63 protein-coding genes, 1 tRNA gene, 1 other RNA gene and 2 pseudogenes (1 of these 67 cut by a window edge) are annotated in these 55,027 nt (G+C 70.9%); 30 read left to right on the top strand and 37 right to left on the bottom strand.

The window, feature by feature from the left end; genetic code table 11:
• The 5 genes and pseudogenes from HZF19_RS16820 to HZF19_RS07285 form a co-directional block, all read left to right on the top strand.
• Nucleotides 1–706, top strand: the 3' portion of a protein-coding gene (locus HZF19_RS16820) for a GNAT family N-acetyltransferase (protein ID WP_307781162.1). Its footprint begins 329 nt before the window's first position; 706 of the gene's 1,035 nt are visible here — the last part of the coding sequence; its start codon lies beyond the left edge, outside the window; the stop codon is at nt 704–706.
• Nucleotides 707–753: 47 nt separating this feature from the next.
• Nucleotides 754–1,416: pseudogene (locus HZF19_RS07300) on the top strand (J domain-containing protein); the annotation flags it as partial.
• 57 nt (nt 1,417–1,473) lie between these two features.
• Nucleotides 1,474–1,848, top strand: coding sequence for a VOC family protein (locus HZF19_RS07295; protein ID WP_208028107.1), 375 nt, complete (start codon nt 1,474–1,476; stop codon nt 1,846–1,848).
• Nucleotides 1,849–1,940: 92 nt separating this feature from the next.
• Nucleotides 1,941–2,648 (top strand): acyltransferase, encoded by a 708-nt coding sequence (locus HZF19_RS07290; protein ID WP_208028106.1) that lies wholly within the window; start codon nt 1,941–1,943, stop codon nt 2,646–2,648.
• A 61-nt stretch (nt 2,649–2,709) separates the two neighbouring features.
• A tRNA-Val gene (locus tag HZF19_RS07285) sits at nt 2,710–2,783 on the top strand.
• Nucleotides 2,784–2,800: 17 nt separating this feature from the next.
• Here the strand turns inward: HZF19_RS07285 and HZF19_RS07280 are convergent.
• Both HZF19_RS07280 and HZF19_RS07275 read right to left on the bottom strand, forming a co-directional pair.
• On the bottom strand, nt 2,801–4,063 hold the full coding sequence (locus tag HZF19_RS07280; protein ID WP_208028105.1) for an MFS transporter: 1,263 nt from the start codon (nt 4,061–4,063) through the stop codon (nt 2,801–2,803).
• Between the two features lie 57 nt (nt 4,064–4,120).
• The gene (locus HZF19_RS07275) at nt 4,121–4,681 is read right to left on the bottom strand and encodes a TetR/AcrR family transcriptional regulator (RefSeq protein WP_208028104.1); all 561 of its coding nucleotides are present in this window, start codon (nt 4,679–4,681) and stop codon (nt 4,121–4,123) included.
• A gap of 132 nt (nt 4,682–4,813) precedes the next feature.
• On the opposite strand from HZF19_RS07275, the gene HZF19_RS07270 reads away from it, so the two are divergent.
• The 7 genes from HZF19_RS07270 to HZF19_RS07240 all read left to right on the top strand — a co-directional run bounded on the left by HZF19_RS07270 (nt 4,814) and on the right by HZF19_RS07240 (nt 11,680).
• A complete protein-coding gene (locus HZF19_RS07270; protein ID WP_208028103.1) occupies nt 4,814–6,580 on the top strand; it encodes a CocE/NonD family hydrolase in 1,767 nt (588 codons plus the stop codon).
• Nucleotides 6,581–6,806: 226 nt separating this feature from the next.
• Nucleotides 6,807–7,148, top strand: a complete 342-nt coding sequence (locus tag HZF19_RS07265; protein ID WP_208028102.1) for a BlaI/MecI/CopY family transcriptional regulator — start codon at nt 6,807–6,809, stop codon at nt 7,146–7,148.
• A complete protein-coding gene (locus HZF19_RS07260; RefSeq protein ID WP_208028101.1) occupies nt 7,145–8,026 on the top strand; it encodes a M56 family metallopeptidase in 882 nt (293 codons plus the stop codon). The genes HZF19_RS07265 and HZF19_RS07260 overlap by 4 nt, the downstream gene beginning before the upstream one ends.
• 59 nt (nt 8,027–8,085) lie before the next feature.
• Nucleotides 8,086–9,633, top strand: a complete 1,548-nt coding sequence (locus HZF19_RS07255) for a multicopper oxidase family protein (protein ID WP_208028100.1) — start codon at nt 8,086–8,088, stop codon at nt 9,631–9,633.
• A 91-nt stretch (nt 9,634–9,724) separates the two neighbouring features.
• Entirely contained in the window at nt 9,725–9,886 is a 162-nt protein-coding gene (locus HZF19_RS07250) for a hypothetical protein (RefSeq protein ID WP_208028099.1), read from the top strand.
• A 57-nt stretch (nt 9,887–9,943) separates the two neighbouring features.
• Nucleotides 9,944–10,621, top strand: a complete 678-nt coding sequence (locus HZF19_RS16280) for a DUF305 domain-containing protein (RefSeq protein WP_208028098.1) — start codon at nt 9,944–9,946, stop codon at nt 10,619–10,621.
• A 21-nt stretch (nt 10,622–10,642) separates the two neighbouring features.
• A complete protein-coding gene (locus HZF19_RS07240) occupies nt 10,643–11,680 on the top strand; it encodes a DMT family transporter (RefSeq protein ID WP_208028097.1) in 1,038 nt (345 codons plus the stop codon).
• 118 nt (nt 11,681–11,798) lie between these two features.
• On the opposite strand, the pseudogene HZF19_RS17405 reads toward HZF19_RS07240, so the two are convergent.
• The 4 genes and pseudogenes from HZF19_RS17405 to HZF19_RS07225 all read right to left on the bottom strand — a co-directional run.
• Nucleotides 11,799–12,026: pseudogene (locus HZF19_RS17405) on the bottom strand (TMEM165/GDT1 family protein); the annotation flags it as partial.
• The gene (locus HZF19_RS07235) at nt 12,023–12,955 is read right to left on the bottom strand and encodes an SLC13 family permease (protein ID WP_208028096.1); all 933 of its coding nucleotides are present in this window, start codon (nt 12,953–12,955) and stop codon (nt 12,023–12,025) included. The pseudogene HZF19_RS17405 and the gene HZF19_RS07235, both read right to left, overlap by 4 nt.
• Before the next feature lie 26 nt (nt 12,956–12,981).
• A complete protein-coding gene (locus HZF19_RS07230; protein ID WP_208028095.1) occupies nt 12,982–14,313 on the bottom strand; it encodes an ABC transporter ATP-binding protein in 1,332 nt (443 codons plus the stop codon).
• Between the two features lie 10 nt (nt 14,314–14,323).
• A complete protein-coding gene (locus tag HZF19_RS07225; RefSeq protein ID WP_208028094.1) occupies nt 14,324–16,057 on the bottom strand; it encodes an ABC transporter permease in 1,734 nt (577 codons plus the stop codon).
• Between the two features lie 229 nt (nt 16,058–16,286).
• Between HZF19_RS07225 and HZF19_RS07220 the strand changes: the two genes are divergently transcribed.
• On the top strand, nt 16,287–16,838 hold the full coding sequence (locus HZF19_RS07220) for a carboxymuconolactone decarboxylase family protein (RefSeq protein ID WP_208028093.1): 552 nt from the start codon (nt 16,287–16,289) through the stop codon (nt 16,836–16,838).
• A 1-nt stretch (nt 16,839) separates the two neighbouring features.
• Here HZF19_RS07220 and HZF19_RS07215 read toward each other — a convergent pair whose 3' ends face one another.
• The 3 genes from HZF19_RS07215 to HZF19_RS07205 are packed head-to-tail and all read right to left on the bottom strand — an operon-like array spanning nt 16,840 to nt 19,562.
• Complete coding sequence (locus HZF19_RS07215; RefSeq protein ID WP_208028092.1) at nt 16,840–18,456, bottom strand: RnfABCDGE type electron transport complex subunit D; 1,617 nt, start codon at nt 18,454–18,456, stop codon at nt 16,840–16,842.
• A 39-nt stretch (nt 18,457–18,495) separates the two neighbouring features.
• The gene (locus HZF19_RS07210; RefSeq protein ID WP_208028091.1) at nt 18,496–19,065 is read right to left on the bottom strand and encodes a GNAT family N-acetyltransferase; all 570 of its coding nucleotides are present in this window, start codon (nt 19,063–19,065) and stop codon (nt 18,496–18,498) included.
• Between the two features lie 14 nt (nt 19,066–19,079).
• Nucleotides 19,080–19,562, bottom strand: coding sequence for a pyridoxamine 5'-phosphate oxidase family protein (locus tag HZF19_RS07205; RefSeq protein ID WP_208028090.1), 483 nt, complete (start codon nt 19,560–19,562; stop codon nt 19,080–19,082).
• Nucleotides 19,563–19,631: 69 nt separating this feature from the next.
• Between HZF19_RS07205 and HZF19_RS07200 the strand changes: the two genes are divergently transcribed.
• Together HZF19_RS07200 and HZF19_RS07195 are read left to right on the top strand one after the other, a co-directional pair.
• Nucleotides 19,632–20,123: a beta-class carbonic anhydrase gene (locus HZF19_RS07200; RefSeq protein ID WP_208028089.1), complete on the top strand. Its 492-nt coding sequence runs from the start codon at nt 19,632–19,634 to the stop codon at nt 20,121–20,123.
• A 39-nt stretch (nt 20,124–20,162) separates the two neighbouring features.
• Nucleotides 20,163–21,461: a hypothetical protein gene (locus HZF19_RS07195; protein WP_208028088.1), complete on the top strand. Its 1,299-nt coding sequence runs from the start codon at nt 20,163–20,165 to the stop codon at nt 21,459–21,461.
• A gap of 44 nt (nt 21,462–21,505) precedes the next feature.
• On the opposite strand, the gene HZF19_RS07190 is transcribed toward HZF19_RS07195, so the two are convergent.
• From HZF19_RS07190 to HZF19_RS07175, 4 genes are all read right to left on the bottom strand, one after another.
• Nucleotides 21,506–21,724 (bottom strand): pyridoxamine 5'-phosphate oxidase family protein, encoded by a 219-nt coding sequence (locus tag HZF19_RS07190; protein ID WP_208028215.1) that lies wholly within the window; start codon nt 21,722–21,724, stop codon nt 21,506–21,508.
• On the bottom strand, nt 21,661–21,879 hold the full coding sequence (locus HZF19_RS17400; RefSeq protein WP_208028087.1) for a pyridoxamine 5'-phosphate oxidase family protein: 219 nt from the start codon (nt 21,877–21,879) through the stop codon (nt 21,661–21,663). The genes HZF19_RS07190 and HZF19_RS17400 overlap by 64 nt, the downstream gene beginning before the upstream one ends.
• A gap of 136 nt (nt 21,880–22,015) precedes the next feature.
• The gene (locus HZF19_RS07180) at nt 22,016–22,774 is read right to left on the bottom strand and encodes a sulfite exporter TauE/SafE family protein (protein WP_208028086.1); all 759 of its coding nucleotides are present in this window, start codon (nt 22,772–22,774) and stop codon (nt 22,016–22,018) included.
• Between the two features lie 36 nt (nt 22,775–22,810).
• Nucleotides 22,811–24,688, bottom strand: a complete 1,878-nt coding sequence (locus HZF19_RS07175) for a PAS domain S-box protein (RefSeq protein ID WP_208028085.1) — start codon at nt 24,686–24,688, stop codon at nt 22,811–22,813.
• A 130-nt stretch (nt 24,689–24,818) separates the two neighbouring features.
• Between HZF19_RS07175 and HZF19_RS07170 the strand changes: the two genes are divergently transcribed.
• The 3 genes from HZF19_RS07170 (at nt 24,819) to HZF19_RS07160 (ending at nt 26,664) form a co-directional block, all read left to right on the top strand.
• Nucleotides 24,819–25,136, top strand: a complete 318-nt coding sequence (locus HZF19_RS07170) for a hypothetical protein (protein ID WP_208028084.1) — start codon at nt 24,819–24,821, stop codon at nt 25,134–25,136.
• A gap of 16 nt (nt 25,137–25,152) precedes the next feature.
• Nucleotides 25,153–25,413, top strand: a complete 261-nt coding sequence (locus tag HZF19_RS07165; protein WP_208028083.1) for a hypothetical protein — start codon at nt 25,153–25,155, stop codon at nt 25,411–25,413.
• A 117-nt stretch (nt 25,414–25,530) separates the two neighbouring features.
• Nucleotides 25,531–26,664 carry a hypothetical protein gene (locus HZF19_RS07160; protein ID WP_208028082.1) on the top strand — a complete coding sequence of 378 codons (1,134 nt, stop codon included), beginning with the start codon at nt 25,531–25,533 and terminating at the stop codon, nt 26,662–26,664.
• 51 nt (nt 26,665–26,715) lie between these two features.
• On the opposite strand, the gene HZF19_RS07155 is transcribed toward HZF19_RS07160, so the two are convergent.
• From HZF19_RS07155 to HZF19_RS07125, 7 genes are all read right to left on the bottom strand, one after another.
• Entirely contained in the window at nt 26,716–26,904 is a 189-nt protein-coding gene (locus tag HZF19_RS07155) for a hypothetical protein (RefSeq protein ID WP_208028081.1), read from the bottom strand.
• 29 nt (nt 26,905–26,933) lie between these two features.
• Complete coding sequence (locus tag HZF19_RS07150) at nt 26,934–27,143, bottom strand: hypothetical protein (protein WP_208028080.1); 210 nt, start codon at nt 27,141–27,143, stop codon at nt 26,934–26,936.
• An 89-nt stretch (nt 27,144–27,232) separates the two neighbouring features.
• Nucleotides 27,233–27,463, bottom strand: coding sequence for a hypothetical protein (locus tag HZF19_RS07145; RefSeq protein WP_208028079.1), 231 nt, complete (start codon nt 27,461–27,463; stop codon nt 27,233–27,235).
• Between the two features lie 106 nt (nt 27,464–27,569).
• Nucleotides 27,570–28,580, bottom strand: a complete 1,011-nt coding sequence (locus HZF19_RS07140; RefSeq protein WP_208028078.1) for a ferritin-like domain-containing protein — start codon at nt 28,578–28,580, stop codon at nt 27,570–27,572.
• 4 nt (nt 28,581–28,584) lie between these two features.
• Nucleotides 28,585–29,265, bottom strand: a complete 681-nt coding sequence (locus HZF19_RS07135) for a TetR/AcrR family transcriptional regulator (protein ID WP_208028077.1) — start codon at nt 29,263–29,265, stop codon at nt 28,585–28,587.
• A gap of 77 nt (nt 29,266–29,342) precedes the next feature.
• Nucleotides 29,343–30,365, bottom strand: a complete 1,023-nt coding sequence (locus HZF19_RS07130) for a Gfo/Idh/MocA family protein (RefSeq protein ID WP_208028076.1) — start codon at nt 30,363–30,365, stop codon at nt 29,343–29,345.
• 4 nt (nt 30,366–30,369) lie between these two features.
• On the bottom strand, nt 30,370–31,308 hold the full coding sequence (locus HZF19_RS07125) for a TIGR03621 family F420-dependent LLM class oxidoreductase (RefSeq protein WP_208028075.1): 939 nt from the start codon (nt 31,306–31,308) through the stop codon (nt 30,370–30,372).
• 45 nt (nt 31,309–31,353) lie between these two features.
• On the opposite strand from HZF19_RS07125, the gene HZF19_RS07120 reads away from it, so the two are divergent.
• The 4 genes from HZF19_RS07120 to HZF19_RS07105 are packed head-to-tail and all read left to right on the top strand — an operon-like array spanning nt 31,354 to nt 35,284.
• Nucleotides 31,354–33,507, top strand: coding sequence for a transglycosylase domain-containing protein (locus HZF19_RS07120; protein WP_208028074.1), 2,154 nt, complete (start codon nt 31,354–31,356; stop codon nt 33,505–33,507).
• Nucleotides 33,507–34,220 (top strand): zinc ribbon domain-containing protein, encoded by a 714-nt coding sequence (locus HZF19_RS07115; protein WP_208028073.1) that lies wholly within the window; start codon nt 33,507–33,509, stop codon nt 34,218–34,220. The genes HZF19_RS07120 and HZF19_RS07115 overlap by 1 nt, the downstream gene beginning before the upstream one ends.
• A gap of 11 nt (nt 34,221–34,231) precedes the next feature.
• A complete protein-coding gene (locus HZF19_RS07110; protein WP_208028072.1) occupies nt 34,232–34,717 on the top strand; it encodes a hypothetical protein in 486 nt (161 codons plus the stop codon).
• The gene (locus HZF19_RS07105; protein ID WP_208028071.1) at nt 34,718–35,284 is read left to right on the top strand and encodes a histidine phosphatase family protein; all 567 of its coding nucleotides are present in this window, start codon (nt 34,718–34,720) and stop codon (nt 35,282–35,284) included. It abuts the gene before it with no gap.
• Here the strand turns inward: HZF19_RS07105 and HZF19_RS07100 are convergent.
• The 15 genes from HZF19_RS07100 to HZF19_RS07030 form a co-directional block, all read right to left on the bottom strand.
• The gene (locus HZF19_RS07100) at nt 35,262–36,479 is read right to left on the bottom strand and encodes a DUF3089 domain-containing protein (protein WP_208028070.1); all 1,218 of its coding nucleotides are present in this window, start codon (nt 36,477–36,479) and stop codon (nt 35,262–35,264) included. The genes HZF19_RS07105 and HZF19_RS07100 overlap by 23 nt on opposite strands.
• 38 nt (nt 36,480–36,517) lie before the next feature.
• Nucleotides 36,518–36,715, bottom strand: a complete 198-nt coding sequence (locus HZF19_RS07095) for a hypothetical protein (RefSeq protein WP_208028069.1) — start codon at nt 36,713–36,715, stop codon at nt 36,518–36,520.
• Between the two features lie 99 nt (nt 36,716–36,814).
• The gene (locus HZF19_RS07090; RefSeq protein WP_208028068.1) at nt 36,815–37,195 is read right to left on the bottom strand and encodes a HEPN domain-containing protein; all 381 of its coding nucleotides are present in this window, start codon (nt 37,193–37,195) and stop codon (nt 36,815–36,817) included.
• Nucleotides 37,196–37,214: 19 nt separating this feature from the next.
• Nucleotides 37,215–37,838: a nucleotidyltransferase domain-containing protein gene (locus HZF19_RS17090; protein ID WP_208028067.1), complete on the bottom strand. Its 624-nt coding sequence runs from the start codon at nt 37,836–37,838 to the stop codon at nt 37,215–37,217.
• A gap of 230 nt (nt 37,839–38,068) precedes the next feature.
• Nucleotides 38,069–38,578, bottom strand: a complete 510-nt coding sequence (locus HZF19_RS07080; protein ID WP_208028066.1) for a hypothetical protein — start codon at nt 38,576–38,578, stop codon at nt 38,069–38,071.
• A gap of 321 nt (nt 38,579–38,899) precedes the next feature.
• A complete protein-coding gene (locus HZF19_RS07075) occupies nt 38,900–39,367 on the bottom strand; it encodes a hypothetical protein (RefSeq protein WP_208028065.1) in 468 nt (155 codons plus the stop codon).
• A complete protein-coding gene (locus tag HZF19_RS07070) occupies nt 39,364–39,528 on the bottom strand; it encodes a hypothetical protein (protein ID WP_208028064.1) in 165 nt (54 codons plus the stop codon). The genes HZF19_RS07075 and HZF19_RS07070 overlap by 4 nt, the downstream gene beginning before the upstream one ends.
• Nucleotides 39,529–39,781: 253 nt before the next feature.
• Nucleotides 39,782–40,163: RNase P RNA component class A (gene rnpB, locus HZF19_RS07065), an RNA gene on the bottom strand.
• 129 nt (nt 40,164–40,292) lie between these two features.
• Nucleotides 40,293–41,162, bottom strand: coding sequence for a ferritin-like domain-containing protein (locus tag HZF19_RS07060; RefSeq protein ID WP_208028063.1), 870 nt, complete (start codon nt 41,160–41,162; stop codon nt 40,293–40,295).
• A gap of 23 nt (nt 41,163–41,185) precedes the next feature.
• Entirely contained in the window at nt 41,186–41,929 is a 744-nt protein-coding gene (locus HZF19_RS07055) for a ferritin-like domain-containing protein (RefSeq protein ID WP_208028062.1), read from the bottom strand.
• 40 nt (nt 41,930–41,969) lie between these two features.
• Nucleotides 41,970–42,317 carry a cupredoxin domain-containing protein gene (locus HZF19_RS07050; RefSeq protein ID WP_208028061.1) on the bottom strand — a complete coding sequence of 116 codons (348 nt, stop codon included), beginning with the start codon at nt 42,315–42,317 and terminating at the stop codon, nt 41,970–41,972.
• 94 nt (nt 42,318–42,411) lie between these two features.
• Nucleotides 42,412–43,851 carry an FGGY family carbohydrate kinase gene (locus tag HZF19_RS07045; RefSeq protein WP_208028060.1) on the bottom strand — a complete coding sequence of 480 codons (1,440 nt, stop codon included), beginning with the start codon at nt 43,849–43,851 and terminating at the stop codon, nt 42,412–42,414.
• Nucleotides 43,848–44,240 carry a hypothetical protein gene (locus HZF19_RS07040; protein WP_208028059.1) on the bottom strand — a complete coding sequence of 131 codons (393 nt, stop codon included), beginning with the start codon at nt 44,238–44,240 and terminating at the stop codon, nt 43,848–43,850. The genes HZF19_RS07045 and HZF19_RS07040 overlap by 4 nt, the downstream gene beginning before the upstream one ends.
• Nucleotides 44,241–44,242: 2 nt before the next feature.
• Nucleotides 44,243–45,778 (bottom strand): FAD-binding oxidoreductase, encoded by a 1,536-nt coding sequence (locus HZF19_RS07035; protein WP_208028058.1) that lies wholly within the window; start codon nt 45,776–45,778, stop codon nt 44,243–44,245.
• Between the two features lies 1 nt (nt 45,779).
• Nucleotides 45,780–47,471 carry a glycerol-3-phosphate dehydrogenase/oxidase gene (locus tag HZF19_RS07030; RefSeq protein ID WP_208028057.1) on the bottom strand — a complete coding sequence of 564 codons (1,692 nt, stop codon included), beginning with the start codon at nt 47,469–47,471 and terminating at the stop codon, nt 45,780–45,782.
• Between the two features lie 209 nt (nt 47,472–47,680).
• Between HZF19_RS07030 and HZF19_RS07025 the strand changes: the two genes are divergently transcribed.
• The 6 genes from HZF19_RS07025 to trpD all read left to right on the top strand — a co-directional run bounded on the left by HZF19_RS07025 (nt 47,681) and on the right by trpD (nt 52,099).
• A complete protein-coding gene (locus HZF19_RS07025; RefSeq protein ID WP_208028056.1) occupies nt 47,681–48,172 on the top strand; it encodes a Fur family transcriptional regulator in 492 nt (163 codons plus the stop codon).
• Nucleotides 48,165–48,584, top strand: a complete 420-nt coding sequence (locus HZF19_RS07020) for a rubrerythrin family protein (protein ID WP_208028055.1) — start codon at nt 48,165–48,167, stop codon at nt 48,582–48,584. Before HZF19_RS07025 ends, HZF19_RS07020 begins: the two co-directional genes overlap by 8 nt.
• A 155-nt stretch (nt 48,585–48,739) precedes the next feature.
• Nucleotides 48,740–50,062 (top strand): heterodisulfide reductase-related iron-sulfur binding cluster, encoded by a 1,323-nt coding sequence (locus tag HZF19_RS07015; protein WP_208028054.1) that lies wholly within the window; start codon nt 48,740–48,742, stop codon nt 50,060–50,062.
• Nucleotides 50,059–50,664, top strand: coding sequence for a DUF3501 family protein (locus HZF19_RS07010; protein WP_208028053.1), 606 nt, complete (start codon nt 50,059–50,061; stop codon nt 50,662–50,664). The genes HZF19_RS07015 and HZF19_RS07010 overlap by 4 nt, the downstream gene beginning before the upstream one ends.
• 122 nt (nt 50,665–50,786) lie before the next feature.
• A complete protein-coding gene (locus HZF19_RS07005; protein ID WP_208028052.1) occupies nt 50,787–51,023 on the top strand; it encodes a WhiB family transcriptional regulator in 237 nt (78 codons plus the stop codon).
• A gap of 14 nt (nt 51,024–51,037) precedes the next feature.
• On the top strand, nt 51,038–52,099 hold the full coding sequence (gene trpD / locus HZF19_RS07000; protein WP_208028051.1) for an anthranilate phosphoribosyltransferase: 1,062 nt from the start codon (nt 51,038–51,040) through the stop codon (nt 52,097–52,099).
• Here the strand turns inward: trpD and HZF19_RS06995 are convergent.
• Together HZF19_RS06995 and HZF19_RS06990 are read right to left on the bottom strand one after the other, a co-directional pair.
• Nucleotides 52,062–52,724: a hypothetical protein gene (locus HZF19_RS06995; protein WP_208028050.1), complete on the bottom strand. Its 663-nt coding sequence runs from the start codon at nt 52,722–52,724 to the stop codon at nt 52,062–52,064. The two genes, trpD and HZF19_RS06995, sit on opposite strands and share 38 nt — an antisense overlap.
• Nucleotides 52,725–52,733: 9 nt before the next feature.
• Entirely contained in the window at nt 52,734–54,395 is a 1,662-nt protein-coding gene (locus tag HZF19_RS06990; protein WP_208028049.1) for a DEDD exonuclease domain-containing protein, read from the bottom strand.
• Nucleotides 54,396–54,452: 57 nt separating this feature from the next.
• Between HZF19_RS06990 and HZF19_RS06985 the strand changes: the two genes are divergently transcribed.
• Nucleotides 54,453–54,704: a hypothetical protein gene (locus HZF19_RS06985; RefSeq protein ID WP_208028048.1), complete on the top strand. Its 252-nt coding sequence runs from the start codon at nt 54,453–54,455 to the stop codon at nt 54,702–54,704.
• Between the two features lie 29 nt (nt 54,705–54,733).
• On the top strand, nt 54,734–55,027 hold a 294-nt coding region (locus tag HZF19_RS06980; protein ID WP_208028047.1), incomplete at its 3' end, for a hypothetical protein.

The following is a 55,027-nucleotide window of genomic DNA, read 5'->3' as shown; positions in this document are numbered from 1 at the left end:
CGAGTTCCAGGGGCGGGGGATCTTCACCACCCTCACGCTCGGCGCGCTGGCCGAGCTGCGGGAGGAGGGGGTCGACTTCGTCTACAACACCCCCAACTCCCAGAGCCGCCCCGGCTACCTGAAGATGGGTTGGCAGGTGGTGGGCCGGCCACCGGTCAAGGTGCGCCCGTCGAGTCCGGCAGCGCTGGTGCGAATGGCGCGGGCCCGGGTGCCGGCGGGGAAGTGGTCGCTGCCCGCGCCGGCGGGGGAGCAGCCCGCCGCGGTGTTCGCCGACCGGTCGGTCGCCGGGCTGGTCGACGCCCAGCCCCCGGCGCCCGGGATGACCACGAACCGCAGCCCGGGGTTCCTCGCCTGGCGGTACGGGCTGGACTCGCTGCAGTACCGGGTGCTCCTGCGTGGCTCCTCGCCGGGCGAGGGGTTGGCGGTGTACCGGCTGCGACCGCGGGGCGCGGCGGTCGAGGCGGTGGTGGCCGAATTGCTGGTGCCTCCGGGCGATCGGCGGGCGGAGCGGGAGTTGCTCGCTGAGCTGGAGCGGGTGAGCGGCGCCGACTACCTCATCCGCATCGAGCGGGGCTGGCTGCCGCGGCACCGCTTCGTGCCGCTACCCCGGCAGGGCCCGATCCTGACCTGGCGCTCGGTGTGCCAGACGGAGATGCCGCCGCTCGAGCAGTGGTATGTGGTTCTCGGCGACATCGAGCTGTTCTGAGGGCGTGACCGGCCGGAGAGGAGGCGACCACGGCCACCCACTACGAGGTCCTGGGAGTCCGGGCGGACGCCAGCCACGACGAGATCAAGCGGGCCTACGTGGAGCGGGCGCTGCGCTACCACCCCGACCGTCACGCTTCCTCGCCGCCGGCGGAGCGGGAGGCGGCAGCGTTCCGCATGCAGGAGGTCAACGCCGCGTGGGAGGTGTTGCGCAACCCGGCCCGGCGGGCGGCGTACGACGCGGAGCTGCGTGGGGATCGGCCGGTGTGGGAGCGGCGCGCCAGTGGCCCGCCGCGACCGGCGCGCACCACGACCATCCGGGCGGGTGAGGATTTGCCGTTCGCCGCGCCGGGCTTCGAGGTCCCGGCGCGCCACGCCCCGCTCGTGCGCTTCGGTCCCGTCGTGGTGCTCGGGATCGTGCTGCTGGCGGTGCTGGTCATCACCGCCTACGCGAACCGGGGTCGGGACCCACAGGTGGCGGATCCCGGGGTAGCGGTGGAGACCGGAGCCAGCGCGGTGCGCTTCGAGGCCGGCCAGTGCGTGCTGATCGTCTCCGCTGGGGGCCGGCTGCTGCCGGTGCCGGCCGGCTCGTGCGACCAGCAGGGGGCGAGCCGGATCACCGCGGTCACCGATCTCGGCCGGCCCTGCCCGGCGGGCAGCACGCCGTTCGACCTGCAGAGCGACAAGCTGCGCCTGTGCCTGCAGGCGTGACCGGCGCGAACGGCGTGTCTGTGGGCTGCGCCCGGCGCGCCGCCTACCCTGGCTCGGGTGAAGGTCGTGGGGTTGGACCACATCGCGCTGAACGTCGCCGACCCCAGGCGGGCCCTCGAGTTCTACGCCGGTGAGCTCGGCCTGGAGCCGGTGCGGGTCGAGGAGTGGGAGCGCGGGGAGGTCCTCTTCCCGTCGGTGCGGGTGGACGAGAGCACGGTCATCGATCTCCTGAAGGTCGAGCGCTCGGGCGAGAACGTGAACCATCTGTGCCTGGTGCTCGAGGCGGGCACCGACCTCGACGCGCTGGCCGCGTCGGGGCGGTTCGAGGTGGTCGACGGGCCGGACGACCGCTGGGGGGCTCGAGGTGTGGCCCGGGCGCTGCTGTACGTGCGGGACCCCGACGGCAACGTGGTCGAACTGCGCAGCTACTGACCGGCGGGTTCGCTCGGTGGTCTCGGCGGGCTTCGTGCCGCTGGCCTGGGCGTCGGGGGCGCCCCACCGGTGGCGGGAAGTAGCGTGCGGCGATGCTCGATCGGGACCCCCTGCCGCCGACGTGGCGCAACCGGCTCTACAGCGACCTGCTGACCGTGACCGGCGAGCTCGTGCGCTGGTCGTGGCGGGTGGTGTGCGCGGCGGGCGCGATCGGGCCACGGACCCCGACCGCTCGGCGGTTCGGGTCCTTCGGTGACGGGACGATCGTGTGCTTCCCGTTCGGCTCGCACGTCAATTTGCACGCCATCCACCTGGGCGCGGGCACGGTGGTGAACCCGGGGGTGACGCTGTCCGCAGGGTGGATGCCGGACCAGCCAGGGCTGGCATCGCGGGTGCTGTCGATCGGGGACCGCTGTCTCATCGGGCGGGGAAGCAGCATCGTGGCGCACCGGTCCATCGAGATCGGCGACGACGTGTGGACCGGCTACCACGTGCACATCACGGACATGAACCACGGCTACGAGGACCTCTCGGTGCCGATCTCCCGCCAGCACCAGCCGGAGGCCCCCGTGACGATCGGTGACGGGTCGTGGTTGGGGCACGGGGTGGTGGTGTTGCCCGGGGCACGCATCGGCCGCCACGTGGTGGTGGGGGCGAACAGCGTGGTGACCGGGGACCTGCCGGACCACTCCGTGGCGGTCGGCGCCCCGGCCCGGGTCATCAAGCGGCTGGTCGCCGGCGGGCCGACGGGCGCGCACGGGGCGAAGCCGGTGTGGCGTCCCGAGCCGGTCGCGGATTGAGCGTGGCCGGGCGGCCGGTGGGCGGGGTGGGAGGCCCTTCGCTAGAGTGACCCGTTCCAGCGGGCGATTAGCTCAGACGGCTAGAGCGCTGCCTTCACACGGCAGAGGTCGAGGGTTCGAGTCCCCCATCGCCCACCCGGAGAAGCCCCTGTTCAGCAGGGGTTTTCTGGCGTCTGGGGCAGAACTCTGGTCGGGCTCGGGGCGACGCCGGTTGCCCGCGGGCGCAGGTCCGCCGAGGCGAACAGCCGCCGGGCGGTGAGCAGGATCACCGCCAGGATGGCGGTGACGGTGCCGGAGATGAGGAACGGGATGCGCCCGTTGTCGCCCCAGGCGAGGCCCGCCCACACCCCGGCGATGAGCAGCCCCACACCGGAGATGGCGGCGTGGATGCCGAGCGCCGTGCCCCGGTTGTCGGCCGGGGCGAGGTCCGCGACCCAGGCGCGGCTGATGCCGTCGGTGAGCGCGGTGTACCCGCCGTAGATCGGGAACAGCACCCACAACCACCCCGGGGTCCCGGCCAGGCCGAACCCGAGGTAGGCGACGGCGAACAGGCCGAGGCCGGCGGCGAACACGATCCGGCGGCTGCGGCGGTCGGAGCCGAGACCGGCGGGGTAGGACAGCACCGCGTAGGCGAGGTTGTAGAGAACGTAGAGCGCCACCACCCCAGCGAAGCCGTAGCCGAGCTCGTCGGCGCGCAGCAGCAGCAGGGTGTCGGGGAAGTTCACCAGCGCGAACAGACCGATCAGGGTGATGACCCGCCAGTACCGGCGGGGGAGGCCCCGCAGCGACCAGGCTCGGCGGCTACCCAGGCCCGGGTGGGGGCGCTCCCGGACCAGGAACACGAGGGTCACGCTGAGCACCGCGGGGATCACGGCGACCCACAGCAGCGGCCGGAAGTCCCCGTCGACGAGCTCGAAGAGGCCCAAGCCGATGAGGGGACCGACGACGGCGCCGGCGGTGTCGGCGGCGCGGTGGAAGCCGAACGCCCGGCCCCGGTTCGCGGGGGTGGTGTCGTCGGCGATGATGGCGTCGCGCGGTGGCCCCCGCAGGCCCTTGCCGACCCGGTCGGTGAACCGGGCAGCGAGCACCATCGGCCATGCCCCGGCGAGGGCGAGCAGCGCCTTGCCGAGCGCGGAGATGCCGTAGCCGGCGGCCACGAGCGGCCGGCGGTGGCGGAGATCCGCCAGCCGGCCCGACGCGGCCTTCATGGCTGACGCCGTGCCATCCGCCAAGCCTTCGATCAACCCGAGGACGGCCGGGGGTGCGCCGAGCACCCCGGTCACGAAGAACGGCAGGATCGGGTAGAGCAGCTCCGACGCCGTGTCCTGGAAGAACGACACCGCGGAGACGACGTACACGTTGCGGCTCAGGCGCGGGACTCGTCGGGCCGGTGTGGTCGCTGGCTCGTCGCTCACGCCCACGAACCTAAACGGAACCGGGACGGTGCAAGGGTCGCCTGCGGCTCGGGTCGGCTACCGGGGCTCGAGCGGCCCGTTGAGGTAGCGCTGGATGGTCGGTCCGATCGCGGCCGTGACCTTCTCTCTCGCCGTCGAGGCCAGCGGCTCGACGCACCAGACGTACCGGAGGAAGGCGAGCCCGACGAGCTGGCTGCTCGCGAGGCAGGCCCGATAGTGCCGGTCGTCACTGTCGAGGCGCTCGGCCACCGCCCCCACCATGGCCTGCGCGATCAGCGACTCCAGCCGGCTCCGGGCGACGGGCTCGTGGGCCGCAGTGAGCAGGATCGAGCGCAGCACCTGCGCGGCAGCCGGATCCTCCCAGGTGTCCAGCAGCAGGTTCACAAGGGCCGCACCCCGAGCACGCATCGGCGTGGTCTGGGCGGCGGTGATGGACTCGAGAAACCCCTCGGGAGGTTGGAGGCACGCGTCGAGCAGCGCGTCCTTGCCGGAGAAGTAGTAGTGGACGAGGGCGGGGTCCACGCCGGCGTCGTGGGCGACCGCTCGCATCGAGGTGCCGGCCCAGCCGTTCTCGGAGAACGATCGCCGCGCGGCCGCCACGATCCGGTCGAGGACCACCCCTCGGCTCTCCCTGGGTCCGTGGCCGGACCCCGGCCGGTTTCGTTTGCTCATCGCGCTTCATCATGCATTGAATTCAATTTCAATATATGATGAAATTACGCCGTCCAGAAGGAATTCGTGGAGGGCGGCATGGCGGTGAGCGCAGCGGGGACCGAGCCGGGACAACGGCGGCTCAACGGCCCCCAGACGACCGGGCGGAGCTACCGCAACCTCTCGCCGCCCGCGTACGGCATCATCGAGGAGTTCGACACGGAGATCGTCGTGCGCGACGGGACGGTGTTGCTGGCGGACGTGCTTCGGCCCGATGCCCCCGAACCCGTGCCGGCGCTGGTGGCGGCGTCGTGCTACCCGCGGGAGATCCAGAACAGCGGTGCACCACTCGGGTTCGTCGAAGCCGGCGCCTCGGACTTCTGGGTTCCCCGCGGCTACGGGCACGTGATCGTCGACGTGCGCGGCACGGGCGGATCAGGCGGGACCTACACCATGCTCGGCCCGGAGGAGCAGCGGGACCTCGCGGACGTGGTGGAGTGGGTGGCCGGCCAGCCGTGGTGCGACGGGAACGTCGGCATGATCGGCATCAGCTACTTCGGCATGACCCAGCTCGCGGCGGCCGGGCACTGCCCGCCCCATCTCAAGGCGATCTTCCCCGGCGCGGCCACCGCCGAGCTGTACGAGGCGATCTGGCACCACGGTGTGCTGAGCTCGACCTTCGCATCGGCGTGGCTGGCCGGGGTGGGGATCCTCGCCGGCAAGAAGGAGCACCTGTTCCGCAACCGGGTCGTCGATGTCGTCGAGGAGGTGTTGAAGAGCCCGGCGGTCCACCAACGGTTCGAGCATCTCAACGGTGAGGCGGCGGTCTCCGCGCTGGGGGCGGTGATGAGGGCTTCGTATCCCAGCGATCCCTTCGACCGGCTCTGGACCGAGGCGGTGAGCCGCCCCGTGCGCGATGGCTGGTGGCAGGATCGCAACCTTGCGGAGGCGGCGAGGCGGATCTCGGTGCCCGTTTACCTGTTCTGCGACTGGGAGAACGTCCCGCTCCATCTTCCCAGCACCTTCACCCTCTGGGAGTCGCTCGAGGGTCGGGTGCCGCTGCGCATGGGCCTGCTCGGGAAGAACGGGCTCACCTGGCCGTGGGAGAGCATGCACGTGGAGGCGCTGGCGTGGTTCGATCATTGGTTGAAGGGCGTGGACACCGGCGTGCTCGACGGTCCACCGGTGCGTTACTGGATGCCCGGCGCGGAGGAGTTCCGCACCGCCGAGACGTGGCCGCCACCCGACGCCACGATCATCGACTACGCGCTCCGTTCCGACGGCACCCTCGCGCCGACGGACCCTTCGCCGGGCGAGCGCCGCTACCTGTTCGTTCCCGACGGCGCCGAACGGCCGAGGGGGGCTCCCGAGCCGGTGCTGCCGTCGATGCTGGCATGGGAGAGTCCTCCGCTCGCGAACGCTCTCGACGTGGTGGGCGAGATGGAGCTCGTCCTCGACGCCCGGATCAGCGCGCTGGACACCCACTGGCTGGTCACCCTCCAGGACGTCGACGAGGACGACCAGGCCGAGGACGTGACCGCGGGTTGGCTGCGAGCCAGCCTGCGGGCCGTGGACGAGGAGGCGAGCAGACCTGGACGACCGGTGCTCGCGCTCACGAGCGCGGAGCCCGTCCCGTCGAACTCGCTCGTCACCTACCGCATCCCCCTGGTCCCGAATGCCCGGCGCTTCGCGCGACACCATCGGATCCGCCTGACCCTGACCAGTGACGATCGAGGAGGCACGGCGCCGGCGATGATGGGCTTCAGGCACGCGCCTCCCGCCGATGCGTCGGTGAACACCGTCGCTTCCAGCTCTCGTCTCCGCCTGCCGGCGACGTCCTCATCTGGTCACCCCGCCAGCGGCTGAGCCGTCCCTGCCAGCTTCGGGTTCGGGGCTGCGAGGGAGAGGTGGCTGTGCTCCTCCTATGCGACTGGGAAGCGCAGGATCGTCTTCCGCTTCCGCGTAGGGGGAGCGCCCGGACCTGGCTGCTTCCCGCCGGGCATCCCGTCATCGGATACGACAGACTGTCGTCATTCGGTTCACCCGAGAGGTTCGATCGACCGGGAGTGTGACCATGGCTCAGCGTCGCCCGATGGGCAGCCTCGAGGCCGACATCCTCGAGATCCTGTGGCGATCGGACGGGCCGGTGACCCCGGCCGAGGTGCGCGAGCGTGTAGGTGGGGAGCTCGCCTACACCACGATCGCCACCATCCTGACCCGCCTGGTCGACAAGGGCCTGGTGCGCCGGGCCCGCCGGGGTCGTGGCTACACGTACGCCGCGACGGTCACCGAGGCCGAGCTCACCGCGGCTCGGATGCGGTCCGCGCTGGCGGCCAGCACCGATCGGATCGAGACCATGAGCCGTTTCGTCGACGGGCTGTCGGCCAAGGAGGCCGCTGCGCTGCGCGCCGCACTCGAGGGGCTGGACGGGTGAACGTGCTGCTCGTCGCCCCGCTGTTGCTCGTCGTCGCCGGTGTGGCCGCGGGATGGTTCTTGCCGCGGGTGACGTCGCCGGCTTCGAGCGTTCGGGTGCTCACCGTGGCGACCGTCGTGGCTGCCGCCGGGGTGGCTGCCGCGCTGGCCCTGGTGGTGCTGGCCGGTGCGTCGGAGCTGCACGACGTGTCGTCGTGGCTCGGCTGGTGCGACGCGCTCTACCCCGGCGACCACGGCGCCGCGCCATGGGCCGGTGCACTCGCCGCGGCGCTGCTGGTGGTCGCCGCCCGCCGGGCACGGCGCTACCTCAGCCGGAGCCGAGCGGAGATGGCGGCGTTCGCGGCCGTCGAGGGTGTGGAGGTGATCGCCGCCGCGGGGGCAGTGGCGTTCGCGGTGCCTGGCTCACCCGGCGGGGTCATCCTCGGTGATGAGCTGGTCCGCACCCTCAGCCGGGACGAGCGCCAGGCGGTGATCGCGCACGAGCACGCCCACCTCGATCACGGCCACCACCGTTACGTCCACGCTGTGGAGACCTGCGCTGCCGCGTTCCCCTTCCTCGTGCCCCTCGCCCGCCAGGTCCGTTTCAACACCGAACGGTGGGCTGATGAGACCGCGGCGAGCGCGGTCGGTTCCCGCACCCTGGTGGCCCGGGCGATCGCCCGGGTCGCCCTCCTCGGCGCACCCAGCCCGGCCCCCGGCGTGCTGGGGTTCCGGTCGCTGAGTGCCGCCGCCCGGGTCGAGGCCCTCCTGCGTCCGTCCACCCCGGTCCGGCTCACCCTGCCCGCGGCGGCCTCGACGATGACGATCGTGACGACCCTCGCCGGATCCTCCGTCCAGCTTCACCACCTCGTCTTCTTCCTCGACCACGCCTGCCGCTGACCTGTTCCGGGAGGGGTCAGCTAGCATCTACGACACATTGTCGTAGAAAGGAGTGGTGCATGACGGGCCACCCGCTCGATCGCCGTCGGTTCCTGGTCGCCGCCGGCGCGACCGCGCTCGCCGCCGCCGCTGGCTGCTCCACATCGGGGAGTCGTTCGCGATCGGCACCCTCCGCGCCCCCTGCCACCATCGGACCGACCGACCCGGCCGTCGCGGCCGTGGAGGCGGCCCGGCCGAAGACGGGGACCGTCGTGCGTCGCGAGCTGCGCGCGGCTCCCGCCACGCTGGAGGTGGGCAACCGGCGAGTCGAGACCTGGGCCTACGACGGAGCCGCCCCCGGAGCGACGCTGCGTGCGGTGGTGGGCGACACCGTGGAGGTCGTGCTGCGCAACGACCTGCCCGAAGACACCACCGTCCACTGGCACGGCCTGGCCTTGCGCAACGACATGGACGGGGTGCACGACCTGACCCAGCCCCCGATCCACCCCGGCGACACCTTCACCTACCGCTTCACCGCTCCTCACGCGGGCACGTACTGGTTCCATCCGCACATGGGCCTCCAGCTCGACCGAGCGCTGTACGCACCACTGGTGATCGACGAACCGGACGAGCCTGGCGCCTACGACGTCGATGAGGTCATCGTGCTCGACGACTGGCTCGACGGACTCGGCACCACCCCGGATCGCGCGTACGAGCAGCTCACGTCGATGGGGATGGGTGGCGGCCACGGTATGGGGGGCATGGGCGGCTCCGGGGAGATGGGAGGGATGGGGGGTGGGATGGGCATGTTCCGCTCGACGCTCCTGGGTGGCGACGCCGGAGACGTCGGCTATCCCCTGCACCTCATCAACGGACGTGCTTCCGTGGACCGCTCGACGATCGAGGTTCCCTCCCGTGGTCGAGCTCGGCTGCGCGTGATCAACGCCGGCTCCGACACCGCGTACCGGGTGGCGATCGGTGGTCATCGCCTGACGGTCACCCACGCCGACGGGTTCCCGGTCGAGCCGGTCGAGGTGGACGCGCTGCTCATCGGCATGGGTGAGCGCTACGACGTGCTGGTCACCCTCTCCGATGGCGCATGGCCCTTCGTGGCCTTGGCCGAAGGTAAGGACCAGACCGCCAGCCTGGTCTTGCGCACCAGAGGCTCTACGGCCGCAGAGCCGCCGGTTGACCTGCGCCCACCGGAGCTCGACGGCCGGCTGCTCGGCTACGCGGACCTCCGAGCAGCCGAGGGGGTCCGGCTCGGGCCCCGTGACGTCGATGTCTCCGAGACGGTGACCCTGACGGGCTCGATGATGCCGTACGTGTGGGCGTTCGATGGTCTCCCACACCCGGAGCGACCGCCGATGGGCATTCGCCAGGGTCAACGGGTCCGGCTGCGATTCGAGAACACCACGTCGATGTGGCACCCGATCCACCTGCACGGCCACACCTTTCGTGTCGGCACCGACCCTGCGGGGCCACGCAAGGACACGGTCAACGTCCTCCCGGGTGAGACCGTGGTCGTCGAGTTCGATGCGGACAACCCCGGTCAGTGGATGACCCACTGCCACAACACGTACCACCTGGAACGCGGCATGGCGATGGTCCTGTCGTATGTCCTGTGAGGAGGAGCGGCCCGATGGCGCGAGTCATTCGAATCACGCCAGGGTCGAACGTGGCATGCTCATCGCCCTCGCCGTGTGCTGCGTGGTACCGATGACCGTGATCGTGCTCACCAGCGCGATGCTCGGTCTGACGCTGGGGAGCGCCGTCGCGGCCGCGGTCGGCGTCACCGCGGCGGGCGTGTGCGCGGCCGTGATGAGCCGCGACCGGCAGTCGCGGCCGCGCGCCGACGGACCGACCTCCGAGACCGACTGATCTACGACATACTGTCGTAGATCAGTCGGTGCTCTCGCCATCCAGGAGGTCCCACCCGTGCGCCTACGCCTCGCCATCGTCACCATCGCGGCCGTCTCCGCTCTCACCGCCGCCGCGTGCTCCTCGAACGACCACGGTGACATGGACATGGGGTCAGGTGATGACCTGCCGGGATCGTCCATGCCCCACGACGACATGGGTGCCGGCATGACGGGCTCGACCTCCACGATCAGCGTGCCCGCCGACGCCGCGTTCAACGCCATCGACGTCGCCTTCGCCCAGGGCATGATCCCGCACCACGCCCAAGCCGTGGAGATGGCGGAGCTGGCCCTCGCGATCTCCACCGACCCGACCGTCCGGGCGCTCGCCGAGAAGGTCAAGGCAGCCCAGGATCCCGAGATCACCCTCATGGCGAGCTGGCTCGAAGCCTGGGGGCAGCCCGTGCCGGACCGCAACGCTCCGATGGGTCACGACTCCACCAGCTCAGGGTGCATGATGATGTTCGGGATGATGTCCGACGACGACATGGCCCGCCTCGGCGCGGCCAGTGGTGCGGAGTTCGACCGGATGTTCCTGGAGATGATGATCCGGCACCATGAGGGGGCGATCCAGATGGCCCAACAGGAACTCACCGACGGCAAGTACCCGCCGGCCAAGGACCTGGCCCGCGCCATCATCGCCGCCCAGCAGGCCGAGATCGACCAGATGAGGGCGCTGCTGTCGCCCCCGACCTGATCGACGACGGAGCGCGGCGTGATGGGCATCGCTCCCGCCGGTCGCGGGGCGCTGCGCTCTCTGGTCGCCGCGGTGCTGTTCGGGAGCTCTGCGCCGGCCGCCTCCGTGCTCGCCGGGGGTATGCCGACCCTGGTGTTGGCAGGCCTGCTCTACCTCAGTGCCGCGCTGGTGGTGTTTCCTGGCGCGGTCCGTCAACGCCCGACGATGAGCGCGATGCACAGCGGAGCCCGCTCCCTCGCGCTCGCGGTGGTGTTCGGGGGCGCGATCGGCCCCGTACTGCTCGTCGCCGGGCTCGAGCGCCTTCCGGCGGCCACGGCATCGCTGCTGCTGAACGTCGAGCTCGTCGCCACCATCGGACTGGCCGGAGTCCTGTTCCGTGAACACCTGGGTCGCCGGCTCCTCGTCGCCGCCGGCCTGGTCACCCTCGCGGGGGCCCTGCTCGTCTGGGAACCGGGCGCCAGATTCGACCTGAATGCGTTGTTCATCATCGGCGCCTGCATCGCATGGGGCATCGACAACAACGTCACCGCCCGTCTCGACCAGCTCGGTCCGGAGCAGATCACCCTGGTGAAGGGCGCGGTGGCCGGGACGGTCAATGTGGTGCTCGGGATCGCCATCGCCGGTTCCTGGCAGGTCGATGCCCGAGCGATCGTCGTCGCACTGGTCATCGGGGCGTTCGGCTATGGCGCGTCGATCGCCCTGTGGGTCACGGGGGCCCGCGATCTCGGGGCGGCCCGGGCGCAGGTCATCTTCGCCCTAGCACCGTTCCTCGGGGCGGCGCTGTCGTGGACCGTGCTCGGCGAGCCCATCACCGCCGTGCAACTGCTCGCGATTCCCCTCGCCGCGGCCGGCGTCGGGCTGTCGTTGCGGACCGCCCACGACCATCCCCACGTCCACGAGGTGCTCGAGCACGACCACGAGCATCGCCACGACGACGGCCATCACCGCCACACCCATCCGGAGAGCGTGTCCGGCAGCCACACCCATCGGCACCGCCACGAGCCGGTCCAGCACGCGCACCCCCACGTCCCCGACCTGCACCATCGTCACGCGCACTGAAGCCGTGGCAGCCGCTCGCTGGACCATCGAGGTGGGGTGTGTGGCACGGTGTCATCGGCCCAACGACTCGCCGGGCGGGCGGCCGTTCCTCCTCGTCCTCGCTGAGCTCGTCCCCGCGCAACGTCCAGAGCCCGAAACCCACGAACGCAATGGCCGCCGCCACGGTGATCGCAGTGGTGTGGATGGCGGCGCCGACCGCGGCACCGACGATCACGGAGACCGCGTGCACCAGCGCGGTGGCGAGGGTGATGCCCAGCAGGACCGGGATCGCCGGGTAGCGCGTGGGCGATCGGCTCGCCGGACCGGCCCGCCCCGGGACGTCGGCTTGGTCCGTCCAACCCGTCATCCGGCGATCAGCCGAGTCCCGGCCATCGCGGCCGCCGCGCGCAGCACGGCCGGCAGGGCGATGGGGGCGACCATCCCCAGGTAGCCGCGCACGGTCAGCTCTATGCCTTCCTCCCGAACGAGCCGCCACCACAGGAGGTTGGCCAGCGCGCCCAGCGGCACCACGACCGCGCCGGTGTTGACCCCGGCCAGCCACGCCCACATCCCCCCGCTCATCGATCGGGCGCCCTCCAGCGCGACCAGCAGCGTCGGCAGGTTGTTCACCAAGCCTGCCGCTGCGGTACTCAACAAGGTGATGCCGCCGAGGGCAGCCGTCGCCGCGATCGGCACCAGATCGGCGGCCACCGCCACCATCCACGGGGACACGCCGGCGCTCGGGCCGGCCACGAAGCCGATGAGTGCACCGGTCACCACGCTCCCGCCGACGATCACCGCTCGGCGATCGACCGGCTCGGAGCGGCCGCCGGGCAGGGCGGTCGGGTGCCGGCGGCGGTACGCCAGCCAACCGGCGATGCAGGCCACGGCGCTCACCGGTGCCAGGTGGACGAACACCTCGCTCACCGGCAGGTCGAACCGCTCCACGGCGATGAGCGTCGTGAGGTTCGACACGGGCAGCACCGACGACGCGAAGCTGGCCAGCAGGAGCGGGATCAGCGCGAGCGGCAGCGGGTCGACACCGGCTCGGCGGGCGAGGCGCACGTAGAGGGGAGTGAGGAGCACCACGGTGGTATCGAGGTTCAGCACCACCGTCCTCGCCCCTGCCAGCCACCACAGCACCGCCACCTGGAGGTGTTCGAAGCGGCGGTCGATCGTGATGGCGAGTGCTTCGAAGAACTCCAGCCGGTCGAGCAGTGATGCCAACGGGACTCCTGCACACAGGAAGAGCAGTGCAGGGACCATGGCGGTCACGTTGTCGATGGCGCGATCCACGGTCTGGGTGCTCTGATCTCGCTCGTTCAGGGCCGGGTCGCCAGCCGTTCCTCGTCGAGGCGGAGCTGCCGGCGCGCGGCGTCGTAGTCGTAGAGCTCGGCATAGCGGCCCCAGTCCAGGGCGATGTCCAGTTGGCGGTCCGTCTCGGCTTCGCTGAACGAGCGGCGTAGGACATCACGGAAGAAGCCGATGGGGAGCGAACCATCGAGGCTGTTCTCGAGCCCTTTCGTGATCGCGGCGACCAGCGGTGCGTTGGCCAGGGCTGCGCGGGCGAAGATCTCCTTGGACTGCTGGATGTCGGCACCGGCGAAGCCGACACCCTCGGGCGTGAGCCGCACCTCGCCGGCCCGCACGGTGACGAAGCCGAGCAGCTCGAGCGCGTCGACGAGGGGCAGGAGATCATCCACCTCGAGGACGAGGTCCTCCGCAAGATCCGCCAGGTCGATGCGGTCGTCGAGGCGGTGGAGGATCTCCGCCAGGCCGGAGAGCGCGTCGACGGTGGCACCCGGCAGCGGGAGCTCACCGGGGGTGATGCGCCCGACCGGGTGCTCGTGCCGAACCTTCATGGCTTCGTCTTCGTGGCGCCCGGTCATGATCACGTAGATGAGGTCCATCATCTCCTCGAAGTCGGGGTCCTGGCGGTTCCGTGGTCTCGGGTAGGTGATGTCGAGGCTGGTGCGGATGCGGCCGGGGTTGGAGCCGAGGATCACCACCCGGTCGGCGAGCAGGACGGCTTCTTCGATGTTGTGCGTGACCAGCACGATGGCCTTGGTGGGGAACTCAGCTCGTTGCCACAGCTCGAGGAGCTCGCCACGGAGGTTCTCGGCGGTGAGGACGTCGAGGGCGGAGAACGGTTCGTCCATGAGCAGCACGTCGGGCTCGACTACCAACGCTCGGGCGAACCCGACGCGCTGGCGCATGCCCCCCGAGAGCTCCTTGGGATACGCGTTCTCGAAGCCGTCGAGGCCGATGAGGTCGATGGCGGCGCGGGCGCGCTCGGCTCGCTCGGCGGGGGGCAGGCCGCGGGCCTCCAGGCCGATCTCGACGTTCTCCTGCACGGTGAGCCACGGCAGCAACGCGAAGCTCTGGAACACCATCGCGGTGCCGGGGTTGGCACCGGTGAGCGGTTCACCCCGGTAGCGGACCTGACCTGTCGTCGGCCCGATGAGGCCGGCGAGGCAGCGCAGCAGCGTGGACTTGCCGCTCCCGGAGCGACCGAGCAGCGCCAGGATCTCGCCTTCCCTCACCTCGAGGTCGATGCCCTCGAGCACGGGCAGTGGTTGGCCGTCGGGGGTGGTGAAGGACTTGGTGATGCCGGTGGCGGAGACCAGCACCGGTCGGGTGCTGATGGTGGTCATGCTGATCCTCTCACAGGTGGTAGCGGGCTTCGGCGACGCGGTAGAGACGGCGCCACAGCAGTCGGTTGACGAGCACGACGTAGGCGCTCATGACCATCACTCCCGCGAGGGTGCGGGGGAAGTCGCCGGCCGCGGTGGACTCGGCGATGAACGCGCCGAGGCCTACTGCGGTGAGCGTGTTCCCGCCGTAGGTGACCACCTCAGCGACGATCGACGCGTTCCACGCTCCGCCCGAGGCGGTGATCCCGCCGGTCACGTACGACGGGAAGATCGCCGGGAGGTACAGCCGCTTCCAGCGCTGCCATCCCGTCACGCCGATGTCGGTCATCGCCTCCCGGAGATCGGTGGGGATGGCCATTCCGCCGGCGATGGCGTTGAACAGGATGTACCACTGGGCGCCGAGCGCCATGAGCACGATCCCTCCGACGTCGAGGCTGATCCCGGTGTGGAGCAGGACCACGACCACCAGCGGGAACAGGAAGTTGGCGGGGAAGCTGGCGAAGACCTGTACGAGCGGCTGCGCGATCCGTGCCAACCGAGGATCGAGGCCGATGCGCACCCCGACGGGAACCCAGAGCAGGGTGGAGGCGACGACAACCACTGCCACCCGGATCATGGTCCAGACCCCGAGCTGGATCGGCCGGAGGAAGATCCCCGGACCCTCCTCCCGGGTGATGTAGGCGAGCAGCTCGTAGGCGCCCCAGGCGAGGAGGCTGCCGACCGTGGCGAAGAAGGCGAGGTCACCGATGCGCCGGCGCCGGGTGTCCACGACCAACGGCCGGCGGTCCACGCCGAGGATGCGTCCCGCTCGGTTGACCGGCTCGGTGGCCCACCGCCGTACCCGGCGCGTGAGGCATGGGAACCGGGAGCGCCGCCACAGCTCGAGGACGAACGAGCGCTGCACGTCGGAAGCCTCGGACTGCTCGTTGCGGAACCTCTCGACCCAGGCGGTGAGCGGCCGCCAGAACAAGACGTTCACCCCGAGCACCAGGATCAGCATGGTCACGATGGCCCAGCCGACGCCGGGGAGGTCGCCAGCGTCGATCGCCGCTCCGGCGTAGGAGCCGACCCCGGGCAGCACCGTCTCGTTGTTGTTGACCGTGATGGCCTCGGAGGCCACGAGGAAGAACCATCCCCCGCCCATGCTCATCATCCCGTTCCACACCAGGCCGATGGCGCTGCTCGGCACCTCGATGCGCCAGAAGCGCATCCATCGGCTGAGGCGGTGCAGGCGTGACAGCTCGTCGAACTCGCGAGGCAGCGTGATCAGCGACTGGTAGAAGCCGAAGGTGATGTTCCAGACCTGTGAGGTGAAGATGGCGAAGATCGCGGCGCACTCCAGCCCGAGCAGCGAGCCGGGGAACAGCGCGACGAACCCCACCACGGTGATCGACAGGAAGCCGAGCACCGGAACCGATTGCAGGATGTCGAGTGCGGGGATGAGCACCCGTTCGGCCCGACGGCTCCGTGCCGCGGCGTAGCCGTAGACGAAGGTGAATGCGTAGGAGAGGGCCAGCGCCACGAACATGCGGAGGAGGCTGCGCACCGCGTAGTAGGGGAGGCGTGCCGGGTCCGTGTCGATGTCGGTGTACTGGTTCGGGAGCAGCGACACCGTCGTGTCGGGCGCCACCCGGCCGATCGTGTAGAGCACCACGGCGATCGCCAGGAACACGGCCACGTCCGCACCACTCGGCCGTCGGCGGGCCAGCGACGAGCGGAACGCGCCGAAGGTCGGCCGGGTCATCGCCACCTCCGCTGGTTCATCGCCGGGCGCGAGCAACCTCTGCTTGGCGGCAAGCCATGGATGATCCGGGATGTCGAGGTCATGGGCAGCGGCGGAGCGGCGAGCGTGCTAGCCGAGTAGACGGCGTCCACGAACAGGATCCCATCATGGGTCGTCCGGCCCCCTGCCAAGTCGGTCGAGGCGGCGGTACCATCGCCGCTCTCAGCCGGCAGATGCGAGGAGAGCAGCCATGCCACACATCGAGTTGCCCGAGGGCGTGCCCGGCATCATCGGGCCGATGATGTTCAGGCCCGAGACGGCCAAGCCGCTCAACGAGCTCGCTGAGGTGCTCCTGCGAGGTGACCACTCCCTGTCCCGCGGGGAGCGGGAACTCATCGCCGGCTACGTGTCGTGGCTCAACAATTGCACGTTCTGCTCGCGATCGCACAACACGTTCGCTGCCGTACAGCTCGAGGATGGCTGGTCTGTCGTCGATGCCGTCAAGGCCGACCCGTCCACCGCTCCGATCAGCGACAAGATGAAGGCGCTGCTCGCCATCGCGGCCAAGGTCCAGCAGAGCGGCTCGAACGTCACCGAGGCCGACATAGCGGCGGCGCGGGCCGAGGGCGCCACCGACGTGGAGATCCACGACACCGTGCTCATCGCGGCTGCGTTCTGCATGTACAACCGTTACGTCGACGGTCTCGCCACCTGGGCGCCCGACGAGCAGGAGCTCTACGACAACAGCGCCGCAGTGATCGTCGAGCACGGTTACGTCGGCTCGATCGACGCGATGTCCTGACTCACTCCACTCCGGGCGGGTAGTCCGCGGCCAGCAGATAGCGGTCGCCCGACAGGAACAGCGCGAACACCCGTTCGTAGGGCTCCGGCAGCGACGGCACCCCGGTCGTCGGCGGTGTCCCCCCGTAGGTCGTGTAGGTCACCGTGCCGTGCACCTCGACTCCGAACTGCGGCCCGGCCTGCGCGTTCTTGGGGTCGTAGACGGGCACGATGACCATGCGGTCGATCGTGTAGTCCGGCACTACGATCTGGCCTCCGGCTTGGACGCTGGCGATCTCGCCTTCGAGGTCCTGCAGGCGGCTGAAGACCGAGCCCTCGGTCGCCGCGGTGTCATCCAGATCGAGGCGGGCCCGGCGCTCCGAGGCCAGATCGGCCAGCACGTCGGCGGCCATCAGCCGAGCGGTCCGGTCGCTCAGCCTCGGGCTCAGCTCGCGCATCGCGTCGCTGATGGTCACCGGCGGCAGGGTCGACTCGTCGACGGCCAGATCGCGCTGGGAGCCGACCGTGCCGTCGGGGCGCAGGTGAACGGTGGGCTCGCGCGCCGGTGTCCCGGCGAACACCAGCGCCAGCACGCAGATCCCTGCGGCGGTCAGGCCGCCGCCGACGGTCCCCAGCCGGGGACGGAGGTGGGCCCCGGACGCGCCCTCGTGGTCCCCCCTGTCTCGCAGAGATCGGGTCAGCCAGCGCCGGAGGTGGTCGTCGTCGCTGCCCGCGGCCGGCACGACGCGCGCCAGCGGGTAGCGGGCGACGCACATGATCGCCAGGCTGCCCAGTACCGCCACCTTGGACGCGAACTCGGTGGTCTGCGGCGCGACCAGCAAGGCTGCGAGGAACCCGACGCAGATCCCGAAGACCACCCGGGCGACCCGCCCGGTCGGGGTGGTCTTGGGGTCGGTGATCATGAAGAAGAGGAAGATGAGCACCTCGGGAGAGGTGACCAGCACCCACCAGAACGATGCGCCGCAGATCGGCCCGAGATGCCAGGTGGCGGTCATGCAGTGGCCGGTCGAGGCCACGATGCCGAGCGAGAGCGCGAAGGTGATCCAGAACCCGGCGGCCATCCCCAGCAGGTCGAGGCGGGAGGTGATGGTGAACCCCCCCACCAGGATCACTGCGGTGGCGGCCGCGATGCCCGGGGACATCGGCCCCCACCAGAAGTCGAGTGGCTCGATGCGGTTGCTCCCCAGGAGCAGGAACGCGACCACCAGGCCGATGTTGCTTGGATTGAACACGTGGTGCCCGCGGTAGCGGATCAGGTACTTGGACAGCAACGACGCAGCTGAGATGCCCGCGTAGTAGTACCAACCGTGCAGACTCCACCAGTCGCCGTGCTCGGTGCCCGGCACTCGCAGGATCAGGGCCACCCCGTTCGCGGTGAGGAGCGCGCTGCCCGGCCATACGACGGCCCGCTGGCGGTGGAACACGATTGCCAGCTCGAGGGCGGCGGCGGTTCCCAGGGAGACGAGGATCTGGGCGATCGACAGCTCGAAGCCCAGCACGGTCTGGCCCAGGATCTGGACGGTGATGATCACCGAAGCCAGGTGCATCCTCGGGTCGCGAAGCGTCGGGAGGACCACCGGGTACTCGTGGCCGCCGACTCTGAACGCGTGCGCCGTCACAACCGTTCCATGGTAGGAGCCACCTCACAGCAGCGGAGGTCAGACCGGCGCCTCACCACTGCTGGCGTGGTCCGACGCCAGCCGGGAGAAGATGAGGCCATTGCGTTTGCCGGTCTCGACGTTGATGTCGATCTCGCCCGCCCGGTGGTACCCGCAGTGGGTGGCGACCGCGATCGACGCGGCGTTCTCGGGCCGGATCTCGAGCAGGATCACGCCGAGGCCGACCGAGGAGAACGCCCAGTCGGTGAGCAGGCGCAGTGCCCGACCGGCGACCCCGCGTCCCCGCGCCTGGGGGGCCACCCAGTAGCCCGAGTTGCCCACCGCGCCGTTGATCGCCACGTTGATGGCGCCGAGCAGCATCCCGGGATCGTTTGCGTCGACGATGGCGAACGCCGCCTTGGTGCCCTCGGCCCACTGGCGCTCGGTGCGCCGAACGTAGGCCTCGGCGTCGGCGCGCTGGTACGGCTGGGGGACCGGGATGAAACGCTGGATCTCAGGATCCTGGCACGACGCGGTGATCTGCTCGATGTCGGCATCGGTGAAGCGCCGTAGCGTGACGGTGCCGTCGGTGAGGGGAGGATCAGGAGGGTGGAGCGCACCGCCGGTCATGCCCGCATCTTCGTTCAACGGCGTTCGATCCGCCTCGTCCCCCGTCCTTGCCGCCAGGACTCGATCACCAGGTGATCGCCACCGGGCCTGATGAGTGCCAGCTCGGTGACGTCGACCCGGAAGAGGTGGAAGGGTCCATCCGGGGCGTGGCCGTTCTCCTCCGCGAACCACCGGAGGAACTGCTGTTTCGTCGTCTCATCCTTCACCTCCACCGCCCGGCCGGTCACCTTGGCGTCGCCCTCGGTCAGCTCCTTGTCCGTCGTGGCACTGTGCAGGGAGAGACGATCGTTGCGTTGCAGGTCGAGAGCCTTGCGCGACTCGGGCATCATGCCCAGCCACAGCTCGCCTCGGGTGAAGAGGGGCTCGACACCGCTGACGCGGGGGAAGCCGTCGGTGCGGATGGTGGCGAGCAATCCGAGGCCGTGGGCCTCGAAGCGGCGCTGCACCGCTGGCGCGAGCTCGGGGCTGGAGCGGCAGACATCTTCCCAGGCAGCCATGGTGACCAGCCTGGCCCACCGAGGAGCGGGTGGGCGAGTGGGCACCGTGGCGCGGTAGAACTCGGAATGGTGTTCGACGACCTTCTCGCCGCCAACGAGGCGTACCAACGTTCGTTCGTGGATTCCGGGCAGCCCGGCCGAGCAGCGCGTGGCCTGGCCGTGCTCACGTGCATCGACTCCCGCATCGACCCGCTGGCCATGCTCGGGTTGAAGCCCGGCGATGCGAAGATCATCCGCAACGCGGGTGCCCGGGTCACCGATGACGCACTCCGCTCGTTGGTGCTCGCCGCCAACCTCCTGGGCGTCGAGCGGGTCTGCATCGTGCATCACACGGACTGCGCCATGCGGCGTGACGACGAGAGCGAGTTGCGACGTACGCTCACCGAGCGCTCCGGTGCCGACGCGTCGACCATCGAGCTGTTGACCTTCCCGGATCACCGCGAGGCGTTCGAGGCGGATCTCCGCCGACTGCGGGCCTGCGAGCAGCTCCCCCCCGGTCTGGTGGTCGGAGGGTTCCTGTTCGACGTGCACACGGGCGCGCTGGGACCGATCGACCGCTGACCGGCTCCCATCGGGGGACGCCAGGTACGCTCGGCGCCCGTGAGCTCCACCGGCGATCCAGACGCCCTGGTGCGGGAGGTCGAACGGCTGCGCCGCCGGAACGCCGAGCTCGAAGCGGCCTTGGCGTCGCGACCGCGCGCTGATCGCCGTCGCAGCGGCAGGGTTCTCGCCGCGGTGGCGCTGTTCGCCGTGGGGAGCCTGCTCGCCCCGATCTCGGTGCTCGCGGTGTGGACTCGGAACCAGATCGCCGACACCGATCGCTACGTCCGGACCGTGGCCCCCCTCGCCTCGGATCCGGCCATCCAGGCGGTGGTGGCCGACCGGATCACGCAGGCCCTGTTCGCGCAGGTCGACGTCCCCCGGCTGGTGGCGGAATCGCTCCCCGAGCGGGCGCAGTTCCTCGCTGGCCCGCTCACGTCGGCGATCGAGCAGACCGTGCGGCAGGCGGTCGAAGGGGTGCTGGCGAGCGAGCAGTTCGAGCTGGTGTGGGTGCAGGCCAACCGCTTCGCGCACGACCAGCTCGTCGCGGTCCTGACGGGCCGGGGGAGCGCCGCGCTCCAGGCCCGGGACGGCGCGGTTTCCGTGGACCTGTCGGGGATCCTCAACGAGGTGAACCGGCGGTTGCAGGCCGCAGGAATCGATCTGTTCGCCAGCGTGCGGCTGCCCGACGACGCACTCACCATCGAGGTCTTCCGCTCCGATGACATCGCTCGCGCCCAGCTCGCGTTCGACACCTTCGACAAGGTCGCGAACGTGTTGCCCTGGCTGACCGTGTTGGTGCTCACGGCCGGTGTGGTGGCCATGCCGGATCGGCGTCGAGGGCTGCTGTGGGCTGGCGGGGGCATCACCGCCGCCATGGTCGTGTTCCTGCTGCTGATCACCGTCGGTCGAACGGTGTACCTGGCGGCGATGCCATCGAGCGTCCTGCCACCGGATGCGGCGGCCGCGTTCTTCGACACCATCATTCGCTTCCTCCGCCAGAGCGCTCGTGCCGTGCTCGCCCTCTCGGTGATCGTGTTCGCCGGCGCTGCGGTGCTCGGGCCCTCCGATGCGGCGCAGCGGCTGCGCCGGACGGTGTCGGGCGTGCTGGGCCGCGTCGGGGAGGAGGCCGGTGAGCGTGGGATGGACTTCGGTCCGGTGGGCGCGTTCGTGGCCCGCAACCTCGCCGCGCTGCGGGTCGCGACCGGGGTGATCGCGGTCGTCGTGCTCATCGCCTGGTACCAGCCGACCGCTACCGTGGTCTTCGGCATCCTGCTCGTGGCGCTCGTCGTGCTCGGGACCCTCGAGGTCCTCGGCCGCCGGGGTGGCCGACACGCCGTGGAAGGCACGGCGGTGTGAGCCGAATCGCTCGCGAGCGCTGCTGCCTGGTACCAGGGCGCCCCTCAGCCGTCGGTGGGTTGCATGAGGATCCGTTCGGGCTTGATGAGGACCTTGAGTCGCCGCTCACCTGGTCTGCGCATCGGGTAGGTGGCGACCCCGAGGTACTTGCGGGCCAGGCGGTCGATGTGCGCGTCCGCGCCCTGGTCGGTGATTTCGGTCACCACGCCTTGCACGGCGAGCACCCGATACGGGTCGTGAGGGTCGACCACCGAGATCGCCACCTTCGGTCGGTGGCGCAGGGTCGGTGGCGCAGGTTGTCGACCTTGGCTCGACCGTCGGCGGTGTTCATGACCAGGTCGTCACCCTCGACGTCGATCCACACCGGCGTCACGTGTGGGCTCCCGTCGGGGCTGATCGTGGCCAGGTTGGCGATCACCGGTTCGGCTAGCAGGGCCTTGGCGGCGTCGGTGAGGGTTGCTGTGCTAGCGGCTTCACGCTCCCTTCTCCGCGATGGTGGAAACGCTCATGACTGGCCCGCGGGGTTCAACCGCAGGGGCGACTCGGGCGGGCGCTCAGGCCCGGGATAGCCGGTAGAGCGTGAAGGCGATACCGAAGACGACGAGGAACCACCCGAACGCTCGGCGGATCGTGGGGCCTTCCAGGCGGTGTGCGAGGCGCGCACCGATCGCGGCCCCGGGCAGCAACCCCGCGGCGAAGGTCCCCGCAACCGTCCAGTCGATGTGTCCGAGCGCCATGTGGGTGCCCAGGGTCGGTATCGACATCACGGCGATGACCAGCAGGCTCGTGCCCACTGCCTGGCGCATCCGCAAGCCGAACAGGAACAGGTAGACCGGCACCAGCAGGAAGCCCCCGCCGTTGGCGAGCAGCCCGGTGAACAGACCGATGCCCGCCATGGTCGCGACGAGCAAGGGGCGGTTCTGCCGCCGGGCGGTGCCCGCTGTGCGCGTGGCTTCACTGATGGGGAACAGCACCCGGATCCCGATGACGATCAACACGATGCCCGACAGGACGAGCAGTACGGGACCGCCGATGACCTGAGAGAGGAGCCCTCCCACGATGGCGGCCGGCACACCTCCTACCAGCGACCACGCGGCTGCTCGGGGCCGGCTCTCACCGGATCGTACGTACGGCGCAGCGGCCACCAGTGCGGAGGGGATGGTGGCCGGCAGCGGGGATGCGACCGCGATCAGGCCGGGTGCCCCGAGGATCGCGAGCACAGGTGTGGCGACGGAGGAGCCACCGACCCCGAACACCCCCATCAGCAGACCGACCACGATGCCGGCGAAGACGAACGAGGGCCACGGCGCCATGCGACCGATCATCTCACCGGGCCGGGGGAACGCTGGTCAGGTTCCGTCGCCGTCACGCTCGACGGGTACGCACCACTCCAGGAGTGTGCCGCCCGTGGGCGCCGAGCCGAGGGAGAACGTGCCGCCGAGTTCCTCGGCCCGGGCGCGCAGGTTCGGCACCCCGTGCCCACCGGCGACGTCCTCTCCCGGCCCGACGCCGTTATCGGTCACCCGGAGGCGTACCTCCCGGTCGACCTCGATCGACACCCGCACGGCGCTGGCCTGCGCGTGCTTGGCGACGTTGGTGAGCGCCTCCCGCAGCGTCGGCAGCAGGTGTTCGGCCACTCTGGCCGGGATGCTCTCGATCGCTCCGCTGAACTGCACCCGCGGGGAGAAGCCCAACGCCTCCCTCGCCCCGTTGGTGATGCGCACGATGTCGCCTCGGAGCCCCGGGCCCCCGTCGGGTGGAGCCTGGAGCCCGAAGATGGCGGTGCGGATCTCTCGAATGGTCTCATCGAGATCGTCGACGGCCTGCTCCAGGCGCTCCCGGGCGCCCGGATCAGCGACCCTGCTGATCGTGCTCTGCAAGCCCATCCCCGCAGCGAACAGGCGCTGGATCACCGTGTCGTGGAGGTCTCTGGCGATGCGCTCGCGGTCTTCCGTGACGGCGAGGTCCTGCTGAGCCAGGAGGAGTGCGTCCTCGGTGAGGTTGCGCTCGATCGTGCGTGCCAACCAGTTGGCGAGCAAGCGGACGAAGTCTCGGTCGGCGACCGACCACGGCTCCTCACGTGGGGTGGCCCGGTAGAAGGCGATGACCCCGAACGGGTTGCCGTCCACCTCGATCGGGGCCCCGATGAAACTGCTCGATCCGTCGCGTACCGTCACGTCGTTCGCGGCGACCGTCTGCAGGGACAGCGCCACCAGCTCGGTGGGGAGGTCGGAAGGGGCGGGATCGCAGGCGTCCCAGGACTGCAAGACCCGGGGCGTTCCCTCTTCGATGCGGGCGAGGAACCCGCCGTCGACGCCGAGCAGCACGGCCGCCGCGTGGACCGTCTCACGGAATTGTTCGTCGGAACCGATACGCAGCTCGGACGCGACCCGGTAGAGGGTGCGCATGCGCTCCTCGCTCTGGCGGATGGCGCGGTCGGCCTCCATGCGGTCGGAGATGTCGCGCACGATCGCCACGACCGGACGGGAGGACTCGTTCTGGACCGGTGGGTATTGCACCAGCACCTCTACCGGCACGTCGGTGCCGTCGGATCGGCGGTGCACCGTGGTGAGCGTGCGGGCCGAGACCTCGCCGGACAGCAGCGGGGCGAGCACCTCGCGGAAGGCTCGCTCGTCGAGCTCCGGGTTGAGATGTACCGGTGTCATCTCCAGCAGTTGGGCTTCCGTGTAACCGGTCTGCTCGATCGCCCCGAGGTTCACGTATGAGTGACGAAGGGTCACCGGATCGAAGATGAAGACCCCGTCGTGCGTCGCATCGAGGGTGGCGCGGATCCGGCGGTTCTCCTCTTCGGCCGCGATCCGGTCGCTGATGTCTCGGATCACCGCGATCACCCGCAGCTCACCGTCCTGGGAGAGCGGGCTCAGACTGATCTCCACCGGGAACACAGTGCCGTCCCGGCGGCGCCCTCGCAGGTCCAGTCCCGACCCCATCGCCCGAGTCCGGGGCTCGGCTCGGTAGCGGGTGCGGTGTGCGCGGTGCACGCTGCGCGACTCGTCGGGGAGCAGTATCTCGACCGGTCGGCCCAGCAGCTCTCCCGGCGCGTAGCCGAACAGTTCCTCCGTTCGATGGTTGGCGAGCACGATGGTGCCGGCGTCGTCGGTGATCAGGATGCCGTCCGGTGCGACCTCCACGACCGCCCAGGCGAAGTCACCGCTGAGCTCCTCAACCATCGCCGGGTAGGGCCGCGACGATGTCTCCCCGCTCACCGCCGTCATCGTGTGGCCGGGGGATGCTGGTTGCTCGTCTGCCACTGGTTCCTGCCTCGGGAGCGCACCGTGTCGGCGTCACGAAGCCTAACGGTCGGCTCGCCTGAGCAGGATCGGTGGGGGATTTTCCGTGACGGAGCTTGAATCGGGCTCGGCGAGGGCCGACAAGGTTCGTGTGGGCGACGAAGAAGACGCTGCCGATCTGGCCCCGCTGGACCTCGACCCGATCGAGATCGAGCGGGCCGTGCTGAACGACTCCGAGGAAGGGCGGCAGATCTCCGCCGGGTTCGTCGCCGTCTTCGGTGACTTCATCAGCACCCAGGTTCGCCCGGTGTTGCGCGAGGTCGCGGCGAACGGCGGCGAGCCGCAGCTGCTGGTGAACGGGCTCGCCGAGCTCATGCGCCACATCGCCGACACCATCGAGTTCCCGATCGGCATGCGCCGCTGACGCGAGAGGAGCGCTCATGGAGCGGTGGACCTTTCTGATCCTGGCCGACGAGCAGGGCGAAGCGGAACAGATCCGTATCTTCCTACGCCGCGGGGACGATCCTGCTGCCTGGCCGTGCTTGCAGGTGGCGCTGGACGGGACCGAGGTGCCCGTCGACACCGTGCAGAAGGATTACGAGGCGCCCGAGTGGAAAGCGCTCGAGCTGTTCACCGCCGGAGGCGGGAGCCCGCAGCGCTGGGAGGAGCTCAAGGACAAGCTGCGGGCCCAGGCCGGTTGAGCCGGCGCGGGGGCGTGTGCATGGCCGAGCCGGCCCGGCTGCGCTAGAAAGGAGCCCATCAGTCGGGCGGAAGCGTGTCGCGAGAGCGATGCTTCCCGATCTCGGATCGGGTGACAGATGGTCGCAGTCGCGTTGGTGGCGGTGCTGGCGGTGGCAGGTGTCGTCACGTTCGTCGTGCTGCGTTCGCGGGTCACTCCTGTCGATGATCGGAATGATCTGGTCGACGTGTCCAGTCGCCTCCAGGGAACCGGTGCCGCGCCGGCGCCCCAGGCCTCACCGCTCGACCGAGCCGACGCCGGGAGTGGCACGGACCGCCAGGGCGACGAGAACGGCAGGGCACACGGCGGCGATCCAGTCGGCGACGAGGATGAGCCGGCGGTGGACCGCTTCCGTGCCCCCGGTCAGCGGGTACGCCACAGCGCGCCGGCCTACCAGCCGACCGTGCCCCGCAAGCCGGCACACCTGGTTGAGCCATCGGCGCCCCGCGTGCCGGAGGCGCCGGCTGCGGTCGAATCGCCCGTGGTGCCGGCACCGGAGTCGGTACCAGGGCCGGTCGTCGAGCCGGTCGTCGAGCCGGCCGTAGAGCCCACCGCCGCGGTCATGCCGGCGGACCCGCAACCCGCGGCACCGGACCGGACCGCACCCGCCGCGACCGAGGCTGTCGGGGTGGACGGCGGCGAGGGTGCCGCGGAGCCGATCATCGTGCTCGACGCCGGGGAACCGATCGTCGTGCTCGAGGACGCAGCGCTCGATCCGCCCGATCCTGCGGGGGCGTCGGTCGATGATGACGTCGATGCTGGCCTCGATGCCGACGTCGACGAGGTCCTGCAGGCGCTCATCCAGCGACTCGGTGTCAGCGAGCAGGACGCGGCCGAGGTGGCGGCCGAGGTCGTGGAGCGCGAGGACATCGACGAGGGCGAGGTGGTCCACGCGCTCAGCGACCTCGTCGAGCGCTCGGATCGTCGGGGTCCAGAGCCCGTCGAGGAGCTCATCCTCTTCTCGGACCAGGTTCCGCAGCGTCCCGGGCAGCTCACGCACTTCGCGAACCTGCCCGACCTGGAGCGCCGACGGGTCATCGTGCGGGTCCTGTGCCTGCTCGTCGCCCGTTCCGAGGAGGAGCGAGCTGGCGATCCGGCTCCTGCGGATTCCCACGACCCCGGGCCCCGGCCAGCCCGCAGCTGGCCGCTGCCCGTGAACGACGACCTCGACGACCTTCCTGCCCGCCGTCGTCTGGCCCGGGCACGACGCTGAGCCGACCTGCAGCTGGGGGAGGCGATCCTCGACGGGCGAACGGTCAGGCGTTCACGGTTCGGCGGGCTCCAGCTCGCCGTAGGCGACCAGCTCGCAGAGCACCCGCACGAGCAGGCGCATCCGCTCCTCAGGGCTCAGCTTCGTCAACGGGTCGACGCCGCGGTCGATGCGGATGGTGGTGAGGTCGATCACCTGGTCGCGCCCGTCGGCGCCTGCGGTGCCCGCCGGCTTTGGTGCCACTGCCGCGGCTCCTGCGAACGACTCGACGGTCAACGGCGGCGGGGCAGGGGGGCCAGCGCGTCGGCACCTGCGGGCTCGACGCGGGAAGCCGGGGCGGGCGCGGCATCGACCACCCGGGCCAGATCGGCCGGCGACACGCTGGCGCGGAGATCGTCGGCTGTCGCGAACTCGGTGTCGCGCAGCAGGCGCTGCACCTCTTCGAGGGTGACCAGATCGACGTGCTGGGGGTGGTCGTTCACGATCTCCTGCTTTCGTCCTCCGCCCGAACGAGTACGTGCGGTCAGGTTAGATGTCGCTCGCGGCACGTTGGTGGACCCGCGCCGACCGGTCAGCGGCGCCGCGGGAGGGCGACCGCGTCGGAGGCGGCGCGCAGGGCGGCCACGCGTTGGCGCTCGTCGTCCTCGGCCTTGATCGTGGCCGCGATCCGCACGACGGCATCCAGCATGCTGTCGTGATCGCGGAGGCGGCTCAGCTCGGCCAGGCCGGCGAGCTCACTGGTGGGGGCCAACCGGATATCGCCGAACTCGACCGGCTCGGCCAACTGGAGCACGTGCTGCATCGTCGTTCTGCCCTTGCTCTCCGCCCTGGCCCACGGACCTGGTGGCGTGAGCCTAGAGCGGCGGCGGCCCAGGGGTGCGGATGCTCAGCTCGGTGGGTGAGGCAGGTCACGTCGAGGCCAGGACCTCGCTGGCGGAGTCCGGCGCGCCCGCGAACTGCATGACCTGCAGCGACTCGAAGCGCTCCCGCACCTTCGGGGTGAGGAGACCGAGCTTGTTCACGTTGGGCACGATCTTCGAGAACAGCATCTGGCGGAAGATGACCATCAGAGGATTGGTGGCGGCGAAGCGCTTGCCCTCCTCGACGTCGATGCCGACCTTCTCCCACACCTGTTCGAGCAGGAAGCGCTGGTACATGAGATCGGTGGCCTCCAGGAGGAACTCCTCCCGGTCCGCGAGCTCAGCCGCGCTGAGCTGGGGGAGGAAATCCTGGAGCGAGAGCACACCGAAGGCCACGTGGCGGGCCTCGTCGCGCATGACGTAGTCGGTGATCTGCTTGATCACCGGGTCGCGGAACAGCACGTTGCCGAGACCGAACGCGGCCAGCGCCAACCCCTCCACCATGATCTGCATGCCGAGGTAGGTGATGTCCCACCGCCGCTCGGTCATGATGTCGATCAGCAGCGACTCGAGCGGTCGGCTGATCTCGTAGTGCTGGCCGAGCTTCTCGTTGAGGTACTTGGCGTACGCTTCGACGTGTCGGGCCTCGTCGGCGACCTGGTTGGCGGCGTAGTACTTGGCGTCGATGTCCGGCACCGTCTCCACCAAGCGGGCGGTGGCGACCAGCGCGCCCTGCTCGCCGTGCATGAACTGGCTCACCATCCAGCTCTGGAACTCCCAGGCGATCGCGGTCCGCTCTGCCTGGTTCAAGCCGTAGAACGGGGAATCGGGCTGGTCGAAGCCCATGAACCCGTCGATCATCGCCCGGTCCTCGTCGGTCAGGTCCGGGTCCGGGTCACCGAAGTTGACCTCGGGTGTCCAGTCGATGTCGGTGGTGGCGTTCCACTGGGAGACCTTGCCCTTCTCGTAGAGCTTGGTGAGCGCGGGTCGGTCCTGCACGTAATTCCAGGTGAAGCGGGTGGTCACGGCCGCGCCGACGTCGAGCAGGGTACGGGTCATGGGTTCACTCCTCCGGGGACGGGGTATGAGGGGCGACGGCCGGCCGCCGGTCGGGCACGCCGATGCCCTCGAAGCCGGACCACAGCAGGGTCGTGAGTCGGTCGACGAGCCGATGGCGGGACAGGGCGCGGCTCTCCACCCACCAGTCACCCGCGAGGTGCACCATGCCGACGACCCCGTAGGCCCACGGCTTGCCGTCGGCGGGGTCGAGGCCGGTTTCGGCCAGGAGGCGCTCGAAGACGATGGCAATCTCCTCCGCGATCAGGGCGGTGAGCAGGTCGCGCTTGCCCGGATCGGCGTGGGCCGACAGGAAGCGATACAGGTTCGTGTCCCGCTCGATGAGCCCCAGGTAGGCGTCGATGGTGCGCTCGAGGATCCGCCGGGGTGGCTCGGTGCTGACCAGCGACGGTGCGAGCTCGGCGATGAGGTCGCTCACGAATCCCTCGGCGACGGCCATGATCAGCCCTTGGCGGTGGCCGAAGTGGCGGTAGAGGATCGGCTTGGTGATGCCGCACTCGGCGGCGATCTGCTCCATTGACGCGTACGGACCCTCGCGGCGCACCAGCGCCACAGCCGCGTCGAGCAGCTCTTGGCGGCGGCGCTCGCGGTCCGCAGTCAGGCCCGCGGCTCGGTCGCGGCGGGCTCGGTCCAGGCGGCGCGGCGGATCACTGTTACCAGCGGTCACTGTTACTAACCGTAACCACCCGTGCAGGGTCCGCGCAACGGGCGCCACGAGCGGAGGTGAGCGGGAGCACCTGCCGGCTACGGGGTGGCCCAGCCCGCCAGCGGCGGGCGATCCCGCGGCCCGGCGAAGGGCAGCGGGTGCCACGAGCCGCTGTCTGCCGCCGCGGCGTACGCCCCGCACAGCACCTCGAGCACCTTCCTCCCGAGGATCGGACCCCGCAGGTCGTGGGCCCGCCCCGCGGCCGCAGCCGCCGTTCGGAGTTGCTGGAGGTAGCCGAACTGCTCGAGCTGGGGGACGTCGCCGGCGGCCGGCGTGGCGACGACCGGCACCGGCTCACCGTCGTGTTCGAGCGACGGTGTCGGGGCCAGCTCGGCGCGGACCACCCCGGTGGGGCTCGACACCTGCAGGTCCCACACCGCAGCGGGCTCGGGCTCCCGCCGGCTGGCCACGACCGTGGCCACCGCCCCGCCCGCGAAGCGCAGCGTGACCTCGGCCCAGTCGTCGGTCTGCCCCGGGCCGGCGTACTCGAGCCGGGCCTGCACCGCCACCGGCTCGGCCGGTTCGGCCACCGCCAGGGCGACCGCCAGCGCGCGGGTGCCCACCTCGGCCAGGGCCCCAGTCTCGACACCCGGCTCGGCCCCGACTCGGCGATCCCCCGGGGTGTGCTGCGCCCGCACCTCGATGCGATCGATCGGGCCGATCATCCGCACCCGATCGAGCGCGGTACGCACCACCGGTGCGTGCAGCAGGCTCTCGCCGTAGAGCACCGGTGCGGCTGCTCGGGCCGCGGCATCGACGATGGCGTCCGCGCCGGCGAGCGTCGCCGCCAGCGGCGGCTCCACCAGCACCGCGGTGCCGGCGCGCACCGAGCGGAGCACCTCGCTCGCCCGCATGGCCGGCGGCGCGGTGACGATCACCAGGTCCGCGCCGGCCGGCAGGTCCTCGTACGTGCAAGGTCGGGCCCGGAGCTGGCTGGCCCGCTCGGCGGCCTGCTCGGCGGTGCCGGCGGCGACGTGGCTGACCCGCAACCCAAGCGCCTGCGCGGCGAGTCCGTGCACCGCGGTGAGCGGGCCCGCGCCGGCGAACGCGACCGTGGTCACCTCCTCAGTGGCCGGCGAGGCGGGCGACGACCGGGGCCAGGGTGTCCATGGCGTCGCCCTGGACCACGATGTAGGACAGCCCCCAGCGTTCCCGCCGGGCTTCGAGCAGGTCGCACATCTCCTCGACCGTCCCGATCAGGGCGTGCGGTACCTCCCGCACCTCCTCCGCCGGGATGCCGAAGACGCCTGCCATCATCTCCGCCGTCCCCGCGGTGTCGGTGGTCTCGACCACCGCGAACAGCAGGCAGCTCAGCTCGAGCTCCGGGAACCGCGCCCCGGCCGCCTCCCTCACCCACGCCAGCTTGCGGTCGGTGGCCGCTGCCGTGGCATCGGCGGCCGTCTCGGCGTCGATCCGCCCGCTGCGCAGGGATGGGTTGATGCCCACGATCTGGGCTTCGCGGGCCGCGATGCGCAGGACCCGGCGGCCACCGCCACCGACCAGCAGCGGCGGATGCGGTCGCTGCAGCGGCTTGGGCCGACCGTCCAGGCTGGTGATCGTGTAGTGCTCACCGGCGAAGTCGAGCGCGCCTTCGGCGAAGAGCCCCTTGAGCACGGCGATGCTCTCCTCCATACGGCTCACCCGCACGGCCGGGGGATCGTGGGGGATGCCGGACTGCTCGTAGTCGGTGGTCATCCACCCGGCACCGAGGCCGAGCTCGACCCGGCCACCGGAGAGCACGTCGACGGTGGCGATCTCCTTGGCCAGCACCACCGGATGTTTGAAGTCGTTGTCGAACACCAGGGCGCCCACCCGCAGCTCGGTGGTGGCGTCGGCGGCGGCTTGCATGGCCGGGAGAGGCGCGAGCTGGTCACCGAAATGGTCGGGTAGGAACAAGGTGGAATAGCCGAGGTCCTCCGCTTTGCGGGCGAGCGCCGCCCACTCGGCGCCCGAAGGAGCGGTCGAGAGTTGGATCCCGAAGCGAAACGGTCGGTCATGGGCCATCGCGGCACGCTAACCGATGACCTGGCTGAGTATCGTCGTGCGCGCGTGCGGAAGTTCGTGCTCCTCGTCGTGACGATCTGCGCCACCGGCGTGGTGCTGGCGGGCTCGCTGGTCGCGCTCGTGCCATCCGCGGGCGAGCTGGCCAGCTCGGTGCACGCACAAGCCCAGGAGATCGACCTGGCGGCGCTCGACGACTTCGCGGTGCGCTCCCGGGTGTACGCCTCGGACGGCAGCTTGCTGGCGACCCTCCACGGCCCCGAGAACCGCGAGCCCGTCCCGCTGTCGCGGGTGCCCCAGCCGGTGATCGACGCCATCCTGGCGGTCGAGGACGCGAACTTCTACCGGCACAACGGGGTGGACTTCCGGGCCATCGGGCGGGCGCTGTCGGAGAACGTCGCCGCGGGCGGAGTGGAGCAGGGTGGCTCCACCATCACCCAGCAGTTGGTGAAGAACGCCCTGCTGCGTGACTCCTCCCGAGACCTCGATCGCAAGACCAAGGAGATCCCCCTGGCACTGCGCCTCGAGCAGCAGCTCAGCAAGGACGAGATCCTCGAGAAGTACCTCAACGCGGTCTACTTCGGATCGGGCGCCTACGGGGTGCAGGCCGCGGCCGAGACCTACTGGGGGGTCGACGTGGAGCAGCTCGGTTACGCCGAGGGTGCGCTGCTGGCGGCGTTGATCTCCAACCCCGTGCAGTACGACCCGATCCGCCATCCGGAGCGGGCCTACGAGCAGCGCCGGGCCGCGCTCGAGCGGTTGGTGAGCCTCGGCACGATCAGCCAGGAGGACGCCACCCGCTACGGGAGCGCGCCCCTGCCGGTCGACCGCTGCAGCACGGGCACTCCCCGGCCGGCGGGCTGTCGCGACGAGATCGAGCTGCCCCCACCCGATGACTACTTCGTTGAGAACGTGAAGCAGCAGCTGCTCGACGACCCACGGCTGGGTGCCACCCGCGACGAGCGCATCGAGCGGGTGTTCGGGGGAGGGCTGCGCATCTACACCACGCTCGACCCGAGGATGCAGTTCGCCGCCGAGCTGGCCCACGCGCAGGGCGTCCCCAAGAACGACAAGGGCGTCACCGCGGCGATGGTCACGGTCGAGAACTCGACGGGCGCGGTCCGGGCACTCGTGGGCGGTCCCGGCTACGACTCCTACAAGTACGACATCGCCACCCACCCGCCCGGCCAGCCGACCGGCTCCGCGTTCAAGGTCTTCACGCTGCTCACCGCTCTCGAACAGGGCAACCAGCCCAACGACACCATCGGCGGAGGTGGTGCGTTCAAGTGCCCCGGGTGTTCAAAGAACCCCTACGTGGTCTCCGGCGCCGGAGGCACCCTCACCTCGGTGACGGCCAGGTCCTCCAACGGCGCGTTCGTGCGGCTGGCGCAGGTGCTGGGTATCCCCAACGTGGTCGAGACCGCCCGCAAGCTGGGGGTGACCAGCGAGCTGCCACCGGTGCCGGCGTTGACCCTGGGACCCCGAGAGATCACCCCGCTCGAGATGGCGTCCGCGGTCTCGGCCATCCCCAACAGCGGGGTGCGCATGCCGCCCTACTTCATCGAACGGGTCGAGGATCGCGATGGCAAGGTGTTGCTCGAGCACGAGAGCGCGGGGGAGCAGGCGGTGAGCGAACGGTCGGCCTGCTATGCGCGGGACATCCTGCAGGAGGTCGTGAAGAGCGGGACGGGCACCAGGGCGCGGCTGTCGCGCCAACCAGCGGGCGGCAAGACGGGGACCGCCGAGGAGAACTTCGACGCCTGGTTCGTTGGGTTCACGCCCTACTTCACCACCGCGGTGTGGATGGGCAATCCCGACCAGGACATCTCGATGGCGAACTTGGGTGGGGTGGCGAACTTCGGCGGCACCTACCCGGCGATGCTCTGGCGGGCGTTCAACGAGGCGGTCCATGCTGATCGCCCGGTGGGGACGTTCCCCCCGTGCCCCAAGCCCGACCGAGCCGGGCGCCCGGTCGTCGGCCGGGGGGACAACGCGCTCAACGGGGTGCGGATCGGCCCCGACGGCAAGCCGATCTTCGGGACGGTGCCCGGTTCGGGTACCTCGCGATCGACCACGACCACGACCACGACCACGCCCAGCAGCTCGTCGACATCCTCGCCTCCGGCGACCACGAGCCCCGAACCCGGGCCCCCGCCGGGCAATGGGCCACCGCCGAGCACCCCGGGCCCATCTGGAGGGTGATGAACGCATTCGACGACCTGTTGCGCTTGCAGGAGCACGACACCAGAGTCGACCAACTCCGCCACCGGCTCGACACCCTTCCGGAGCGAGCGGCGCGTGACGCACACCTCGACCGGGTGGCCGAGCATGATGCAACGACCGCCGAGGTGAACGACAGGCGCGACGAGCTGGCCCGCGCCCAGCGCCGGCTGGAGGACGAAGTGGCGAACATCAGCGCCAAGGCCGATGAGGTCGACACGAAGCTGTATTCGGGTTCGGTCACCTCACCGCGTGAGTTGCAGGCCTTGCAGGACGATCTGGACTCGCTGCGCCGGCGGCAACGCCAGCTGGAAGACGAGGTGCTCGAACTGATGGAGCAGCTCGAGCCGGTGGACCGGGAGCTCGACACCCGCGCCTCCGAGCGGGCCGAGCTGGACCGCCAGGGCGCCGCGCTGGAGGCCGCGCTGGCCGAGGCGGAGGCCGCGATCGCCGCCGAGCTGGCGACGGTGCAGGCCGAGCGGGCCGAGATCGCCGCGGTGGTGCCGACCGAGCTGCTCGACCACTACGAGCAGCTCCGCCGGCGGTTGCAGGGCATCGCGGTGGCCCGCCTGGTGGGCAGCCAGTGCGGCGGGTGCCACCTCAGCCTGTCCGCGGTGGAGCTCGACCGCATCAAGCACGAACCGCCCGATGCACTGGTGCACTGCGAGGAGTGCGGCCGGCTGCTGGTCCGCTAGGGGGCCGTCCGATGTTCCTCTGGTTCGCCGGCGTGAGCTTCGCGTTCGTGTGGCTGGTGTTCCGCAGCCCCGCGCTCGACTACCGGCTGGTGATGCTCGGCGCGGTCCTGCCGCTGGGGGAGGTGGTGTTCGGCGGCCCGAGGCTGGCCCACACCCTGGTCGCCTCGGTGGCGTTGCTGGCGGTGGTGATGCTCGCCACCCAACGTCGGCGGCTGGTGCGCCGGCGATGGATCAGCCTGCCGATCGGCATGCTGATGCACCTGGTGCTGGATGGGATCTGGACGAACGCCGGGGTGTTCTGGTGGCCGTTCCTCGGTGTGGGCTTCGACACGGCCGGGCTGCCGGAGCTGGATCGGTCACCGGCGGTCATCGCCCTGCTGGAGGTCGCGGGTCTGGGGGCGCTGGTGTGGTGCTGGCACACGTTCGGCTTCGCCGACCGGGACCGGCGCGAGCTGTTCGTGCGTACCGGTCATCTCAGCCGGGACCTGGTGAGCTAGGTGCTGGTGATCGTGCGCCACGGCCGCACCGCGGCGAACGCCAGCGGGCTGCTGCTCGGCCGGCTGGACGTCCCCCTCGACGAGGAGGGGGAGCGGCAGGCGGCCCGGCTCGCCACCGCGGTCGGCCCCGTCGACCGGGTGGTGTCGAGCCCACTGACCCGGGCCCGGCAGACCGCGGCCGCGTTCGGGGCTCCCGTCGAGGTCGACGAGCGCTGGATCGAGCTGGACTACGGCGACTACGACGGCACGCCGCTGCAGCACGTGCCGGCGGAGGTGTGGTCCGCCTGGCGCCGGGACCCGCAGTTCGTCCCGCCCGGCGGGGAGTCGATCGCCGCCCTGGGGGAGCGGGTGCGCTCGTCGCTGGAGACGCTGGCGGAGCGGGCCCGGTCGGAGACGGTGGTGGTGGTGTCGCACGTGTCGCCGATCAAGGCCGCGGTGGCCTGGGCGCTGGGTGTCGGCGACGAGGTGACCTGGCGGCTCTTCGTGGCTCCGGCGTCGCTGACCCGCATCGCTCTGGGCGATCGGGGGCCGGTGCTGCACACCTTCAACGAGGTGGCGCACCTGTGAACGCCGCGGCCTGCTGTCCCACCATCCGCTCGATGTCACCCATGGCGATGCTCACGTCCACCACGTGCAGCCCCCACTCCGGGGTCAGGTCCCCGGTGATGTCCTGCGCTCGCCGGCCCGCCCGGTCGCGGTTCACGAACACCTCGAGGTAGCTGAACCCGTCGCGCTGCACGCACTCGGCATCGAGCAGGTCCGGCAGGGTCACGAACGGGGTGGTGATGGCGCGGTCCGCGCCGGCCCCGGGCAGCACCCAATCGCCGGTGGCGAAGTACGGGGTGAGTGACGCCCGGCCGCCGGCCGGGGCCGCGGGGTTCACGCAGGCCGCCACCCCGTCGCCGCCGCGCACCCGGCCGAAGAAGCTGTTCGCCGGCGGCGGGGAGGTGGAGCGGAAGGAGGCGTAGGACACCACACAGCCGATCTGGTCCTGGCTGCGGCACAGCGGGATGTTGGCGAAGTCCCCGCCGACGTCGGCCCCGTCGGGCACCCGCACGGTGGAGCCGATCAGGTAGGCGGCCACCAGCAGCGATCGCAGCTCGGGGTTCGGGTCGATCTCCTCCCGGACGAGGCGGTTGAGGTGGCTCGCCCCTTGCGAGTGGCCGATGAGCACCACCCCCCGGCCGCCGTTGTCGTTGGCCAGGTAGTGGTGCCAGGCGTCGAGCACGTCGGCGTAGGCGACCTGGCTGGCGGCGAGGCGATCGGCAGGGACGCTGCCGAGCAGCGCGGGCAGGGTCATCTGGCGGTACACGGGGGCGAAGACCCGGCACTGGCTGTTCAGCCGGGCGGCCTGGGTGAGCACCGAGCCTTTCTCGGCGTCGCTGGGCACCAGGTCGGAGTTGGGGCTCTGGTCGGCGCTGATGGTCGGGTAGACGTAGAAGCAGTCGATCGGGGCGTCGGGGTCGGCGACGTGGCGCTGGACTTCGAGCGTGCCGTCGGCGTGCACGACGGTGGCGTCGAGGTCTTGGTGGCAGACGTCGTCGGGCAGGTCGGGCCGGCACAGCCAGTGGGCCGGGTCGGCGTACACCTCACTCGTGTAGGGAGGGATCGACGGCGCGGCGCGGGCGGTGGTCGTCGGCGCCTCGGTGCCCGGCGCGGCGGTGGTGGTCCCACCCGAGCTGCAGGCCGTGGCGGCGAGAGAGGCCGCGACGACGACCAGCATCAACGGCCGGGCGGGGTTTGCACGAGTCCGGGTGGGCATGCGCCATCATCGCACGCGTAGCCCGTGTGGTCGGTTCGTCAGAACAACGGCGTACGGAACGGCCCCTTCCAGTCCTGCTGGATGACCGGGGTCAAGGTCGCGAGGAATGGCCCGGTCAACAACATGTAGGACCGCTGAACGATCTCAGCGACCGCCATCACGCCCGAGGTGCTCCGATAGCCGCCAGAGGTGACGAAGGTCGGCCCCGAGCCGCTCAGCTCGGTCTTCTTCGCCACGCGGAACCGCACCTACCCGTTCTGATGCGGGCCAGGTCGGCGGCGCGGCGGGTGGTACTTGCGGCAACCGAGCACAGTCAGTCGTTGGTCGGCTGACGTCTACCGCGCCGTCTCCGCCACCCGCCGGGCTACGGCGGCGCACCGCTGAGCACGCTCGACCGCCTTAGCGGCGACGGATGGTGCGATGTTGTCGGGCTCGTACTCGGCCTTCGTCTTGAGTGGCAGGAGCCAGCGCAGGTTGCGCTCGACCTCGGCGCCGTCGGGGCCTGCCTGGCCGAGCAGGTCGAGCACCTGGTCGTGGTCCTCGCCGGCGGCTCGCTTGCCGAGGCGAGCGCCGCAGACGGCGTCGGCGGAGTTGATGCCGGCGTGGATGGCGAGGCTCGTGGCAGCGATGTTGCGGCCGGCTTCGAGTTCGCTGGTCGCGGCCTCGGCGAACTCCTCGGCCTTGGCGGCGTAGGCGCGGACCTGCGCGGCCGACACCGGCCTGGTGCGACCTGGTTTAGCCACTGCGTACCGCCCGGAGCTCATCGATGCTGAGGCCCTGGACCACACGGCCGTCTCGCCGGATGTCGGCCCACACCTGGGCGCGGCTCGCGAGCTTCGTGGCCGCCTCGTCCGCGCTCACTTCGAGGACCTCGACCGGGTTGCCGGTAAGTCGACGCACGTCACGGCGCCAGGCTTCGAGCGAAGCCGACCACGTGTCGTCGTCCTCGTCGATATCGGTGGGTCGTATGACGACGACGTCGATGTCGCTGTCGGCATCGGCTTCGCGCCGGGCGAACGATCCGAAGACGATCACGCTGACCGGCGGCTGGGGGAGCGCTTTGGCCAGTCGACCCATCTCGTCGAGCACGGTGTCGGTCGAGCGGGCGAGGGCGAGCAGCGCCCGGGCTGCGACGTGCTCGGGCACGAGCCGGAAGAGGGATGCCGGCGGCACCTCCCGTCGCTCGACGACACCGAGCGCAACCAGATTGGGCAGCAGACGGGATGCCTGGGCCTGGCTGATCCCGGCGAGCTGTGCGATGGTCCGCAGATTCAGCTCAACCGTGGTCTCCGCCAGAACGGCGAGTACTCGCCCCTGGGCGCCCGGCACGATGGCCTCGATAGGTCGGACGAAGTCCACACCGTGAGGCTACTTGATTAGCAAGCAAATATGGAACGAGTGTTCTGTTTTTGCAGGTAATCTCGTCAGGAAGGGTCGCAGCCCATTCCTCTTCTCGCTCATCCCTCTCCTCGAGGTTCAGAGCGACCAGCATCCCCAAGCCCGCAGGCTCAGGCAACCAACAACGCCCCACCGGGGTCCGCGTCAGTCGTACTCTCGCTTCAACTCGACTGCGTGGTGTTCGTGCTCCGTCACCCGCGATCGCTCCCATTGCTGGGCACCTCGTGGTAGCCGAGTCCGGTGGCCGCGAGGTGGAGACGCCCGTCATCGGGAGCGATGGCCCACTGTTCATCGTGGGGGCCTCCGAAGGCGTCGAGTGGCAGCGGGACGGCCGCAACTGGGTTGTGGCAGACGATGAGTCGTGGGATGTCGAAGTCCGGGCGGTAGAGGCCCGTGCGGACGTCCTCCTCTTTCACCTCGATGCGGCGCGTGAGGTGATCGACCGGGTTGAGGCCGTCGGGGATCGAGGCGTACCCCCGATCGAGCCTGACCTTGGTCGGGTTGAACATCCTGAGGATGGCCACCGCGCTGAACGTCGTGTTCTGCACCCTGACCTGACCCGGTCGGGCGTGGATCATCTTGCCGCCGTGGCCGAAGATCAGCTTCACGTTCCCGTTGGTTGCCCCCGGCACGCTGCTGAAGGGAATCCGTGCGGCGATGTTGCCGAACATCGCGCCCGTTACCGTGCGCACGTCGATCATCGGCCAGCCATGCGAGTAGAGGGCGAGAACAAAGGGGTACTTGCCCTTGGCGCCTCGTCCCTGCGCGCTTCTGCTTGATCGCGGTGCGGATGTGCCCGTAGGGGTCAGCCACGCCGACTCTCGGGGGTGAGACGTATTCGAACTCGTGCACCTCGACCACGATCGGTCCCGCGGTCGGGTGCTCGACGAAGAAGTCGGGTGGCTTCGGTCCCACTGGCCGCTCGTGCTCGAACGGGAGTCGGCGGCGGTTCAAGTAGATGCCGAAGTAGCGCTCGGAGTCGGTCCGGTAGGGGACCGCGAGCGGTCGGACGGTGGCACCGCTCACGGCCGGAGCAACTTCGCTGCCATGGTGACCACGTCGTCCTCGTAGCCGTCACCTGCGACCTCCTGTAGGGCGGCGGTGACCCACCCGCGATCGCGAAGGGTCCAGCCGTTCGCCTCGAAGTGGGCGGCGACGGCGTCCTGGCTCGACCCGGCGATCTTCCCGGCCACGAGCCAGTACTCGGCCTTCGGCTTCGGTCGGGCGAGGCGTTCCTCGACCATCTGGCGCACCAGGGCGTCGGTGACCACCTCGCGGAAGGTGGGGTCGGTAAACACGCGGAAGCGCTTCGCGAACTTCGGGTTCGAGCCGTCGAAGGCGGACATCTGCACGCCGGTGGAGTCGAGGTAGGACTTGCACTCGACCCACGCCACGGTGTTCGTGACGGCCTGGTAGGCGACGATGTCCACGTCAGGGCGCGGCATCGAGTGCAGGCCGATCCTGACCTTGTCGGCGGTGCTGATATTCACCTTGTAGTTCTGGAGCTCTGGCGGGTCCAGTACCCCTCCCGGCGGAGCAGGCGGGCGACGAGATCCTCGAAGGCGTTCATCAGCGGGTCCTCGCGGTGGTTGGGCCAGTCGGACACCTCGAACGTCCAGTCGGTGGTGTCGGGTAGGGGGCTGGCGGGCACGCCGCCCGGTACTCGCGACGCGGTGATCGGTCGTGGGCGGCCTGGTCGCGGCTCCCGTCAGGCGAGGTGCTGGGCCAGGGTACAGGAGCCGCGGTCGTCAAGCCGGGGGAGCTCCTCGGCGGGGTCGGATCAGTGCGGTTGGCGACGGTGGTCATCGCTCGATGGTAAGGAGGCCCAGTGACACCCTCCGGGATCCCGGTCATCACCATCTGGGACGGCTGCTGGTTGGGCCGCGCCCCGGCCCGAGGGTGCGACGGTGAGTCGGCCTGTAGGCGGGGTTCTGTCCAGCGCCTCCCGGCGCCTGGGTGACCATCCATCTCAGCGGCCTACCCGGGGGCTGCCTCGGCCGAAGCCTCGGCGGACGGGCCGCCCGTACCCCCTGCGTGGCCTTGCTCCGGGTGGGGTTTACCGAGCCATCCCGGTCGCCCGGGATGCTGGTGCGCTCTTACCGCACCGTTTCACCCTTGCCTGTGCCGGCCCGGTCGCCCGGGCCGGCCATCGGCGGTCTGTTCTCTGTGGCACTTTCCTTCGGGTCGCCCCGACTGGCCGCTAGCCAGCACCCTGCCCTGTGGAGCCCCGACCTTCCTCGACGCCGTCACCCGAGGGCGCGACGCCGCGGTCACCCGGCCGGCTCACCGTCGCTCCCAGTGTGCCATGCCTCCGCCGTGGACGACCGCGACGGGGCCCGGGACCGGTCGCACCGCGACCGTTCTGCCGCCGGACCCGCGACCGCACCGGCGCCCGTGGTTTGCCGGCGTCGACGCTCAGCGAGCGGTGGTGGTCGGCGTGGTGGTGGTCGTGGTCTCCTGTGCGGGCTGCGGGGTGAACGAGCCGGCACCGACGAAGCCCTTCTCGTCGATGTGCCCCCGCCTCGGCATGAACGGGTACGGCACCTGCGGCTGCTCCTGGAACCCGAACAGCACGGCCATGTGCCGGGCCTCGACCCCGCCGATCCGCATCACCGTCTGGCGCAGTTCCGGGGTGCTGAGCAGCTCGGTGGCGAACACGTAGGTCTGCGCGGCCGTCGTCTCCAGGGTGAGCGCCAACGCCACCACCGACGCCTCGTCGGTCAGCGCCGCCACCGCCGGGCCCACGACCTGCTCGTCCAGGTAGCGGTTGGGCTGGGCGTAAGGGGTGCCGCCACTGTCTTCGGTGGTGGTCGCCAGCGTGCCCGCGTGGTCGCGGTGCTGGGCCTGGAACAGGCGGAGGGCGTCGGCCACCGAGGTGGTGGTCACCAGGCCCGAGTCGAGCGCCTTCTGGTAGGTCTGGACCGCGAGCTCCTCGATCGACTGGGCGGTGCGCAGCAGGTCGAGGTTGAGCTCCTGGCCCAGCTCGAACAGCTGGGTCGCTTCCTCCGGGGTGGTACTGGGCGTGGTGCCGGTGACGGGGACCTGCTTCGTCTTCTCTTTGCCGCAGGCCGCCAGCACCGCGGAGAACGCCACCGTCGCCCCACCGAGGCGCAGGAAACCCCGGCGGTCGGGGAGGCCCACCAGCGCGGCCTTGACTCCCGGCGACGTGTCGGCATCGGGATCGAACACCCGGCTGAGCACCTCCCGCCAGCGGGGCAGCGCCTCGGTGTGCTCGCGCTCGGCCGCTGCGAGCTGGCGGCGGACCTCGTCTCGGCTGAACTCCATCGTCACTCCTCTCCCGCTCAGATTCAGCGGGTGTAGTCGAACGCGTCGTCGGTGGTCTGGAACGCCGGCATCCACTCGCCGGGGGACAGCTCCAGCAACTGGCCGAGCACCACCGCGTGCTGACCCTCGACCGGCAGGATGCTGGCCGCGGGCCCCGCGGCTGCCGGGGACTCGAGCAGCCCCAGTGCGGCCTCGTAGGTCGCGGCCGCCCGCTCTTCCACCGAGTACAGCGCCTGCAGCAGCCCGCGGGCATCGGTGGCCCGGGCGAGCTGGGGCTGCACGGCCGCCACCACGCTGGCGTTCGGTGAGCTGGTCGAGGCGTCGTCCTCGCCGGCCAGCACCGCCAGCGCGTTCGCATGGTCGAGGTGATGCCCGGCGAACGTGCGGCACAGCTGGGCCTCGGCCGGAGAGAGGAACTTGGTGTTGAGTGCCACCTCGTAGGCAGAGCGAGCCGCCAGCTCCAGCCCGACGGCGAAGGCCACCAGGGACACATCGGATGCCGGGAGCTTCGTCGTGGCGCCTCCAGCCGAGCCGGCTCCCTGGGTCTCCGCGGCGTGCGCTGCGCCCGAGAGGACCGCGGCCGGGACCGCGGCCGCACCGAGCGCCACCGCGCCCCCCAGGCCGAGCCGGCGGACGAAGCGGCGGCGCGACTCGTCCACCGCCGCCGGGCGGGTCGCGGCGCGCTGCTCGGCCAGGTCGTCGGCGATCGTCCTCATCGCCTCCCGGTGCTGGTCGTCAACCTGGGCCACCAGACGGCGGATGCTCATCTCGTCTCGTCCCTTCCGTGCGGGGCACCGGCCGACAGCCTCAGCGGACGTCCACGGTGCCCTTCATGTAGTTGTGGATCTTGCAGTAGTAGCGGTAGGTGCCGGGCCGGTCGAAGGTCTGCGTGAAGCTCTGAGCTTTGCCGATTTCGCCCGTGTCGAGCACATTCGGCACCGTGGCCACGAGCCGGTGGCGGGTGTCGTCCCGGTTCTCCCAGTGCACCGACCCGCCCCGGGGGATCGCGATCTCCTTCGGGGTGAGGCGGTGATCCTCGATCACCACCGTGGCTTCCCGGGCCTGAGGTGCTGAGCCAGCCGAACCTGGCGAGCGGGTGTCGCACCCGGCCAGCAGCGCCGCCACGGCGACGCACCCGAGAGCCGCTGAGGCCACCCAGGCTGCTCCACTCGGGGAGAGGTCCGAGCCGCCGGGCCGGCGACGGATGGGGGATCGGCTCATCGATGGGCGTGTCCCGTGGTCATGGTGCTCAGAAGTCCAGCGCCGACAGGTCGGCGTGCCAGCCCTTCGCCCGCTCCACGGCGTCCCGCCAGCGGTCCCGGTCGAGGGTGCCGGTGGGTTCGACCACCTCCCGGGGCTGCCAGGTGCCGGCGACCTCGTCCCAGCTTCCCCAGGCGCCCGTGCTCAGCCCGGCGAGCAGCGCGGCGCCCAGCGTCGTGGCCTCCACCACCGGCGAGACCTCCACCGGTCGCCCGCAGGCGTCGGCCAGGGCTTGCACGAACGTGGGGTTGCGGCTCATCCCCCCGTCGATCCGCAACGACCGGATCGGCGTCTCCCCGTCGAGCTCCGCGGCCTCCACCAGATCGGCCCCCCGCTGCGCCACCCCCTCGAGCACGGCCCGCACCAGCTGCGGGCGCCCCGTCCCCCGGGTGAGGCCGAGCAGCGCTCCCCGAGCCCCGTAGTCCCAGTAGGGGGTGCCGAGCCCCAGCAGGGCGGGGACGTACACCACCCCGTCGGTGTGCGCGCACCGGGCGGCGACGGTATGGGACTCCTCGGCGGTGGCGATCACCCCCAGGTCGTCCCGCAGCCACTCCACGTTGGTGCCCGCCGAGAGCATGATCGCCTCGATGCCCCAGGTGGCCCGGCCGTCGCGCCGCCAGGCCACGATGGGAAACGTCCCACCGCCGCCCCGGGTCTCGAAGCCGGGTCGGGTCGGCCCGTAGACCGCGTCGAGCATCGCGCCGGTGCCGAAGGTGATCTTCGCCGGTCCCGGGGCGACACAGCCTTGCCCGACGAGAGAAGCCTGCTGGTCGCCCACCAGCGCCGCGATCGGCGGCGCCCCGGGCAGCGCGGTGGCGTGTCCCACGACCCCGGTGGAATCGACGATCGCCGGCAGGATCTCGGCCGGGATCCGCAGGACCTCGAGCACTCGGCGGTCCCAGCCGCTGCCGTCACGATCCACCAGGCCGGTCACCGCGGCGTTGGAGAGGTCGGTGACGTGGAGCGCGCCCTGGGAGAGCTGCCAGGCGATCCACGTGTCGACCGTGCCGAAGCACAGCTCTCGGGAGCGATCGGGATCGTGTTGGTCGAGCAGGTGGACGAGCTTGGTGGCCGACTGGTTGGGAGCCAGCCGCAGGCCCTCGGCTTGCAGGACCAGGCAGTCACCCACCGTGCGTAGGTCCTGCCAGCCGATGCCGGGGCCGACCGGCTCCCCGCTGGCCCGGTCCCACACGATGGTCGAGGCCCGCTGGTTGGTGATCCCCACCGCCTCCACCACCTCGCCGGCGAGCACCTCGGTCGCGCACGCCAGCGCCGCGCCGGCCATCGCCACGGGGTCGAACTCCACCAGGCCGGGCGCGGGGGAGGAGGGGAGCACCTCGCGGTAGGCGTCGCGGGTGATGCGGGCGTCGGGATCGACGATCGCCGCTCGCACCCCGCTGGTGCCCACGTCGATGACCAGGAAGCTCACGGGTCACGCACCTTTCGCATCGATCCGATCGCGCCGCCCACCGCCCCGACGGACGCGTAGAGGATGGTTACCAGGATCAGCGACAGCACATTGGGCACGGACCCGCCGAGCAGGGCCCACAGCAGCCGGACCGCGGCGTAGAGGGTCGCCCCGGTGGCGGCCGCGTTCAGCGCCGGCCAGTCGCCCTGGCGCCTACCGGCGACCAAGCCACCGGCGCCTGCCGCGACCAGGCTGGCCACGGCCACCGCCGCCGACCACGCCGAAGCGCCGCCGCGCTCGCCGCCGCTGGCCACCCGGGCGGCGACGACGACCGGCGTGGCGATCACCATCGCCACCAGCAGGCCCGCGCCGATGGCCCTGAGGTCGAGGGTGTCGTCGAGGGTGCTCACCTTCAGTTCGGCCCGATGAGCGGATCGGGCCCGAACGGGCTGGGCAGGCCGAGCTTGCCGGGGTTGAGGATGCCGTTGGGGTCCAGGGCGTGCTTGACCGCTGCCAGCACGTCGAAGCCCCCGCCGAGCGCTTCGCGCATGAACCGCCCGCGGTTCACCCCCACGCCGTGGTGGTGGCTGAGGGATCCGCCCGCGGCGAGCACCGCCCGGGTGCCGGCATCCCACACGGCGCGATAGAAGCGGTCCTTGTCGCCCGGTTCGGGCTTGCCGGCGAAGGTGAAGTAGAGGCAGGCGCCGTCGGGGTACGAGTGCGACTGGTGGGCGCTGGCCACCAGCGTGCCCTCCACCGAGCCGATGGCCGCGAGGGTGTCACGGTAGATGCGGGGCAGGGCCGCCCACGGGCCGGTCACCTCCATCGTGTCCACCACGTAGCCCCGGGAGATGAGGGCCTCCAGAGCGGACACGTCGTTGCGGTGGGCCATCCAGCGGTCGACCAGACCGGCGTCGAGCGCCAGCGCGGTTTCGCACTCCTCCTCCACGATCTCGAGGGTCGGGTCCACGAGCTGCCCGTCGCCCTCGTCGTACACCAGCAGCGGCGCGAGCTCACCGGTGCCGAAGTTCCGCTCCCCCTCGACCGGGTCGTAGAGGCGAAGCACCGCAGGGGTCGCCCCTCGCCGCAGGATCCGCCGGCAGGCGTCGAGGCCGTCTTCGAACGAGCTGAAACCGAACGCCGCGTGCCGAGTGTGGGGCGGGACGGGCCGGGCGCGCAGCCGGACCCCCACGATGATCCCCAAGGTCCCCTCGGAGCCGACGAAGAGCTGGTTGAGATCGGGACCGGATGCCTGGCGGGCGTGGCCGCCGGTGTGGATGGTGCGGCCATCCGCGAGCACCACGTCGAGGCCGACGACCAAGTCCTCGATCTTGCCGTACCGGGTGGACAGCTGCCCGGCACTGCGACAGGCCAGCCAGCCGCCGACCGTGGAGAGGGCCATTGACTGCGGCCAGTGCCCGACCGTGAGCCCGTGCCCGGACCGCAGCTCGTACTCGAAGTGGTCGCCGAAGGTCCCTGGCGCGACGTCGACGACCAGCGACGCGTCGTCGACGTCGCGGATGCCCGACAGCCCGCACAGGTCGAGTACCACCCCGCCGTAGAGGGGGATCGACCCACCGCACACCCCACTGCGACCGGCCGCGGCGGTCACCGGCACGCCCGCCGCATCACAGACCCGCACCACCTCCGCCACCTCGGCAGGGGTGGTGGGCCGGGCGACCGCGGCGGCGAGGGAGGCCACCTGGCCGTCCAGGGCCCAGGTCATCGCCAGCGGCCACCAGTCGCGGCTGGCCTCGGCGAGCTCGGCGGCGTCGCGGGTCACGGACGCACACACCCCGCGGAGCCGATCCAGCATCGCGTCGTCGACTTCGACGAACGGCAACCCGAGGCGAGCCGCCGCCGAGGCAGGGCCGCCGGCGAGCTCGATGGGGGCGGTCGGTGCGCCCGGGCCGAGCTGGTCGTCGGTCGCTCGCGGGTCTTCGGTCACGTCATGCTCCCATCGCGGCGTCGAGGGCGGTCTCGGGGAGGTCGGGCACGTGCCGCTCGTGCTCGACCTGCTGGCGGTAGTCGTCCACCTGTCGGGCCTGCTCCGTTCGATCCCATCCGAGGTCGGGGGCCACGAGCGCCGCCACCTCGGGCGCTGCCGCCGCCGAGGCATCACGACCGAGCAGTCGTGCCCGGGTGCGGCGCGACAGGATGTCGTCGAGGGTGCGGGCCATCTCGTAGCGGGCGGCGTACACCGCTTCGGCTCGCAGGTACGGGAGGCCCTCCACCAGCGGTCGGGACAGCCCGGGGTCACGCTCGATCATGGCCAGCAGCGTGCGGGCCTCCCCGCCGTAGCGGTCGGCGAGGTGCTCGAGGGTGGCCCGGCCGACCTTCGCCGCCTCGAGCTCCGATGAGCGCAGCTCCTCGTAGCCGGCGGCCCCACGCAACCGGAGTCGCTTGGTGCGGCTGTGGCGTTGGGCTCGCTCGAGCACCTTGGCCCCGAGCACGTGTTCGAGCACTTCGTCGATGGTCTCGGCGGCCATCTCGCGGTAGGTGGTGAGCTTGCCCCCGGTGATGGTCACCACCCCACTCGGCGACCATTGCACCTGGTGGCGCCGGGACAGGTCGGCGGTGCGCTCGCTGGCGGCGTCGCGCACCAGCGGGCGCAGACCGGCCCAGGTGCCGGTGATGTCCCGCTCGGTGATCTCCGAGGTGACCGAGAAGTTGATGGCCCGCAGCAGGTAGTCGATGTCGTCGCGGGTGCACTGCGGGTCGTGGAGGGGCCCGTCGTAGTCGGTGTCCGTCGTGCCGATGTAGGTGAACGCCCCCCAGGGCACCACGAACACCGAGCGCTTGTCCTTCGGGACCGGCACCACCGCGGCGATGTCGTTGCGCACCTTGGCCCACGGCACGGTGATGTGGACCCCCTTGGCGGGCCGGATGGTGTGGGGATCAGCCCCCTCGTCGAGCGCTCGTACCTCGTCGGCCCACACCCCCGCGGCGTTCACCACCGCGTCGGCGCGGATCTCGAGCTCCTCGTCGTCGGCGGCGGCTCGTACCCCGCGGGCCCGGCCGGCCGAGTCCTTCAGGATCTCGAGCACCCCCACCCCGTTGGCCACCGCGGCGCCGAAGTCGAGGGCTGCGGTCCGGGCCACGGTGAGGGTCAGCCGGGCGTCGTCGGCCTGCGCGTCGTAGTAGAGGTACGACGCGGCCAGACGGTCCGTGCGCAGGGTCGGCATGTGCTCGAGCGCCTCGCGGGGCGAGATGCGCTTGTGGAGCTTGCCGATGCGGTAGCCGCCCGTGAGGTCGTACATCCACATGGCGGACCCGAGCGCCCGGGACAGCTTCTTGGGCACCACGCCGCCCTTGCCGGCGAACACCGGGAGCAGGAACGGCAGGATCCTGACCAGATGCGGCGCGTTGTGACGGAGCCGCTGGCGCTCGTGGAGGGCTTCGTACACCAGCCGGACGTCGCCCTGTTGCAGGTAGCGCAAGCCCCCGTGGACCAGCTTCGAGGACTTCGACGACGTGCCCGAAGCGAAGTCGTCGCGCTCCACCAGCGCGGTCCGCAACCCCCGTGATGCCGCGTCCAGCGCGCACCCCGCACCGGTGATGCCCCCACCGATGACCAGGACGTCGAAGTGGGTGCTGGCCAGCCGCCTCAGCACGTCGGGGCGGTCGAAGGCGGCGGGCATGGGCTCTCCTGAGCGAGGGGGACGGGCCGCGTCATGGTACTGGCGCTCGCGGCGCGGGGCGGGCGGCCTGGCCTGCCCCGAACACCGCGGTGAACGGTGGCCTCAGCGGCAGTCGAGCACCACACGTTCGGGGCAGGGGCGGTGCGGAGACAAAAATCTCAGCTATGGCTAGGTAACAATCGTTGAAAAGTACTGCTAGAGTGGCGGCCGTGAAGTCGCCAGCCGAGCTCACCGAGCTGTTCCGGCAGCAGGGCCTGAAGATCACGCCGCAGCGGCAGTGCATCTTCCGCGCCCTCGCCGGGAACGAGGCGCACCCCACCGCCGAGTCGGTCTACGAGCAGGTCCGGGCCGAGATGGCGACCATCTCGCTGCGGACCGTCTACCAGACGCTCAACGATCTCGCGGCCATGGGTGAGCTGGTCCAGCTCGAGCTCGGCACCGGGTCGGCCCGCTTCGACCCGAACCTCGATCCCCACCATCACCTGGTGTGCGATCGATGCGGGGAGGTGCACGACATCTATGCCGACTTCACCGACGTCCACGTGCCCGAGGGCAACGACCACGGGTACCTGGTGTCGGCCACCGAGATCGTCTTCCGCGGCCTGTGCCCGACCTGCCAGGCCGAGATCGACCGTGGTGGCGAAGTGGTCATCGACGAACAACACCGACACGCACGAGGAGGCGCAGACGCGCATGCCTGAGCTCAAGGGCACCAAGACACACGAGAACCTGAAGGAAGCGTTCGCGGGCGAGAGCCAGGCGAACCGTCGTTACCTGTACTTCGCGCAGAAGGCCGACGTCGAGGGCTACCCGGACGTGGCCGCGCTCTTCCGCTCCGTCGCGGAGGGCGAGACCGGTCACGCGTTCGGCCACTTCGACTTCCTCGCCGAGGTCGGCGACCCGGCCACTGGCGAGCCCGTCGGCAGCACCGCGGAGAACCTCAAGTCGGCGATCGCGGGCGAGACCTACGAGTACACGGAGATGTACCCCGGCTTCGCCAAGACCGCCCGCGAGGAGGGCTTCGAGGAGATCGCCGAGTGGCTCGAGACCCTCGCCCGGGCCGAGAAGAGCCACGCCGGCCGGTTCTCGCAGGGCCTCGAGACCGTTTCCTGACCGGCTTCCCGACCGACCAGCGCGCCTGCGCTGGTGACCGTCGTGAGGGGGGGGACGGGAGACCGTCCCCCCTCGTCGCATCACGCCCGTCCTGCGACCGTCATTCGCCCGTCCTGCGCCCGTCCTACGTTCGGAGCGCCTCCGCCGAGGTCCCCATGACCACCACCTACGACCCGTTCCATCCCAAGTACTTCGACGAGGCCGACATGCGCGAGGAGCTGGTGCGGGTCTTCGACCTGTGCCACGGGTGCCGGCTGTGCTTCAAGTTCTGCACGTCGTTCCCCACGCTGTTCGAGCTCATCGACCGCCACGAGGACCAGGACGCGGCCAAGCTGACCGCAGCCGAGCAGGACCGGGTCGTGGACGAGTGCTTCCAGTGCAAGCTCTGCTACATCAACTGCCCCTACATCCCGGGCCAGAGCGACTGGAACCTCGACTTCCCCCGGCTGATGATGCGGGCCGAGCAGGTGAAGGTGCGCAACCGCCGCCTCTCCGTCAAGGAACGCCTGCAGAACCAGGCGTTGGCCCGCACCGACCTGGCGGGAAAGGTGAACACCGCGCTCGCGCCTCTTGCCAACCGGGCCATCGGCTCCACCGGCACGCTCACCCGCCGGCTGATGGAGAAGACCGTGGGGATCGCCGCCCAGCGGGTCCTGCCCCCCTACGCTCGGCAACGCTTCAGCACCTGGTTCGCGCGTCGCCGCGCGCCCGAGCCGGCCACCGTCGGGCGGGACCAGGGCCGGGTCGCCGTCTTCGCCACCTGCCTGGTCGAGTACCAGAGCCCCCAGATCGGCAAGGACCTGGTGCGGGTGTACGAGCGCAACGGCATCAGCTGCGATCTGCCCGCCGGGCAGGTGTGCTGCGGAGCTCCGTGGCTGCACAGCGGCGACGTCGACCGGTTCGTTGGCCAGGCCCGCAAGAACGTGAAGGTGCTCGCCGACGCGGTACGCCAGGGTCACGACATCGTGGTGCCGCAGCCGACCTGCGGCTACGTCCTCAAGCACGACTACGTCGATTACCTCGGCGGCCCCGATGCCGAGCTGGTCGCCGCCAACACCTACGACGCGGCCGAGTATCTCATGAAGGTGCACGCCGACGACGGCATGGCCCTCGACACCGAGTTCTCCGGTTCGATCCCCGACGCCGTCACCTATCACGCGCCGTGCCACCTGCGGGCCGAGAACATCGGGCTCAAGAGCCGTGATCTCATGGCCCTGACCGGCGCCCGGGTCACGGTGGTGGCCGAGTGCAGCGCCATCGACGGCACCTGGGGCTACCGTGAGCAGCACTACGAGGACTCGCGGAAGGTGGCCCGGAAGATGGCGGCCGCCATCACCAAGGCCGGCAACGACGTCGTCGCCGGTGACTGCCATCTCGCAAACGGGGGGATCCTGCAAGAGACCGGCACCCGGCCCGTGCACCCGATCTCGATCGTGGCCCGGGCCTACGGCATCCCCGAGGAGGACCGACGACCATGACCTCCCAGCGCAAGCTCACCCTGGACGACATCGCCGACCTGCGGGCCTACGAGCGGGAGCGCGAGGACTTCCGGGCGCGGATCATCGCGCTGAAGAAGCGTCGCCGGGTCCACGTCGGGCCGTTCGTGACCCTGGTGTTCGAGAACCGGGACACCATCCGGTTCCAGATCCAGGAGATGGCACGCGCCGAGCGCATCCTCTCCGACGAGGGGATCGAGACCGAGCTCGGCATCTACAACCCGCTCATCCCCGAGCCCGGTCACCTCAGCGCCACCCTGTTCATCGAGCTGACCAGCGAGGACGAGCTACGCGAGTGGCTGCCCCGGCTGGTGGGCATCGAGCGGTCCGTGGTCCTGCGGATCGGGGAGGGCGAGGGCGCCGAGGACGTGCGGTGCCAGGTCGACCCCGACCACGAGAAGCAGCTCACCCGGGAGGAGGTCACCGCGTCGGTGCACTACGTGCGGTTCAGCCTCGACCCGAGCCAGATCGAGCGCTTCGCCGCCGGGCCGGTCACCGTGGTGATCGACCACCCCGCCTACACCCACGAGCAGCGCCTCACCGACGAGACCCGCGAGGAGCTGCTCACCGATCTGCGCCCCTGAGCACGAGCCTGGCGCGGCCGGGACCCGCGAGGAGCGGCGGGGTTGGACAGTCGGGGAAGCCGACGACGATACTCGACCGTTTCCGATCGTCCGTCCGTCCACGTGGGAGCCGAATCCCCCCGATGAAGCAGCCCTGGCGGGCCAAGGCAGCGTGCCGAGGCCTCGATCCGCAGATCTTCTACCCAGTCAGTGACGAGGAGGAGGACGCAGCACCCGCCAAGGCGGTCTGCGCCGAGTGCCCGGTGCGCGAGCCGTGCCTGGAGCACGCGCTCGGCTACCGGGAGAAGGAAGGGATCTGGGGCGGAGCCACCGAGCGGGAGCGCCGGCGGATCATCCGCCAGCGCCGGCGGACGGCCTGAGGGGCGACCGGCCCATGGTCTTCGACGAGCTGGGAGGTTGGCGGGGCATCCTCGGCACCCTGGTCGATGGCCGCGACCTGACCCGTTCCGAGGCATCAGCGGCGATGGGCCAGATCCTCTCCGGCGAGGCCACACCGGTGCAGATCGCCGGCTTCATCGTCGCCCTGCGCATGAAGGGCGAAACCGTCGACGAGATGGTCGGCATGGTCGAGGCCATGCTCGCCGCCGCGGCGCCCGTCGAGCTCGGCGAGCTCGCAGCATCGGCCATCGACATCGTCGGCACCGGCGGCGCGCCCACCCGGCGGGTCCACGCGCTGAACGTCTCCACCATGGCCAGCCTGGTGGCCGCCGGGGCAGGGGCCCGGGTGTGCAAGCACGGCAACCGCCGGGCCTCCTCCACCAGCGGCTCGTTCGACCTGCTCGACGCGCTCGGGGTGCCCATCGACCTCGACGGCCCAACGGTCGCCCGTTGCGTGCGAGAGGCGGGGGTCGGGTTCTGCTTTGCCCGCGCCTTCCACCCGGCGATGCGGCACGCCGGACCGGTGCGGGCCGAGCTGGGTGTGCCGACGGTGTTCAACGTCCTCGGGCCACTGTCGAACCCGGCGCGGGTCGTCAGGCAGGTGATCGGGGTGAGCGACCCGCGGGTGGCGGCGACGGTGCTCGGCGTGCTCGAGGCTCGGCAGGCGCCGCGTGCTCTGGTGGTGCACGGCTCCGACGGGATGGACGAGCTCACCACCACCGGGCCGTCCACCGTGTTCGAGCTGCACCAGGGGAGGGTGCGCACCTTCGAGCTGGATCCGCGCGACCTGGGTCTCGAGGTGGTCGACGCCGAGCAGGTCAAGGGCGGGACGCCGGAGGAGAACGCCGCCATCGCCCAGCGGGTGCTGGCCGGCGAGCAGGGTCCCTATCGCGACATCGTCACCCTCAACGCGGCTGCGGGTCTGTGGGTCGCAGGGGAGGTGGACGACCTGGCCGCAGGCCTCGACCGTGCTCGTGGCGCGATCGACGCTGGTCAGGTCCGCCAGGTGTTGGCGCGGCTCATCGACGTCGCGTCGAGCGGCGCCGCGGATCGCTGAGGATCGGACCCCCGGCCGGAGGCGGTTGGGGAGCGGCGACCGGCCGGTGGGTGGGTGCCAGGAGCGCGTCAACGTCCACCAGCCCGGTCGCCCGCTCGATCTCGGCCAGCTCGGCCTGGGCCTGGTCGAGCAGGTCGAGCTGGTGCGAGATGCGCGCCAGGACCTCGGGTGGTCCTGCGTCCCAACCGCTCGCCGGGGTGCCGGCGGGCCGACTCAGCCGGGACAGGCGGACCGACAGCCGCTCCACCTCGGAGACCTGCCCTTCGAGCTGGCGCAGCAGTGCCTGCCGGTGCGGGCGAGGGTGGCGAGCCGCGGCCACGACGTGGTGGTCGAGCTCCACCGCCTGGTACTCGAGCTCCCGACGGAGCTCGTCGACCGACAACGACGGCCCGTGGCGCTTATGCGCCGGTGCGAGGCGCACGTGCGCGGTGGCGGTGCGCAGGCGGCGGTGCAGCCGCGCCGGATGCGAGGGCCACCACAGCCACAGGAGCGGAGCGGGGCTGCGCATCGCCGGGCTCACCCGGTTGGCCCGCTCCAGGCGCCAGCGCAGCACCGCGAAGGCCAAGGTCAGCAGGGCGATCCAGGTGACGAGGAAGGCCGCCGACCAGATCAGGAACGAGCGCACCCGCCCAGGCTACCGGGCGGGCGCGGTTCGCCGGGGGGCGAAGGAGGGCAGCGCCGGGAGCGGCGAGGCCAAGCCGCTCTCGGCGTGCACGAGGCGGATGCGCCCGGCCTCCTGCTCGAGCCAGCGGGCGACGCAGAGCAGCTCGTCGGCCAGCTCCCGGGGAACGGCGGCCTCGGGTGACCCATCCGGTGGTGTCGTGCCGGGATCGAACGTGAGCACCGGCTCGCGGGGGTCTTCCGAGCACCCCCAGGACCGCACCAGGCGACCACCCGCCAGCTCGGCTCCGCCCTGGCCCGGCAACTCCACGACCAGCCGGCCCGCGGCCCGCAGGAGCTCCATGCGCCGCTGGCGGCGCAGGGCCTGTGCCAGGGCCTCGCAGCGATCCCGCACGTCGGCGGCTTCCTCGTAGCGCTCGGCGGCAGCGAGCGCGGTCATCCGGTCTCGCAGGGGCTCCAGGAGCAGCTCCGGCTCGCAGGTCAGCCCCCGCCGGGCCCGCTCGACGATGGCCGCGTACTCGGCCGCGCTGGTGGTGCCCGCGCAGGGGCAGGCGGCCACCCCCAGCTGCGCGGGCGCGCACGGTGCCCGGCGCGGTACCGAGCCCGGCCGTTCGGTGCAGCGCCGCAGCGGCACGGCGGTCTCGATGGCCTCCGCCACCCGCCTGGCGAAGCGGGTGGACGGCAACGGCCCCAGGTAGAAGCCGTCGTCGGGGCGCAGCGTGCGGACTACCGACAGACGGGGGAAGGTCTCGTCGGTCAGCTTCAGGTACACGTAGCGCTCCCAGTCGCGGGCCTGCCGGTTGTAGGGAGGGCGGAGCTCGTGGATCAGCCGGACCTCCCGCACCGCGGCCTCGAGCGGGTGCCGGCAGACGACGTGGTCGATATGGGTGGTCTCCCGCAGCAGCGAGCCGACCTTGCGGCGGGTCTCGGTGGAGAAGTAGCTGCGCACCCGAGCTCGGAGGTTCGTGGCCTTCCCGATGTACAGGACGCGCCCGGCACGGTCGCGGAAGAGGTACACCCCCGGCGATCGTGGCAGGCGGGCCGTGAGCTTGAGCTTGGCCGCCTGGGCGTGGCCGGCCATGGTGGGCAGCGCCAGCAGGTCGTCGAGGCCGGTGACCCCGAGCCCCGCTGCTCGCTCCAGCAGCAGGTGCAGCAGGTCGGCGGTGGCGAGGGCATCGTCGAGCGCCCGGTGGCTCGGCGGGTGGTCGAGGCGCAGCCGGGAGGCGAGGGTGGCGAGCTTGAGGTTCGGCACCTCGTCTCGGACCAGCCTGCGGGCGAGTGCCAGGGTGTCGATGGCCCGGTTGCACAGCCGGGGCCGGCCGCTGCGCTCGAGCGCGGCGTCGAGGAAGGCGAGGTCGAAGCGCAGGTTGTGCCCCACGAGCACGGCATCGCCCGCGAACTCGAGGAGCGCGGGCAGCACGGCCTCGATGCGAGGCGCGGGCAGCACCATGGCCTCGGTGATGCCGGTGAGCACCGTGATCTCCGGTGGGATCGCCGAGCCCGGGTTGACGAGGGTCTGGAAGGTGCCGAGGCACTCGCCGCCGCGCACCTTGACCGCTCCGACCTCCGTGATCCCGCAGCTCTGCACCGATGCTCCGGTGGTCTCGAGGTCCACCGCGCAGAAGGTCACCTCCGCCAGGGGGGTGCCCAGGTCGTCGAAGCTCCGCTGCTGCACACGCCCTTACGTAGTCGAACAGGTGTTCGTGGTCAAGCATCTCGACCCGGCGGTACGATGCCGGCCGTGCCAGCCCGCCGTTACCGATGCGCCGCCTGCGGCAACCTGACCCGCTTCGACGTGACCAGCACCCGGCGCACCCGCGCCTACCACCACTACACGGTGGGGGGGGAGCTCGAGGTGGAGGACGCGGAGGTGCTGGCGGAGCAGGTCGAGGAGGTCTCCTGCCGTTGGTGCGGGACGGGGGAGCACGTCGTCGAGCTCACCGACGCCGAGGCCGCGGCCACACAGCGGGAGGCCACCACCTGAACCGGGTCGAGCTGGCCCTGCTGCGGCCCGTGCTCGAGACTGCGGTGGTGGTGGCGAGGATGGGCGAGGTGGCCGAGCCGAAGGTGCCCGCCCCGCCGGCGCTGCGGCGGTTCTTCCGGTTCGCGAAGCTCCCTGACCCGGCCCTGGTCGTGGTTCGCCGGGTGCTCGACGGCGACGAGGCACTGCGCACCCGGGTCCGTGAGGTGGCCGCGGCCGATCCGGGGCTGGTGGGCGAGGCCGGTTGGGTGTTCGTCGACCGCCCCGACGGGTGGGAGGAGACCCTGCAGGGGCTCGTCGCCGCCGCGGCGGCGCCGGGCAGTGCT

This window comes from Rhabdothermincola sediminis, from assembly GCF_014805525.1.
Taxonomy (GTDB): Bacteria; Actinomycetota; Acidimicrobiia; order Acidimicrobiales; family Acidimicrobilacustridaceae; genus Rhabdothermincola; species Rhabdothermincola sediminis.
Note: the sequence above shows the minus strand (reverse complement) of the source record. Positions and strands in the feature narration are given on the sequence as shown.

Bases quoted from the DNA above. Each gene is read 5' to 3' on its own strand.
- HZF19_RS07290 (WP_208028106.1), top strand. From the start codon at position 1,941: ATGCTCGATCGGGACCCCCTGCCGCCGACGTGGCGCAACCGGCTCTAC.
- HZF19_RS07270 (WP_208028103.1), top strand. From the start codon at position 4,814: ATGGCGGTGAGCGCAGCGGGGACCGAGCCGGGACAACGGCGGCTCAAC.
- HZF19_RS07265 (WP_208028102.1), top strand. From the start codon at position 6,807: ATGGGCAGCCTCGAGGCCGACATCCTCGAGATCCTGTGGCGATCGGAC.
- HZF19_RS07255 (WP_208028100.1), top strand. From the start codon at position 8,086: ATGACGGGCCACCCGCTCGATCGCCGTCGGTTCCTGGTCGCCGCCGGC.
- HZF19_RS07250 (WP_208028099.1), top strand. From the start codon at position 9,725: ATGACCGTGATCGTGCTCACCAGCGCGATGCTCGGTCTGACGCTGGGG.
- HZF19_RS07240 (WP_208028097.1), top strand. From the start codon at position 10,643: ATGGGCATCGCTCCCGCCGGTCGCGGGGCGCTGCGCTCTCTGGTCGCC.
- HZF19_RS07230 (WP_208028095.1), bottom strand. From the start codon at position 14,313: ATGACCACCATCAGCACCCGACCGGTGCTGGTCTCCGCCACCGGCATC.
- HZF19_RS07225 (WP_208028094.1), bottom strand. From the start codon at position 16,057: ATGACCCGGCCGACCTTCGGCGCGTTCCGCTCGTCGCTGGCCCGCCGA.
- HZF19_RS07220 (WP_208028093.1), top strand. From the start codon at position 16,287: ATGCCACACATCGAGTTGCCCGAGGGCGTGCCCGGCATCATCGGGCCG.
- HZF19_RS07210 (WP_208028091.1), bottom strand. From the start codon at position 19,065: ATGACCGGCGGTGCGCTCCACCCTCCTGATCCTCCCCTCACCGACGGC.
- HZF19_RS07205 (WP_208028090.1), bottom strand. From the start codon at position 19,562: ATGGCTGCCTGGGAAGATGTCTGCCGCTCCAGCCCCGAGCTCGCGCCA.
- HZF19_RS07180 (WP_208028086.1), bottom strand. From the start codon at position 22,774: ATGGCGCCGTGGCCCTCGTTCGTCTTCGCCGGCATCGTGGTCGGTCTG.
- HZF19_RS07165 (WP_208028083.1), top strand. From the start codon at position 25,153: ATGGAGCGGTGGACCTTTCTGATCCTGGCCGACGAGCAGGGCGAAGCG.
- HZF19_RS07160 (WP_208028082.1), top strand. From the start codon at position 25,531: ATGGTCGCAGTCGCGTTGGTGGCGGTGCTGGCGGTGGCAGGTGTCGTC.
- HZF19_RS07145 (WP_208028079.1), bottom strand. From the start codon at position 27,463: ATGCAGCACGTGCTCCAGTTGGCCGAGCCGGTCGAGTTCGGCGATATC.
- HZF19_RS07140 (WP_208028078.1), bottom strand. From the start codon at position 28,580: ATGACCCGTACCCTGCTCGACGTCGGCGCGGCCGTGACCACCCGCTTC.
- HZF19_RS07125 (WP_208028075.1), bottom strand. From the start codon at position 31,308: ATGGCCCATGACCGACCGTTTCGCTTCGGGATCCAACTCTCGACCGCT.
- HZF19_RS07115 (WP_208028073.1), top strand. From the start codon at position 33,507: ATGAACGCATTCGACGACCTGTTGCGCTTGCAGGAGCACGACACCAGA.
- HZF19_RS07110 (WP_208028072.1), top strand. From the start codon at position 34,232: ATGTTCCTCTGGTTCGCCGGCGTGAGCTTCGCGTTCGTGTGGCTGGTG.
- HZF19_RS07100 (WP_208028070.1), bottom strand. From the start codon at position 36,479: ATGCCCACCCGGACTCGTGCAAACCCCGCCCGGCCGTTGATGCTGGTC.
- HZF19_RS07080 (WP_208028066.1), bottom strand. From the start codon at position 38,578: ATGATCGACGTGCGCACGGTAACGGGCGCGATGTTCGGCAACATCGCC.
- HZF19_RS07060 (WP_208028063.1), bottom strand. From the start codon at position 41,162: ATGGAGTTCAGCCGAGACGAGGTCCGCCGCCAGCTCGCAGCGGCCGAG.
- HZF19_RS07055 (WP_208028062.1), bottom strand. From the start codon at position 41,929: ATGAGCATCCGCCGTCTGGTGGCCCAGGTTGACGACCAGCACCGGGAG.
- HZF19_RS07030 (WP_208028057.1), bottom strand. From the start codon at position 47,471: ATGCCCGCCGCCTTCGACCGCCCCGACGTGCTGAGGCGGCTGGCCAGC.
- HZF19_RS07020 (WP_208028055.1), top strand. From the start codon at position 48,165: ATGCCTGAGCTCAAGGGCACCAAGACACACGAGAACCTGAAGGAAGCG.
- HZF19_RS07015 (WP_208028054.1), top strand. From the start codon at position 48,740: ATGACCACCACCTACGACCCGTTCCATCCCAAGTACTTCGACGAGGCC.
- HZF19_RS07010 (WP_208028053.1), top strand. From the start codon at position 50,059: ATGACCTCCCAGCGCAAGCTCACCCTGGACGACATCGCCGACCTGCGG.
- HZF19_RS07005 (WP_208028052.1), top strand. From the start codon at position 50,787: ATGAAGCAGCCCTGGCGGGCCAAGGCAGCGTGCCGAGGCCTCGATCCG.
- trpD (WP_208028051.1), top strand. From the start codon at position 51,038: ATGGTCTTCGACGAGCTGGGAGGTTGGCGGGGCATCCTCGGCACCCTG.
- HZF19_RS06985 (WP_208028048.1), top strand. From the start codon at position 54,453: ATGCCGGCCGTGCCAGCCCGCCGTTACCGATGCGCCGCCTGCGGCAAC.